This is a genomic window from Pantoea sp. RG18 (assembly GCF_025910075.1).
Taxonomy (GTDB): Bacteria; Pseudomonadota; Gammaproteobacteria; order Enterobacterales; family Enterobacteriaceae; genus Pantoea; species Pantoea agglomerans.
In genome coordinates, this window is record NZ_JAPCIL010000014.1 from 172,040 (window position 1) to 228,983 (window position 56,944).

57 protein-coding genes (2 of these 57 cut by a window edge) are annotated in these 56,944 nt (G+C 56.5%); 30 read left to right on the forward strand and 27 right to left on the reverse strand.

Features of this window, described 5'->3' with window-relative positions; all coding sequences use genetic code 11:
- Positions 1-84, forward strand: partial view of a 4-alpha-glucanotransferase gene (gene malQ / locus OK409_RS15705; protein WP_264367209.1) — the final stretch only. It extends 1,998 nt beyond the left edge of the window; the window shows 84 of its 2,082 coding nt (coding positions 1,999-2,082); its start codon lies off the left edge, out of view; it ends in the stop codon at positions 82-84.
- A 252-nt stretch (positions 85-336) separates the two neighbouring features.
- Here the strand turns inward: malQ and nfuA are convergent, their stop codons facing one another.
- Both nfuA and gntX read right to left on the reverse strand, forming a co-directional pair.
- The gene (nfuA, locus tag OK409_RS15710; RefSeq protein WP_010253194.1) at positions 337-912 is read right to left on the reverse strand and encodes a Fe-S biogenesis protein NfuA; all 576 of its coding nucleotides are present in this window, start codon (positions 910-912) and stop codon (positions 337-339) included.
- A gap of 58 nt (positions 913-970) precedes the next feature.
- Positions 971-1,651, reverse strand: coding sequence for a DNA utilization protein GntX (gene gntX / locus OK409_RS15715; protein WP_022624032.1), 681 nt, complete (start codon positions 1,649-1,651; stop codon positions 971-973).
- 34 nt (positions 1,652-1,685) lie between these two features.
- Here gntX and bioH point away from each other — a divergent pair, with 34 nt between their 5' ends.
- Entirely contained in the window at positions 1,686-2,459 is a 774-nt protein-coding gene (gene bioH / locus OK409_RS15720) for a pimeloyl-ACP methyl ester esterase BioH (RefSeq protein ID WP_264367210.1), read from the forward strand.
- A gap of 173 nt (positions 2,460-2,632) precedes the next feature.
- Complete coding sequence (locus tag OK409_RS15725) at positions 2,633-2,902, forward strand: YdgH/BhsA/McbA-like domain containing protein (RefSeq protein ID WP_010671554.1); 270 nt, start codon at positions 2,633-2,635, stop codon at positions 2,900-2,902.
- Here the strand turns inward: OK409_RS15725 and OK409_RS15730 are convergent, their stop codons facing one another.
- The 4 genes from OK409_RS15730 to yjbE all read right to left on the reverse strand — a co-directional run bounded on the left by OK409_RS15730 (position 2,903) and on the right by yjbE (position 8,052).
- The gene (locus OK409_RS15730) at positions 2,903-4,588 is read right to left on the reverse strand and encodes an alpha-amylase family glycosyl hydrolase (RefSeq protein ID WP_010253185.1); all 1,686 of its coding nucleotides are present in this window, start codon (positions 4,586-4,588) and stop codon (positions 2,903-2,905) included.
- 128 nt (positions 4,589-4,716) lie between these two features.
- Entirely contained in the window at positions 4,717-7,044 is a 2,328-nt protein-coding gene (locus tag OK409_RS15735) for a Tex family protein (protein ID WP_264367211.1), read from the reverse strand.
- A gap of 103 nt (positions 7,045-7,147) precedes the next feature.
- Positions 7,148-7,621 carry a transcription elongation factor GreB gene (gene greB / locus OK409_RS15740; RefSeq protein WP_010253180.1) on the reverse strand — a complete coding sequence of 158 codons (474 nt, stop codon included), beginning with the start codon at positions 7,619-7,621 and terminating at the stop codon, positions 7,148-7,150.
- Between the two features lie 182 nt (positions 7,622-7,803).
- A complete protein-coding gene (yjbE, locus tag OK409_RS15745) occupies positions 7,804-8,052 on the reverse strand; it encodes an exopolysaccharide production protein YjbE (RefSeq protein WP_010253177.1) in 249 nt (82 codons plus the stop codon).
- Between the two features lie 537 nt (positions 8,053-8,589).
- Here yjbE and ompR point away from each other — a divergent pair.
- Together ompR and envZ are read left to right on the forward strand one after the other, a co-directional pair.
- Entirely contained in the window at positions 8,590-9,309 is a 720-nt protein-coding gene (gene ompR, locus OK409_RS15750; protein ID WP_003853014.1) for a two-component system response regulator OmpR, read from the forward strand.
- On the forward strand, positions 9,306-10,673 hold the full coding sequence (gene envZ / locus OK409_RS15755) for a two-component system sensor histidine kinase EnvZ (RefSeq protein ID WP_010253168.1): 1,368 nt from the start codon (positions 9,306-9,308) through the stop codon (positions 10,671-10,673). Before ompR ends, envZ begins: the two co-directional genes overlap by 4 nt.
- A gap of 39 nt (positions 10,674-10,712) precedes the next feature.
- On the opposite strand, the gene pckA is transcribed toward envZ, so the two are convergent.
- The 5 genes from pckA to OK409_RS15780 all read right to left on the reverse strand — a co-directional run bounded on the left by pckA (position 10,713) and on the right by OK409_RS15780 (position 16,875).
- A complete protein-coding gene (gene pckA, locus OK409_RS15760; RefSeq protein WP_182500888.1) occupies positions 10,713-12,332 on the reverse strand; it encodes a phosphoenolpyruvate carboxykinase (ATP) in 1,620 nt (539 codons plus the stop codon).
- A 368-nt stretch (positions 12,333-12,700) separates the two neighbouring features.
- Entirely contained in the window at positions 12,701-13,567 is an 867-nt protein-coding gene (gene hslO / locus OK409_RS15765; protein WP_010671560.1) for an Hsp33 family molecular chaperone HslO, read from the reverse strand.
- A 49-nt stretch (positions 13,568-13,616) separates the two neighbouring features.
- Positions 13,617-14,021 (reverse strand): ribosome-associated heat shock protein Hsp15, encoded by a 405-nt coding sequence (gene hslR / locus OK409_RS15770; RefSeq protein ID WP_010253159.1) that lies wholly within the window; start codon positions 14,019-14,021, stop codon positions 13,617-13,619.
- Between the two features lie 13 nt (positions 14,022-14,034).
- Positions 14,035-14,682, reverse strand: coding sequence for a GMP/IMP nucleotidase (gene yrfG / locus OK409_RS15775; protein WP_264367212.1), 648 nt, complete (start codon positions 14,680-14,682; stop codon positions 14,035-14,037).
- 57 nt (positions 14,683-14,739) lie between these two features.
- Positions 14,740-16,875, reverse strand: a complete 2,136-nt coding sequence (locus OK409_RS15780) for an intracellular growth attenuator family protein (protein WP_010253154.1) — start codon at positions 16,873-16,875, stop codon at positions 14,740-14,742.
- Between the two features lie 391 nt (positions 16,876-17,266).
- Here OK409_RS15780 and nudE point away from each other — a divergent pair, with 391 nt between their 5' ends.
- Positions 17,267-17,830, forward strand: a complete 564-nt coding sequence (gene nudE, locus OK409_RS15785; RefSeq protein ID WP_010253151.1) for an ADP compounds hydrolase NudE — start codon at positions 17,267-17,269, stop codon at positions 17,828-17,830.
- A gap of 49 nt (positions 17,831-17,879) precedes the next feature.
- Here the strand turns inward: nudE and OK409_RS15790 are convergent, their stop codons facing one another.
- The 4 genes from OK409_RS15790 to mrcA form a co-directional block, all read right to left on the reverse strand.
- Positions 17,880-19,178, reverse strand: coding sequence for a cytosine permease (locus OK409_RS15790; protein WP_191939334.1), 1,299 nt, complete (start codon positions 19,176-19,178; stop codon positions 17,880-17,882).
- A 20-nt stretch (positions 19,179-19,198) separates the two neighbouring features.
- Positions 19,199-19,888 carry a helix-turn-helix transcriptional regulator gene (locus tag OK409_RS15795; RefSeq protein ID WP_022624038.1) on the reverse strand — a complete coding sequence of 230 codons (690 nt, stop codon included), beginning with the start codon at positions 19,886-19,888 and terminating at the stop codon, positions 19,199-19,201.
- 24 nt (positions 19,889-19,912) lie between these two features.
- A complete protein-coding gene (locus tag OK409_RS15800; RefSeq protein ID WP_033780989.1) occupies positions 19,913-20,323 on the reverse strand; it encodes a GNAT family N-acetyltransferase in 411 nt (136 codons plus the stop codon).
- A 487-nt stretch (positions 20,324-20,810) separates the two neighbouring features.
- Positions 20,811-23,360 (reverse strand): peptidoglycan glycosyltransferase/peptidoglycan DD-transpeptidase MrcA, encoded by a 2,550-nt coding sequence (mrcA, locus tag OK409_RS15805; RefSeq protein ID WP_179257442.1) that lies wholly within the window; start codon positions 23,358-23,360, stop codon positions 20,811-20,813.
- A 116-nt stretch (positions 23,361-23,476) separates the two neighbouring features.
- Here mrcA and pilM point away from each other — a divergent pair, with 116 nt between their 5' ends.
- From pilM to hofQ, 5 genes are read left to right on the forward strand one after another with little or no spacing between them, the layout of a single operon-like run.
- Positions 23,477-24,283, forward strand: a complete 807-nt coding sequence (gene pilM, locus OK409_RS15810) for a type IV pilus biogenesis protein PilM (RefSeq protein WP_264367213.1) — start codon at positions 23,477-23,479, stop codon at positions 24,281-24,283.
- A complete protein-coding gene (locus OK409_RS15815) occupies positions 24,283-24,825 on the forward strand; it encodes a PilN domain-containing protein (protein WP_264367214.1) in 543 nt (180 codons plus the stop codon). Before pilM ends, OK409_RS15815 begins: the two co-directional genes overlap by 1 nt.
- Positions 24,818-25,312, forward strand: a complete 495-nt coding sequence (locus OK409_RS15820) for a hypothetical protein (protein WP_256844852.1) — start codon at positions 24,818-24,820, stop codon at positions 25,310-25,312. Before OK409_RS15815 ends, OK409_RS15820 begins: the two co-directional genes overlap by 8 nt.
- Complete coding sequence (locus tag OK409_RS15825; protein ID WP_264367215.1) at positions 25,302-25,700, forward strand: DUF2531 domain-containing protein; 399 nt, start codon at positions 25,302-25,304, stop codon at positions 25,698-25,700. Before OK409_RS15820 ends, OK409_RS15825 begins: the two co-directional genes overlap by 11 nt.
- On the forward strand, positions 25,624-26,910 hold the full coding sequence (hofQ, locus tag OK409_RS15830) for a DNA uptake porin HofQ (RefSeq protein WP_264367216.1): 1,287 nt from the start codon (positions 25,624-25,626) through the stop codon (positions 26,908-26,910). The genes OK409_RS15825 and hofQ overlap by 77 nt, the downstream gene beginning before the upstream one ends.
- Before the next feature lie 91 nt (positions 26,911-27,001).
- On the opposite strand, the gene OK409_RS15835 is transcribed toward hofQ, so the two are convergent.
- The gene (locus OK409_RS15835) at positions 27,002-27,175 is read right to left on the reverse strand and encodes a hypothetical protein (protein ID WP_223265993.1); all 174 of its coding nucleotides are present in this window, start codon (positions 27,173-27,175) and stop codon (positions 27,002-27,004) included.
- A 97-nt stretch (positions 27,176-27,272) separates the two neighbouring features.
- Between OK409_RS15835 and aroK the strand changes: the two genes are divergently transcribed.
- The 7 genes from aroK to trpS all read left to right on the forward strand — a co-directional run bounded on the left by aroK (position 27,273) and on the right by trpS (position 33,385).
- The gene (gene aroK, locus OK409_RS15840; protein ID WP_003852989.1) at positions 27,273-27,794 is read left to right on the forward strand and encodes a shikimate kinase AroK; all 522 of its coding nucleotides are present in this window, start codon (positions 27,273-27,275) and stop codon (positions 27,792-27,794) included.
- Positions 27,795-27,832: 38 nt separating this feature from the next.
- Entirely contained in the window at positions 27,833-28,921 is a 1,089-nt protein-coding gene (aroB, locus tag OK409_RS15845; RefSeq protein ID WP_010253124.1) for a 3-dehydroquinate synthase, read from the forward strand.
- A gap of 72 nt (positions 28,922-28,993) precedes the next feature.
- Positions 28,994-30,046 carry an SPOR domain-containing protein gene (locus OK409_RS15850; RefSeq protein ID WP_022624046.1) on the forward strand — a complete coding sequence of 351 codons (1,053 nt, stop codon included), beginning with the start codon at positions 28,994-28,996 and terminating at the stop codon, positions 30,044-30,046.
- Between the two features lie 93 nt (positions 30,047-30,139).
- Positions 30,140-30,955 carry an adenine-specific DNA-methyltransferase gene (gene dam / locus OK409_RS15855; RefSeq protein WP_010671570.1) on the forward strand — a complete coding sequence of 272 codons (816 nt, stop codon included), beginning with the start codon at positions 30,140-30,142 and terminating at the stop codon, positions 30,953-30,955.
- A gap of 67 nt (positions 30,956-31,022) precedes the next feature.
- Entirely contained in the window at positions 31,023-31,706 is a 684-nt protein-coding gene (gene rpe, locus OK409_RS15860; RefSeq protein WP_010253116.1) for a ribulose-phosphate 3-epimerase, read from the forward strand.
- Entirely contained in the window at positions 31,690-32,367 is a 678-nt protein-coding gene (locus OK409_RS15865) for a phosphoglycolate phosphatase (RefSeq protein WP_010253114.1), read from the forward strand. The genes rpe and OK409_RS15865 overlap by 17 nt, the downstream gene beginning before the upstream one ends.
- A gap of 16 nt (positions 32,368-32,383) precedes the next feature.
- Positions 32,384-33,385, forward strand: coding sequence for a tryptophan--tRNA ligase (trpS, locus tag OK409_RS15870; protein WP_033758992.1), 1,002 nt, complete (start codon positions 32,384-32,386; stop codon positions 33,383-33,385).
- A 58-nt stretch (positions 33,386-33,443) separates the two neighbouring features.
- Here trpS and cysG read toward each other — a convergent pair whose 3' ends face one another.
- From cysG to nirB, 3 genes are read right to left on the reverse strand one after another with little or no spacing between them, the layout of a single operon-like run.
- Complete coding sequence (gene cysG, locus OK409_RS15875) at positions 33,444-34,808, reverse strand: siroheme synthase CysG (protein ID WP_264367217.1); 1,365 nt, start codon at positions 34,806-34,808, stop codon at positions 33,444-33,446.
- 45 nt (positions 34,809-34,853) lie between these two features.
- Positions 34,854-35,180 (reverse strand): nitrite reductase small subunit NirD, encoded by a 327-nt coding sequence (gene nirD, locus OK409_RS15880; RefSeq protein WP_159227114.1) that lies wholly within the window; start codon positions 35,178-35,180, stop codon positions 34,854-34,856.
- A complete protein-coding gene (gene nirB, locus OK409_RS15885) occupies positions 35,177-37,717 on the reverse strand; it encodes a nitrite reductase large subunit NirB (protein ID WP_264367218.1) in 2,541 nt (846 codons plus the stop codon). Before nirB ends, nirD begins: the two co-directional genes overlap by 4 nt.
- Positions 37,718-37,934: 217 nt before the next feature.
- Here nirB and OK409_RS15890 point away from each other — a divergent pair, with 217 nt between their 5' ends.
- Complete coding sequence (locus OK409_RS15890) at positions 37,935-39,212, forward strand: cytosine deaminase (protein ID WP_031593898.1); 1,278 nt, start codon at positions 37,935-37,937, stop codon at positions 39,210-39,212.
- A gap of 35 nt (positions 39,213-39,247) precedes the next feature.
- On the opposite strand, the gene tsgA is transcribed toward OK409_RS15890, so the two are convergent.
- Positions 39,248-40,426, reverse strand: coding sequence for an MFS transporter TsgA (gene tsgA, locus OK409_RS15895; protein ID WP_031593897.1), 1,179 nt, complete (start codon positions 40,424-40,426; stop codon positions 39,248-39,250).
- A gap of 261 nt (positions 40,427-40,687) precedes the next feature.
- Between tsgA and ppiA the strand changes: the two genes are divergently transcribed.
- From ppiA to argD, 5 genes are all read left to right on the forward strand, one after another.
- Entirely contained in the window at positions 40,688-41,260 is a 573-nt protein-coding gene (gene ppiA, locus OK409_RS15900; RefSeq protein WP_003852970.1) for a peptidylprolyl isomerase A, read from the forward strand.
- 99 nt (positions 41,261-41,359) lie between these two features.
- Complete coding sequence (locus OK409_RS15905; protein WP_010253095.1) at positions 41,360-41,530, forward strand: YhfG family protein; 171 nt, start codon at positions 41,360-41,362, stop codon at positions 41,528-41,530.
- Positions 41,520-42,113 (forward strand): putative adenosine monophosphate-protein transferase Fic, encoded by a 594-nt coding sequence (locus tag OK409_RS15910; protein ID WP_010253092.1) that lies wholly within the window; start codon positions 41,520-41,522, stop codon positions 42,111-42,113. Before OK409_RS15905 ends, OK409_RS15910 begins: the two co-directional genes overlap by 11 nt.
- A gap of 41 nt (positions 42,114-42,154) precedes the next feature.
- Entirely contained in the window at positions 42,155-42,730 is a 576-nt protein-coding gene (locus OK409_RS15915) for an aminodeoxychorismate/anthranilate synthase component II (protein WP_264367219.1), read from the forward strand.
- A gap of 81 nt (positions 42,731-42,811) precedes the next feature.
- Positions 42,812-44,032 (forward strand): bifunctional acetylornithine/succinyldiaminopimelate transaminase, encoded by a 1,221-nt coding sequence (argD, locus tag OK409_RS15920; protein ID WP_022624054.1) that lies wholly within the window; start codon positions 42,812-42,814, stop codon positions 44,030-44,032.
- Position 44,033: 1 nt separating this feature from the next.
- Here the strand turns inward: argD and OK409_RS15925 are convergent, their stop codons facing one another.
- Together OK409_RS15925 and crp are read right to left on the reverse strand one after the other, a co-directional pair.
- Complete coding sequence (locus OK409_RS15925) at positions 44,034-46,109, reverse strand: YccS/YhfK family putative transporter (RefSeq protein WP_010253083.1); 2,076 nt, start codon at positions 46,107-46,109, stop codon at positions 44,034-44,036.
- 57 nt (positions 46,110-46,166) lie between these two features.
- Complete coding sequence (gene crp, locus OK409_RS15930; RefSeq protein WP_003852956.1) at positions 46,167-46,799, reverse strand: cAMP-activated global transcriptional regulator CRP; 633 nt, start codon at positions 46,797-46,799, stop codon at positions 46,167-46,169.
- A 303-nt stretch (positions 46,800-47,102) separates the two neighbouring features.
- On the opposite strand from crp, the gene OK409_RS15935 reads away from it, so the two are divergent.
- Entirely contained in the window at positions 47,103-47,507 is a 405-nt protein-coding gene (locus OK409_RS15935) for an OsmC family protein (protein WP_010253071.1), read from the forward strand.
- 379 nt (positions 47,508-47,886) lie between these two features.
- On the opposite strand, the gene OK409_RS15940 is transcribed toward OK409_RS15935, so the two are convergent.
- The 3 genes from OK409_RS15940 to OK409_RS15950 all read right to left on the reverse strand — a co-directional run bounded on the left by OK409_RS15940 (position 47,887) and on the right by OK409_RS15950 (position 50,057).
- Entirely contained in the window at positions 47,887-48,756 is an 870-nt protein-coding gene (locus OK409_RS15940) for a phosphoribulokinase (RefSeq protein WP_010253068.1), read from the reverse strand.
- Positions 48,757-48,817: 61 nt separating this feature from the next.
- Positions 48,818-49,036 carry a YheU family protein gene (locus OK409_RS15945; RefSeq protein ID WP_010253066.1) on the reverse strand — a complete coding sequence of 73 codons (219 nt, stop codon included), beginning with the start codon at positions 49,034-49,036 and terminating at the stop codon, positions 48,818-48,820.
- A 4-nt stretch (positions 49,037-49,040) separates the two neighbouring features.
- Entirely contained in the window at positions 49,041-50,057 is a 1,017-nt protein-coding gene (locus tag OK409_RS15950) for a hydrolase (protein ID WP_264367220.1), read from the reverse strand.
- Between the two features lie 57 nt (positions 50,058-50,114).
- Here OK409_RS15950 and OK409_RS15955 point away from each other — a divergent pair, with 57 nt between their 5' ends.
- On the forward strand, positions 50,115-50,717 hold the full coding sequence (locus OK409_RS15955) for a LysE family translocator (protein WP_010671578.1): 603 nt from the start codon (positions 50,115-50,117) through the stop codon (positions 50,715-50,717).
- A 1-nt stretch (position 50,718) separates the two neighbouring features.
- Here the strand turns inward: OK409_RS15955 and OK409_RS15960 are convergent, their stop codons facing one another.
- Complete coding sequence (locus tag OK409_RS15960; protein ID WP_010253055.1) at positions 50,719-51,699, reverse strand: LacI family DNA-binding transcriptional regulator; 981 nt, start codon at positions 51,697-51,699, stop codon at positions 50,719-50,721.
- A 236-nt stretch (positions 51,700-51,935) separates the two neighbouring features.
- On the opposite strand from OK409_RS15960, the gene tauA reads away from it, so the two are divergent.
- Genes tauA through tauD form a run of 4 tightly spaced genes read left to right on the forward strand, consistent with a single transcriptional unit; the run spans position 51,936 to position 55,350 of the window.
- On the forward strand, positions 51,936-52,913 hold the full coding sequence (tauA, locus tag OK409_RS15965; protein WP_264367221.1) for a taurine ABC transporter substrate-binding protein: 978 nt from the start codon (positions 51,936-51,938) through the stop codon (positions 52,911-52,913).
- A 9-nt stretch (positions 52,914-52,922) separates the two neighbouring features.
- A complete protein-coding gene (tauB, locus tag OK409_RS15970) occupies positions 52,923-53,690 on the forward strand; it encodes a taurine ABC transporter ATP-binding subunit (RefSeq protein WP_022624055.1) in 768 nt (255 codons plus the stop codon).
- Entirely contained in the window at positions 53,687-54,514 is an 828-nt protein-coding gene (tauC, locus tag OK409_RS15975) for a taurine ABC transporter permease TauC (protein ID WP_264367222.1), read from the forward strand. The genes tauB and tauC overlap by 4 nt, the downstream gene beginning before the upstream one ends.
- Positions 54,511-55,350, forward strand: coding sequence for a taurine dioxygenase (tauD, locus tag OK409_RS15980; protein WP_033785674.1), 840 nt, complete (start codon positions 54,511-54,513; stop codon positions 55,348-55,350). Before tauC ends, tauD begins: the two co-directional genes overlap by 4 nt.
- Before the next feature lie 32 nt (positions 55,351-55,382).
- Here the strand turns inward: tauD and OK409_RS15985 are convergent, their stop codons facing one another.
- A protein-coding gene (locus OK409_RS15985; protein WP_010671582.1) for an ABC transporter ATP-binding protein crosses the window boundary here: on the reverse strand, positions 55,383-56,944 show its 3' portion. The gene runs 343 nt beyond the window's last position; 1,562 of the gene's 1,905 nt are visible here — the last part of the coding sequence; the start codon falls outside the window, past its right edge — the gene reads right to left on this strand; the stop codon is at positions 55,383-55,385.

Genomic DNA, 56,944 nt, shown 5'->3' on the forward strand with positions numbered 1-56,944 from the left:
GAGGAGATCTTTGCGGACAAGGAAGTGAATGCACTGCTGAAGGTTGTCAGCCAGCAGCGTCAGTCAGGACAGAAAGGGCAATAACAGAAGCGCGGCAGCCAGGCTGCCGTTTCTGACCGATGATAAAACTTGATCAGAATAAATCTGGCAGCAACTGCTCAACTCAACACGCAGGGAGCGCGGGCAGAGGAGGAAAGCGTCCCGCGTCAGGGATGGCGCGGGCCGAGCGTGTCAGGGATGACGGATTTTGCGTCTTTCCGATCTGACCGCGTTCCCTGAGCAGGCTCGATCTCTCAGCGGAGAGGGCAGATTCTGACTGCAAACCCCGCTTATTCATCAGTAGAACGAGTGTTCACCGCGCTGATGCTCAGTAATATCCCGCACGCCTTTGAGTTCCGGGAAGGCGGCCAGCAGCTCTTTCTCGATACCATCTTTCAGGGTCACGTCGATCATCGAACAGCCGTTACAGCCGCCGCCAAACTGCAGAATGGCGTAGCCCTCATCGGTGATCTCCATCAGCGACACGCGACCGCCATGGCCGGCCAGCTGTGGGTTGATCTGCGCCTGAAGCAGATACTCAACGCGCTCAACCATTGGCGCATCATCAGAGACTTTACGCATTTTGGCATTCGGCGCTTTCAGCGTCAGCTGTGAACCAAGATTGTCGGTAACGAAGTCAATTTCAGCATCTTCCAGATACGGCTTGCTCAGTTCATCAACGTAAGCAGAGAGCTTTTCGAACTTCAGTTCGGTGTCAGTAGCTTCAACGGCATCGGGCGGACAGTAAGAGACGCCACACTCGGCTGTTGGCGTACCCGGGTTAATCACGAATACGCGAATCTGGGTGCCATCTTCTTGTTTGGATAGCAGTTTAGAAAAATGTTCCTGGGCAGAGTCAGTAATTCGGATCATGTCGATTGCTCAATAGTTGACTAATTTAGTTGGTTATAATACGCCCATCAAAGACGCTCTACAAGGTACGGCACAGGCACCAGACCTGCACGCTGGCGGCACCCTGGGCCATTAACAGGCGGCTGATTTCATCTACCGTACTGCCGGTGGTAATGACGTCATCCAGCAGAGCGATATGGCGTCCCTGCACCACCATTTCAAGGCAGAAAGCACCCCGTAAGTTGGTGCGGCGCTGGCGGGCGCTGAGCTGATGCTGTAATGCGCCCCCGCGCTTGCGGGAAAGACCTTCGCGCCATTCACATCCCAGCCAGTGCGCCAGCGGTGCGGCCAGCAGTACCGTCTGATTAAAGCCACGCTGCCAGCGTCGTCGCCGATGCAGCGGAACCGGCAGCAGCAGATCGGGACGCGGCACACTGCCACGCCGGTAAACATTAAGCCAGCTTAGCAAAAGCAGCCGCGCCAGCATCACCCTGAGTGCGGTTATGTGAGAAAATTTAAGCTGGTTAACCCACTGGCTGAACGGCGGACAATAGTCATTGACGCAGACCAGCGCCTGCCAGGCGGGCGGTTTAAGCTGGCAGCGGCCGCAGGCGACCTTTGCTGAACCTGCCGGCAACCCGCAGCGTGGACAGAGCAGCGGTAACGGCGGTAATCCGCGCAGACATAAGCTGCAGATGCCATGCCGGGCTATCCGCAACGGCATCCGGCATAGCCAACACAGGGCGGGCATTGCTAGCATAGCGACCTCCTTATCATTCTCGGGATAGTAACTGATGACGTCGCTCTACTGGCACACCTGCGGAGAAGGAAAACGCGATCTTGTGCTGCTGCACGGATGGGGACTGAATGCCGAAGTCTGGCAAAGCATCATTCCGCGACTCAGCGCGCACTATCGCCTGCATCTGGTCGATCTGCCCGGCTATGGCCGCAGCCAGCATTTCGGTGCGCTGACGCTGGAGCAGATGGCAGCGCAATTGCTGCCTGCGCTGCCACCGCAGTCGATTGTGGTGGGCTGGTCGCTGGGCGGACTGGTGGCGACGCAGCTGGCGCTGAGTGCGCCAGAAAAACTGGCTGCATTGATCACCGTTGCCTCGTCGCCCTGTTTCACCGCCACAGAGAGCTGGCCCGGCATTAAACCGGAGACGCTGCAGAACTTTCAGCAGATGCTCAGCAACGATTTCCAGCGCACGGTGGAGCGCTTTCTGGCGCTGCAGACGCTGGGTACCGAAACGGCTCGCGCCGATGCGCGGCAGCTGAAAGAGGTGGTGCTGTCGCAGCCGATGCCGGAGGTGGCGGTGCTGGATGGCGGACTGGAGATTCTGCGCCAGGTCGATCTGCGCGACGCGTTACCGCAGATTACGCTGCCGTTCCTGCGACTCTATGGCGCGTTAGATGGACTGGTGCCGCGCCGGATTGCGGCGGAGATTGATGTAATGTTGCCAGCATCGCCCTCAGTGGTTATCGAAAAAGCCGCACATGCGCCTTTTATTTCCCATCCTGAGCGCTTTTGCCAGCATATTGTTAATTTTATCAGTAATCTGCCGTGATAATGACGCTTTGAACTGGCAAAATCGCAGACAGCAGCAATACTTCTCTCTGTGAGCGAGGCCGTTGCAATTTTATGTGATTAGTCATGGAAATGACTATGCCGTTCCATACTGCCTTACGCGTTTAGCGGCTGCTTACATCTCACAATGGATCATGAATGAGGGTAAACATAATGAAGGTTTTTAAATGGGTTGTGGCTTCAATGATGATGGGCGCGATTTCATTTTCTGCGATGGCAGCGAAAGAAGTCACCCAGGAAGAAGTTAAAACAATGAACCTGCAAAAGATCGGCAACGTTAACACCACGGCGGAAACCACCTCGCCAATGGATGCTAAGAAAGTGTTGTCGAAGCTCGCTGACGAAAAGGGCGGTAAATACTACCGCGTGATCGCAGGCCGCGAACACGGTAAATTCAGCGCAACGGCTGAAGTCTACAAGTAATTAACGTAGCCACATGAACTGCCAGGCATCCAGCTTAACCGGCTGGGTGCCATCAATTTTCTCTCCGCTCACCACATCCTGCAACGTATGCGCCACCGGTAATTGCGTCTCCACTGACCGTCCACTGAGATTAAACACGCACAGCAGCCCGTCGCCGCTTTCTGGCTGATGACGTCTGAGCACCAGCACGGCGTTTTCGCTCTCATAAAGCGTCATCGGATTATCCGGGTGAAACGCAGGCTGACGACGACGCAGCTGAATCAGTTGCCCGAGCCGGGTATAGACCTGCTGGCGCAGCCAGTTACCGCCCGCCAGATCTCCCTCAATCTGCTGTAAATCATACTTCTGCCGATTAATCGCCCGGTTGTGTCCGGCGGCGCGCACGCCATCGTAATGGTTACGACCACCCAGAATGCTCTGGATATAGATGGCAGGCACGCCGGGAAAGACCAGCAGAATCGCATGGGCCAGCAAAAAACGTTTCAGCCGCGTGGCGTCATCGTCATCTTCACGGTTGAGCGCATCCAGATAGGTGACGTTGATTTCATAGGGGCTGGTGGTGCCGTCAGGGTTGTTTTTATAGGAGACCAGCGCGCCTTCCAGCGCCAGATCGCGCACCAGCGCCACAATCTCTACTTCAGACAAAATGCCGCGCGCCGGATTAAGGCCGATGCCGTCGTGTGACGCCAGAAAGTTGAAAAAGGTGGTGTCGTTGCTGCTGAGATCCAGAGCGCTCGCCCACTGCCGCAGTGCGCGCGCCGAGCCGGTGTGAATCGCATGCAGCACCAGTGGCGGCAACGAAAACTGATAGACCATCTGCGCCTCATCGTGCCCGTTGCCCAGATAGCTGATGTTGTCCTGATGCGGCACGTTGGTCTCGGTGATAATCACCGTGCCAGGCGCAACCTGGTCGGCAATAGCGCGAAACAGCTTCACCAGCTGATGGGTCTTTTCCAGATGAATACAGCGCGTGCCGGGCGTTTTCCACATGTAGCCGACCGCATCGAGACGCACATAGTCAGCGCCGCGTTTCAGGTAGTCGAGCAGCACATTGACCATGCGCAGCAGCACCTCAGGATTGGCAAAGTTGAGGTCGATCTGGTCGGCGCTGAAGGTGGTCCAGATAAAGCGGGTTTCGCCATCCGCCATTTTAAACGGCGTCAGCAGCGGCGAGGTGCGCGGACGCGTCACGGCGCTGAGATCGGTGGCGGGCGGCATACTGATAAAGAAATCGTCCCAGCCGGGATCCTGCGCCAGGAAGTGGCTGAACCAGGCGCTGTGTGCCGACATATGGTTGCAGACAAAATCGAACATCAGCCGGGTTTCCTGATGCAGCCGCGCAATGTCCTGCCAGTCGCCGCACAGCGGATCGACCTGATGGTAATCAATCACCGAAAAGCCGTCATCGGACGACCAGGGGAAAAAGGGCAGCAGGTGAACCAGCGGAAACGTGGATTGCAGGTGCTGCTGATAGAACCGGGAAAAGGTGCTGAGCGTGGGTTTATCGGCTTCGCGAAACTGATCGGCATAGGTGATCAGCACCACATCCTGCTCATCCCAGTGTGCCTTGCGCGGCAGCTTAATGGCCTCGCGGGCGGTGGCGATGTCAGCCAGCAGGCGCGCAAAGGTCGCCTCCGGAAATGTGCCAGCATAAATCTTATCAATCAGATCGGTGATCGTTTCCATCGTGAATTGGGTGCCACAGCAGGTGTTGTTTTTATGACAGGCGTCTTTTTAGCGTAGCGCGATGGCGGGGATTTTCAACCGGGGAGAAGGGTGTGAAGAGGGGGCCAGGCAGTGGCCCCCTGAAAAGCTTAGCGTTTTTTACCGAAAGCCGCAGCCAGCGCATCACCCATCGCACTGTTACCTGCTGACGAGCTGACCGGACGCGGACGACCTTTCGCGGTGTTCTGACGTTTCTCCTCGCGCGGAGCAGCGTTCTTCGCGCCACCACGGGCATTGCCTTCGCCTGGCTGCTCATCAAGACGCATGGTCAGGGCAATACGCTTGCGCTGGAGATCGACCTCCATCACTTTCACTTTGACGATATCGCCCGCTTTCACCACCTGATGCGGATCTTCCACGAAGCGATCGGAGAGCGAAGAGATATGCACCAGGCCATCCTGATGCACGCCGATATCCACAAATGCACCGAAGTTGGTCACGTTAGTGACGGCACCTTCGAGGATCATGCCCGGCGTCAGATCGTTCAGCGTCTCTACGCCTTCAGCGAACTGTGCGGTTTTAAACTCAGGACGCGGATCGCGGCCCGGCTTCTCCAGCTCTTTCATGATGTCGGTGACGGTCGGCAGACCAAAACGTTCATCAATGAAATCGCGGGCGCTGAGATTACGCAGGCTGCCTGCGTTGCCCATCAGGTCGCTCAGTGCCTGCTCGGTAGCGGCCAGGATGCGCTCCACCACCGGATAGGCTTCCGGATGCACAGTTGAGGCATCCAGCGGGTTATCGCCATGGTTGATGCGCAGGAAGCCCGCACACTGCTCAAAGGCTTTTGGCCCAAGGCGGCTCACTTTCAGCAACTGCTGACGGTTCTGGAAGCGGCCATGCTCATCACGCCAGCCGACAATGTTCTGCGCCATCATGCGCGTCAGGCCCGCCACGCGGGTCAGCAGCGGCACCGAGGCGGTGTTGAGGTCAACGCCGACGGCATTCACGCAATCTTCTACTACGGCGTCGAGTTTCTTCGCCAGCTGGCTCTGACTGACGTCATGCTGATACTGACCCACACCGATCGATTTCGGGTCGATTTTCACCAGCTCTGCCAGCGGATCCTGCAAACGTCGGGCAATCGACACCGCGCCGCGCAGTGAAACATCGAGATCCGGGAACTCCAGCGCCGCCAGTTCAGAGGCCGAATAGACAGATGCGCCAGCTTCACTGACAATCACTTTCTGCGCCGTGACCTGCGGGAACTGCTGCTGCAGATCCAGGAAGAAGCGCTCAGTTTCACGTGAAGCGGTGCCGTTGCCAATCGCCACCAGCTCAACCTGATGCTTAGTGCAGAGTGCCGCTACGGCGGCTGCGGCTTTCGCGGTCTGGCCGGTATGCGGATAGACGGTATCGGTCGCGACGACCTTGCCGGTGGCATCGACCACCGCCACTTTGACGCCGGTGCGCAGGCCCGGATCCAGCCCCATGGTGGCGCGCATACCGGCGGGAGCGGCCATCAGCAGATCGTGCAGGTTGCGGGCAAAGACGTTAATCGCTTCATCTTCTGCGCGTTCGCGCACCGTGCCCATCAGCTCCGTTTCCAGATGCAGCATCACCTTGATGCGCCACGTCCAGCTCACCACCGCTTTACGCCAGCTGTCGGCAGGAGCGTTATTCAGGCGCAGGTTCAGGTGCTCAGCAATCAGCGTTTCGCCGTGGCTTTCACGCGGTGCTTCATCAAACTGTGGATCGGCATTCAGCGACAGTTGCAGCACGCCTTCGTTGCGGCCACGCAGCATCGCCAGCGCACGGTGCGACGGCACGCCGCTCAGCGCTTCATGGTGATCAAAGTAGTCGCGGAACTTCGCGCCCGCTTCCTCTTTGCCTTCCACCACGCGTGACACCAGATGGGCATTTTTCCACAGGTAATTACGCACCTTCGCCAGCAGCGCGGCATCTTCAGCGAAACGCTCCATCAGAATGTAGCGGGCACCATCCAGCGCGGCACGGACGTCGGCGACGCCTTTGTCGGCATCGACATACTGTTCGGCAAGTTGCTCAGGAATGTGAGACGGCTCCTGCCACAGCGTCTCCGCCAGCGGCTCCAGACCCGCTTCGATAGCGATCTGTCCACGCGTCCGGCGTTTCTGTTTGTAGGGCAGGTAGAGGTCTTCAAGCTCGGTTTTGCTGAGGGTGGTGTTGATCGCGCGGGCGAGGTCGTCAGTGAGTTTCCCCTGATCGTCAATCGACTTCAGAATCGACTGGCGTCGCTCTTCAAGTTCACGCAGATAGCTGAGGCGGGTTTCCAGCTGGCGCAACTGGGTATCATCCAGCCCGCCGGTGACCTCTTTACGATAGCGTGCGATAAACGGCACGGTATTCCCTTCATCCAGCAGGCGAACGGCGGCGTCAACTTGCTCTGGACGCGCCTGGAGCTCACTGGCAATTATCTGGCTCAGAACTTTCATCATCAGGATTGTCTTGCTTTCCGGGTTGAGAAATAGCCGACAGTTATACGGATTGATGGTTAAAATTGCCAGAGACGCGGGCGGCTTTCAGCGATAATCTGAAGGGTTATTGCGGGTAGTCAATCGCGTTGATATACCACAGCGCCGGCCCCACTGGCGTCTCGACGGTGGCGGCATCGCCGACCTCTTTTTTCAGCAGCGCCCGCGCCATGGGCGAGTCGATGGAGATGTAATCTTTGCGGCCAAAAATCTCATCGTAGCCCACAATGCGGAAGCGTTTTAGGTCGCCCTCATCGTTTTCAATTTCCACCCAGGCGCCAAAGAAGACTTTGCCATCCTGCTGGGGTGAATAGTCAACGATACGCAGCTGTTCAAGACTTTTGGTCAGATAGCGAACGCGACGGTCGATTTCACGCAGCCGTTTTTTGTTGTACTGATAATCGGCATTTTCACTGCGATCGCCAAGACTGGCAGCCCAGGTGACTTTTTTTGTCACTTCCGGTCGCTCTTCACGCCAGAGATAGTCGAGTTCTGCTTTCAGCTTATCGAAGCCTTCGCGGGTAATGAGTCGGGTTTTCATGCTATACCGGCCAGAGAGATCCAAAGAGGAACAGTGTAAGACAAAGGGGGCGCGGCAAAAAAGGGCGGGGAAAGGGTTTTTAAAGGCTAAAAACCCACGTTGACTTCCCCGGCGGCGAAAGGGTTGGTGCTGAACAACAATCTGAAGCCAGTAATCTGAAGCTGTAAAAGAAGTCGTGATACTTATTTACCGGCGTGAGTCGCCGTGGTGGTCGATGTACCGGTGCTGTGACCGTCACCGCCGCCGCCGCCCATGGTGGCCAGCGCAACGCCCAGCAGGGCGGCGACTGCGCCAACACCGATGGCGTTAGAGTTACCTTGTGCTGTGGTGGTTGCCGCTGCGCCAGCTGCTTCACCGGTGGCTGTGGCAGCATAAGCTGGAGTGACGCTGCTTAATGCCAGCGCGCTCAGCAGTAAAATTGTTTTTTTCATTGTGTGTAATCCCCGTTGAGACATCGAATGTTGCCTGAGCAGTCTGGTTGAAAACGGAGAAGGCGAAAAGTTGGCTTTACTGATTGATTTAACGGACTTTAATTTCAACTGGTCTTGCTGGTGGCATCGCTGAAACTAATCCGAGAGGAGAGTGGGGCGTTACGCAGGTTTGCTGGAATATTATGCTGCCTGGCTACTGTTGAGGTAGATTATCTGGAGCTTATCCACAGTGATGGCTGATCATTAAGTCAAATTGTCTGCTAACTTGCTGAATTCGTTCATCGAATAAAAACTGGCCCGCTTCTGACGCCAGCGATTCAGAGAAACAGAGCCGTTTTTTCAGATTTGCCGTAACCGGGGCCGGGCAGCGCCAGACGCGTTAAAACTGACCCGAAATCGCCTTAAATCAAATATAAGCTCCTGTTTAATATGCTTTGTAACAATTTTGGCTAGAATATAAACCATTAATGACTGTCACTATAAGGCATCTTTTTTTAACAATGTTGGCTCAGGCAATAGCGCCTTTGGGAGTTGAAAATGCAAGAGAACTACAAAATTCTGGTCGTCGATGATGATATGCGTCTGCGTGCACTGCTTGAACGCTATCTCACCGAGCAGGGCTTTCAGGTGCGCAGTGTCGCTAATGCCGAGCAGATGGATCGTCTGTTAACCCGTGAATCGTTTCATCTGATGGTGCTCGACCTGATGTTGCCAGGCGAGGATGGTCTCTCTATCTGCCGTCGTCTGCGCAGTCAGAGCAACCCGATGCCGATTATTATGGTGACCGCCAAGGGCGAAGAGGTGGATCGTATCGTGGGGCTGGAGATCGGCGCTGACGACTATATTCCTAAACCCTTTAACCCGCGTGAGCTGCTGGCGCGTATCCGTGCGGTGCTGCGCCGTCAGGCCAATGAACTGCCAGGCGCGCCTTCGCAGGAAGAGGCGATCATCGCCTTTGGTAAGTTCAAACTTAACCTCGGCACCCGCGAGATGTTCCGTGAAGATGAGCCGATGCCGCTGACCAGCGGTGAGTTTGCGGTGCTGAAAGCACTGGTCAGCCACCCGCGTGAGCCGCTGTCTCGCGATAAGCTGATGAACCTGGCGCGTGGCCGTGAATACAGCGCCATGGAACGTTCGATTGACGTCCAGATCTCCCGCCTGCGTCGCATGGTGGAAGAGGATCCTGCGCATCCGCGTTATATCCAGACCGTCTGGGGTCTGGGCTACGTCTTTGTGCCGGACGGCAGTAAAGCATGAAGCGACTGCGCTTCTCGCCTCGCAGTTCGTTTGCCCGCACCCTGCTGCTGATCGTTACCCTGCTGTTTGTCAGCCTGGTAACGACCTATCTGGTGGTGCTGAACTTCGCCATTCTTCCCAGCCTGCAACAGTTCAATAAGGTGCTCGCTTACGAAGTTCGTATGCTGATGACCGACCGGTTGCAGCTGGAAGATGGCACGCAGCTGGAAGTGCCACCGGCGTTTCGCCGGGAAATCTACCGCGAACTGGGGATCTCGCTCTACACCAATGCAGCAGCAGAGGAGAGCGGATTGCGATGGGCGCAGCACTATGAATTCCTGAGCGAGCAGATGGGCCAGCAGCTTGGCGGTCCCACCGATGTGCGGGTTGAGGTTAACAAAAACTCGCCCGTCGTCTGGCTGAAAACCTGGCTGTCGCCCGATATCTGGGTGCGGGTGCCGCTGACTGAGATTCATCAGGGCGACTTCTCGCCGCTGTTCCGCTACACCCTGGCGATTATGCTGCTGGCGATTGGCGGTGCCTGGCTGTTTATCCGCATCCAGAACCGCCCGCTGGTGGATCTGGAGCACGCCGCTCTGCAGGTCGGGCGCGGGATTATTCCGCCGCCGCTGCGCGAGTATGGCGCGTCAGAAGTGCGATCGGTGACCCGCGCCTTTAACCAGATGGCGGCCGGGGTGAAGCAGCTGGCGGATGACCGCACGCTGTTAATGGCGGGCGTCAGCCACGATTTGCGAACGCCGCTGACCCGTATTCGTCTCGCCACCGAGATGATGAGCGAGCAGGATGGCTACCTGGCCGAATCGATTAATAAAGATATCGAAGAGTGCAACGCCATTATCGAACAGTTCATCGACTACCTGCGTACCGGTCAGGAGATGCAGACTGAGCGCGCCGACCTTAACAGTGTGCTGGGCGAAGTGGTGGCCGCTGAAAGCGGCTATGAACGTGAGATCGAAAATGCGGTGATGCCGGAAGAGTTAATGCTGGATATCAACCCGCTGTCGATTAAACGGGCACTGGCTAACCTGGTGGTCAATGCCGCGCGATACGGTAATGGCTGGATCAGGGTCAGCAGCGGACGGGAACTGCATCGTGCCTGGTTCCAGGTGGAGGATGATGGACCTGGCATTAAGCCGGATCAGCTGGCGCATCTGTTCCAGCCCTTTGTGCGCGGCGACAGCGCCCGCAGCACCAGCGGAACCGGTCTGGGCCTGGCGATCGTGCAGCGTATCATTGATGCCCATCAGGGCTCGCTGGAGATTGGCGAGAGCGAACGCGGTGGTTTACGCATTCGTGCCTGGTTGCCGTTAGTGGAAAGCATGGCGCTGAGCCACAACAACGGCAGCAACAGCGTGTCGGGATGATAAAAACGGCGCGGCAGTTTCATTGCCGCGCCGCTTCTTTTAGCGTTGCGGGCCAGCTTTCACCAGCGCAGCACCTGCGGCGTTATCCGTGTACTTGTCGAAGTTATCAATAAAGCGCTGCGCCAGACCTTCGGCGGCGGCGGTCCACTTCTCCTCACTCTCCCAGCTACGACGCGGATCGAGCGTATCACTATCCAGTTCGCCCAGCGTAACCGGCATCTGCAGATTAAAGATCGGCAGCGTTTCCATCGGCGCATCATCCAGCTCACCCGCCAGAATGGCATTGATAATGGCGCGGGTATTCTTCAGTGAGATGCGTTTGCCGCTGCCGTTCCAGCCGGTATTGACCAGATAAGCCTGCGCACCGGACGCCTCCATCCGTTTCACCAGCACTTCCGCATACTGCGTCGGATGCAGCATCAGGAACGCCGCGCCGAAACAGGCGGAGAAGGTGGGGGTCGGCTCAGTGACGCCACGCTCGGTCCCCGCCAGTTTGGCGGTGAAACCTGACAGGAAATGATACTGCGTCTGCTCCGGCGTCAGACGTGAAACCGGTGGCAGCACGCCAAACGCATCGGCGGTCAGGAAAATCACTTTCTTCGCGTGGCCCGCTTTTGAGACCGGCTGCACGATATTGTCGATGTGATTGATCGGATAGGAGACGCGGGTGTTTTCGGTTTTGCTGCCGTCGTCGTAATCGACGCTGCCATCTTCGCGAACCACCACATTTTCCAGCAGCGCATTGCGGCGAATGGCGCGGTAGATCTCCGGCTCAGCCTGCTCAGAGAGGTTGATGGTTTTGGCGTAGCAGCCGCCCTCGAAGTTAAACACGCCATCATCATCCCAGCCATGCTCATCATCGCCGATCAGCTGGCGGTCAGGATCGGTAGAGAGTGTGGTTTTGCCGGTGCCCGAGAGGCCAAAGAAGACTGCCACATCGCCCGCTTTACCCACGTTTGCTGAACAGTGCATCGAGGCGATGCCTTTCAGCGGCAGCAGATAGTTCATGATGGCGAACAGACCTTTCTTCATCTCGCCGCCGTACCAGGTTCCGCCAATCAGCTGCATGCGTTCAGTCAGATTGAAGGCGACAAAGTTTTCAGAGTGAAGACCCTGCGCCTGCCAGTCTGGATTGGTGCATTTGGCGCCGTTCATCACCACAAAGTCGGGAGTGAATTCGGCCAGTTCAGCGTCGTCAGGCTGGATGAACATGTTTTTCACGAAGTGTGCCTGCCAGGCCACTTCGGTGACAAAACGTACGCTCAGACGGGAATCGGCATTGGCACCACAGAACGCATCCACCACAAACAGGCGCTTGCCGGAAAGCTGGCGGGTGACGCAGCTTTTCAGCACGTTCCAGGTCTCCTGCGACAGGGGCTGATTGTCGTTTTTGCCGGTGCCCTGGTCGTTCCACCACAGGGTATCGCGCGTGGTGTCGTCACGCACAATGTACTTATCCTTTGGCGATCGCCCGGTGAAAATCCCGGTGTCTACTGCAATCGCGCCGCTCTGCGTCAGGGTGCCACGAGCAAAACCTTCGAGGTCCGGGCGCGTCTCTTCCTGAAAAAGCGTGTCGTAATCAGGGTTGTAAACCACTTCCGTGGTATCCACGATGCCCAAAGCGGCAAGGTCTTGCGAGGTCAGGCCGTTAACGCGCATTTTACTGCTCCTTAAATCGGTGTCTGTTCTGCAAAGCAGAGATAGGTTGGGATCGTGCCACCGGCTGTTGTATCGGGTGCGGCAAATCACTGACAGTCGACTGCGCTTCGTCACGACAGCCTGCAAAGATCACCGGGCAATTCAGGGCATCTGCCTCTGACTTCCGGGCGTTTGCACGATCGCGCGCAGTTTACTCTTCTGCGTTAAGGGAAAAAGGGCAGTGATCTAAAAATGCGACTCAGGGCGCGTTAAGGCTATGTTTCGAACGTTTAAAAGATGTTATGAAAGTAAAAAAAGATAATTTGTCTGAAAAATTATGGGGATAGGCATGGGCGGCGGGGAAGGGGCGGCAGAAGCCGCCCGATAAATCAGTGAAGCTGGTTATTATTCTCAAGGGAGTGGCTGCGAATACCGGCGATATCGACGGCGTCAAACACATAGTTTGAGCCGCAATAGTCGCAGTGCATGTCGATTTTGCCATCTTCCGCGATGATCTCATCTACCTCTTCCTGCGGCAGCGTGGTCAGTACTTCGCCACAGCGCTCACGCGAGCAGGTGCATTTGTAGATCACTGGCTGCGGATCGTAGAGGGTGACCTCTTCCTGATGGTAGAGACGCCACAGCGCTTCATTCGCAGGCAGATCGATCAGCTCTTCCGTTTTAATGGTTTCGGTCAGCGTTGCCAGATGGTCGAAAACCTCTTTCTCCGTATCCTGCGCCGGCATCACCTGCAGCAGAATACCCGCGGCGCCTTTGTCGCTGGTGCGGATAAACAGCCGCGTTGGCAGCTGCTCTGAGCGCATGAAGTAATCTTCCAGGCACTCCGCCAGTGTTTCACCTTCCAGTCCCACCACACCCTGATAACGTTCGCCCTTTTCAGGGGAAATAGTGATTACCAGATAGCCATTGCCCACCATGCTTTTCAGGGTACTGTCGTCCGGGATGTCGCCTTTGATGCGCGCTACGCCGCGCAGTTCCTGGTTGTTGTTACCGTTGATCACCGCCAGCGACAGCGGACCGTCACCCTGCAATTGCACGGTGATTTCGCCATCAAACTTCAGCGTGGCAGTCAGCAGGCTGGTGGCGACCAGCATCTCACCCAGCAGCGTTTTAACCGGTGCCGGATAATCATGGTTCTTTACGGTTTCACGCCAGGTGTCAGAGACGTTCACCAGCTCGCCGCGCACGGCGGCATTTTCAAACAGATAACGGTGCAGTTGATCCTGGGCTGACATATTTTTTCTCTCACTGGTACGGGGCGATGGCGCGTCAGCTAAGACGGCGTTATTCATCGCCCGATAATTTAAACTTCATCAAATCGCGACGCTCTTTTTTGTCAGGTCGCCGATCGGGATGGGGCATAGTCAGCGCATTCATTTTGCGCGCCTGCGCCATTTTTTCGCGTTTTTCAATGCTGGCATCGGTTTCGCGATAGAGCTGCTGGGCCTCGCTGGCGGGACGGCGCTGAGCGCTGATGTCCGCCACCACTACGGTGCGTTCATCGTTGCCCTGACGCAGTGTCAGTTCCGCATTCAGCTCTACCACCTTGCCGGGTTTGCTGCGCTGGCCGTTGTAATGCACTTTGCCGCCTTCAATCATCTCCCGCGCAATCGCCCGGGTTTTGTAAAAGCGCGCGGCCCACAGCCATTTGTCGAGGCGTACCTCTTCGCTGCTTTTCTCTTTCTTCATTGCTGCTCCTGACTCAGATCAGCGTCCGGTAGTCGCCGGTGGCGCGATGACGCTGAAAGATTTGCTCAGGACGACCCGAATCGGGGTTCTTTACGCCTAAGCACTCGCCGATGCCCCATGACGCCGCAGCATCCAGAATCACTTCGCTATCATCGATAAACAGCGTGCTCGGCGCAGAAAAGCCGGTGTGCTGTTGTACCGCCTGCCATAAACGTTGGTCTTCTTTCGGATACCCAAAGGTATGGGTGGAAAGTAATAAATCAAGGTGCAGCGCTAAACCTGTCTGCGCCAGTTTGACGTCCAGATTGTAAGGATGCGCGTTGGTCAGCAGGATAGTGGACTTGCCCGCGCGGCGCAGAGCCTGCAAAAAAGGCAGCGTATCGTCACGCAGCGCAATGCGGCTGCGCATCGCCCAGGTCATGGCACGGATGTCCAGCGCCAGCGCTTCTGCCCAGTAATCCAGACAATACCAGTTTAGCGTATGGGCGACGGCCTGATACTTTTCCGCGATGATCGCTTCGGCTTCCGCCCGGGTGATGCCGCGTTGCTGACTGAGTTGTTCAGGCACATGCTCCAGCCAGAAGTGGCGATCAAACGCCAAATCCAGCAGCGTGCCATCCATGTCGAGCAGCACGGTATCAATCTCAGACCAGTTGAGCATGCGGATGTTTCACCCTGTAAAAAAACCGGGCGACAGGGTAGCACAGAAGGGCAGGGCTCAGAATATCGGGCGCACGCTCTGCAAAGTGCCGAGGTTATGATTGAAGCACTTGTCGTAATAGTGCTGGATATCGATCATGCGCTGGCGATTAAGGTGCATACGGCGCAGCGCCAGTAACCCATTGATCACACCGCAGGTTAACAGCACCAGCAGCAGCAATACGGTGCCGAGATAGCGCCACTGCGCCATGGCATCCGGTTCATTATGCAGCACGATATGACGCGTGCCGTTGGCATCCGTTGAAATGCTGGTGATGATGCCGCTGGCGCTGAAAGGCGTATGCAGCAGCATGGCGGAGATACGTTGCAGTTCGCGCCACTGAGAGGGCGGATCAAGATCAAACAGCGACACGGTTGGCTGAGGCTGATTCACCAGCTGGCGGCCCTCGTCGCTGACGATCAGAAAACCCCCTGGCGGCGGGCTGTTAAGATTTTCCGCTGCACGACGGGTTTCGCGGAAAAAGAAGGTCGAGGTGGCGGTATTGACCAGGTTTTCCAGGGCTTCAGCACTGACTGGCCGCAGCAGCACATTCATGCCGTTTAGCTGGCCGGAATCTGCGCGACGCATCAGCGCTTCCCAGTCTTTAGCATTGCCCAGGTTCACCAGCGCATTTTTCAGGCGCATACAATCCTGTGGCTGATTACAGAGATCCTGCGTTTTCATCACCAGATCGGAGAAGTCATCCAGCAGGATCATGCCGGACTTCTGAATCGCGGAGGCCAGCTGCGGATTCAGTTTAGGATCGGTATTGGTTTCCGGATGCAGCTGCTTTGTGGTGGTCTCCAGCAGAGCAGCGGCTTTATCAATAATGTCCGATTGTGGCTGCGGCAACGGCGTGGCGTTATTCCAGTAGACCGCCGAGCAGTCGAACGGCATGAAGGCGTAACTTCGGTTGCTCTGATAGTTGTCCGGCACCGAACACATGCCGGTACCGCTCACTTTGAGGTTGTCGCCAATATTCAGGGGCACGCTGCTGAGTTTATCGACGCTGCTGACCTCCAGGCTGTCGGTGCCCCTGGCCCAGGCCAGACTGAGCTTGATCGGCATGCCGAGCGGGATCCAGGTGACCAGCATGGTCAGCACCATCAGTGAACCACAGGCCAGCACCACGTTTTTCCGCCAGCGCTGAATAGGGAAGTTTTTGACTTCATCCTGCAGCGACAGGAAGCGACCCTGACGCACCACCTGACGGTTAAGGTAGATCTCCACATCCGTCACCTGTCCGAGATCGTGCGCGACATAAGGCTGCCAGTGTGGTGGATAGGCGAGGTCAATAATCCCCAGTGTGATATTGCTCTGCTCCTGGTTCGATTCGCTGAACAGGCCCCAGCGCTTTGGCGCGCCGCGCAGGCAGTGTATGTCACGCAGGCCGCGCTCACCCGGAATGCGGTAGAGCAGCCACAGGCTGGCGGCAATCATGACTGCACCCGTCAGCACCAGCCAGATCATCAGCGTTGCGGGGACTAACAGGCTGAAGAAGAAGAGTAAGAAGGCAAGAGAGATGAGCACCGCTTCACGCGTGCCATCTGGTCGCGACAGACGATACTCTTCCGGCGTCTCTTTGCGCACCTGCAGCAGTTCGACGTTTTCCGTTTCCGCTTTGCGGATAGAGGCGTTGGTCGACACCGGACGCATCAGCGTCGGCAGCGATTGCTGATCCACGGCGTAATCCACCAGCGAGTGGCCGTTCAGCGAGATCACCAGCGGAATAGATTGGGTGCGGATTAACTCAACGTAGTTTTCGTCGGCGATGTACTGCTCCCACAGCGGCGGCAGATGAACTTCAACTTCATCAAGGTAGTAGCGCCATTTATGGGGATCGTCCGTGGAGAGTCCGTAGCGGGTAATCGCACGGGTAACGGGGTAGACATTGTTGCTTTGTGCCGTCAGCGTCAGTCGTTCGGACGCGCTGCGCTTATCGGTCGTCACCGTGGTACGGGGCTGCTTTTCCAGCGCGGCGACATACTTATCAACCGCCTCACGCTCCTGAGCAGAGAGTTTACGGCAGGGCGGACTGATAAATGGCAGAGGTTTCGCCAACGGCGGACGATGCCGCATAGCGTACCAGAACCCAATGCCTGCCAGGATTGAACAGGTCAGCACTATGGCCAGGATCATCAAGATTGTGCTCATGCTCTGCTCAATTCAGCCAAAATGCTGCCTTCACTTTAAACTTTCGCTTTCGGTTATGCTCACTATAAAAGAGGCATTCCGGAAGATTATATAACCCTGAGGAGTCAGACACCCGATGAAATAGTGCCAGCGTATATCTGATTAGCATTTGTTAAACCCTGCCTTGTCCGAATGGTAACCGGCTCTGACTGGATTAAATATCGGTATTATCTGAAACTTATCGCAGCATATTGACTAATGCAAATTTAGTCTTAACTGATAACCAAAGGCTGTTATTCAATCGATGTAATCTGTGTAACGATAACGTGATTGTCTGACTGTCGCACAATTGCCTGTGGTTAGGTATGCTAATTCGCTCCAGATAGCCGGCGCAAAATAATTTGAGGCTGATATGAAAATTCCAAAAAAACCTGACATCCTCAATATCACCGCCGTGGCACGTTCACGGTTATTCACCATTGAATCGGTCGATCTGACTTTCAGCAATGGTGCGCATCGCGTTTATGAGCGGATGAAGCCCTCAGAGCGTGAAGCGGTGATGATTGTGCCGATTATTGATGACCATCTGATCCTGATTCAGGAGTATGCCGTCGGACTGGAAACCTATGAGCTTGGTTTCCCCAAGGGGCTGATCGATTCAGGTGAAACCGTGAATGAAGCGGCAGTTCGCGAACTGAAAGAAGAGGTCGGTTTTGGTGCCGATCAGCTGACAACGCTGGGCAAACTCACCATGGCGCCCTCCTACTTTTCCAGCAAAATGAACATTGTGGTGGCGGAAGGTCTCTACGCTGAAAAGCTGGAAGGCGATGAGCCGGAGCCGCTGATTGTCCACCGCTGGCCGCTGAGCGATATGATGTCGCTGCTGGATGAGCCCGATTTCCGCGAGGCACGTAATGTCAGTGCGCTGTTTATGGCGCGCGAATGGCTGGTGAAGCAGGGGCGGCTGAGTTACTGAGCGAGCGCATAAGTAAGGAAACGCGCCTGTCAGCAGGCGCGTTTCGATTTTATTCTGCTCTTGCATTTTCCTGTATGGCTGATGCGGGCTTCAACAGCGGGGCGGTCAACAGATAAACCACGCATGCCACGAGAATCGAATTAAGCACCGGTACGCCGCGCTCAACCAACAGCCCGGTGGCTGCGCCCGCTGCGCTGGCAATCAGTGCGGGCCAGCCGATAAGCTGAGACGTTGCCGGTAAGGAATTGCTGTTGCGGCTCAGCGCCAGCGTCTGGCGGTCAGTTTTAAGCACATAGTAATCAATGATCATCACGCCCAGTACTGGCGGGAAGATGACCCCCAGAAGTTCCAGAAAATCGACAAAACGATCAAGAATCCCAAGAATTGAACAGAGTGTGCCAAGCATGCCGAGCAGCAGCGTAATCACAGGATAACGCGGTTTATAGCCGGTTAAGCCTTCAATCGCATTGGCGATGCCCAGCGTTGACGAATAGAGATTCAGGTCGTTAATGCGCAGGGTAGAAAATACTACAACCAGCAAACCCAGTGAGCTGGTAGTTTGAGTAATAATCGCGATGATGTCTGAGGTCTGCAATTCTCTGGCAATCAGAATCGCCAGCCCATTAATCCCATATTCTCCCGCCAGAATGGTCAGCAGCGTAATGGCGAAGACATCTTTACCGTTACGTGAGAAACGCGTCAGGTCGGGAGTCATCAGACTGGCCAGGATTGCACCGCCAATTACCATGGTAATGGCGGCGCTCACGGTAATGGTTTCGCTCGCAATAACCGGCGGCGTCATCTGGCCAGACTGGCCGTGGAAAGCGTGCCAGAAAATCCAGCCGACCAGCACGATGAAGAGCGGAACCGCAATGCGTGCGGTAAAGCGCAGCGCCTTAAAGCCAAAGGTAACCAGTAAAGTCAACACGGCTCCTGAAAGCGCTGCCGACTCTGCAAAGCTGATTTTGCCGTTAAGGGCATAGCTCAGCGATCGGGCGAAAACGGCATTCTGAATGCCGAACCAGCCCAGCAGGCTGACCGCGACCAGCAGACCAATGAACACTGAGCCGTGGCGACCAAAACCACACCAGCGAGCCAGCAGACTGCCCGGCAATCCCTCGCGCATCCCTGCATAGCCGAGCGCGAAGGTCAGCACGCCAAATAGCAGGCTGGCCAGAGTGATTGCGGTAAACGCCTCGCCCGGCGTCATACTGTTGCCCAGAACCGCGCCAAGCATAAACTGATCCAGCGCAGTCAGCATGCCCATATGCACAATAGCGACGCTAAGCAGTGAGAGCCTTTTATTTGCAGGTACAGGGCTCAGTGGATAATCATCAAATTTACTCAAAATATGGTTTCCTTACCGGTTTATATATAAATAACGCCTGTGCTGAGAAACCTCTCTGGCAGATAATTCTCCAGTGACTCCGCACGACAGTAGCTCTCAAATTGTTGTAGCGAATGCACCCCCGCTTTTTGATAAAGCGTGGTGATGCGGTTACCGATAGTTTTTACGCTGAGGTTGTAGATGCGGGCAATCTCTTTCGCGCTGAATCGCCGTAGCAACAGGAAAATGACATCCAGCTCGGCGGGGGTAAAAAGGGGGTGCTCAAGACGCGTCGTCAGTACAGAAGATTTTTTGGGATCGATAAAGCTCATTGCCGTAAGGTTATCCACCGGACGTGCATTCCAGATGCAGCCCAGCCACTGATTTCGGTTGTCGAAAACAGGGTATTTCTCGCTGATAAAAGGAGTGAGATAATTGTTGCCATACCAGTAGTGGGTTTCAATCACGGCCACGCTACTGTTATTCAATTTTACCTGTTGATCATGCTCGCAGAATTCATCGGCGCAATCACTCCAGCGCGTGGGGAACTCACTGTCTCTTTTTCCCTCAAATAAATAACTTTTAGGCGTAGCAGTATACATTTTTGCAGCTTCATTCATATAAAGATGCTGCGATGCGGCATTCTTAAAACCCCAGGGTGTCGGTAATAAATCCATGGTGGTGGCGAATGCAGAAATGAAATCATCAATACTACGGTATGGGCTGTCCATGGCGCCTCGCTGAAAGCATTCAGATTATAATCTTTTTGCCAGATAATAACGTGCGTAGCGCTGCGCATATCCATCCTGTTCGCCATAGACGCGATAACCCAGCTTTTCGTAAAAACCACGAGCCTGGAAACTTAACGTATCAACGATGGACATATGGCAGCCTCGATTGCGCGCTTCTTCTTCCGCTGCCTGCATCAGCTGACGTCCTGTGCCATGCAGGCGCCAGGCATCCTCTATCCATAAATAATGAATATCCAGCGTGCCACACCAGGTATGGGCTAACAGGCCACCCTGGATATTTTTCTGGTCGTCATACAGGATAACATTCAGCGTTTTCATATTGATGTCAGCAAAGCGTCCATTATGCTGCCAGAGTCGCTGAATAATATACTCTTCAGTTTTGGGGTCTTGCGTATGACCCACTTTAATTTCCATATATAAAAGTATCCATAGGTGATTAAATCAAAAAAGAGGATGTCGGGCTTTCTATTCCTATCATGATGATAAGCGATGCGCAAGAGTTAATATCCCTCCTGTTATTAGGCGCAATTAATATTAAGCTGGTTATCGTTGTTCAGCTGATATGCCAATAACTATGTTTGCTGGCACCAGGGAAGACTAAGCTAATCATAGCGATATAATAACTATATTCTTTTTTAGGTTCACTTTCTGAATCGATTCATACACATTGCTTTATATTATCTGACTGATTTAATGCCGATCGCTCAGGGTGATCGGCATTTTCCTCAGCAACAGATGATGATCTCTCTCCGGCTTTTACCTTTCTTTTTTTCCCATCCCAGTCGACTGAGTCGCTCATGCACGAAAAGCATCGCGTGTTTCATCAGGATAAGCGGGCCAATAAAAAAGGCTGATCACTTCAGGTGACCAGCCTCAGATATTTCACATTGCAGATATCACATCAGAACAGCTCGTGACTCTCACCGTTATCCATAATGGTGGTACCCACATCATGAACCGAATATTCGGTTGGCTGGGTGCCATTGATGAAGTACTCCTGACGGGTGTTACCCCCTCCATTTGCCAGCTTGCCGGTGCTGCGATCGATCGTCACCGTGACCACACCATCCGGCGGCGTTAACGGCTGCACCGGTACGCCATCCAGCGCACTCTTCATGTACTCATCCCATGCCGGTTGCGCGCTCTTCGCACCGCCTTCATAGCCCGAAATCTGATCGGGAATGGCGCCGGAGAGCGTGCTGCGGCCCAGATTGCGGCGCGCATCATCAAAGCCGATCCAGACTGAGGTGACCACGCCAGGGCCGTAACCCGAGAACCAGGCATCTTTCGAGCTGTTAGTGGTACCGGTTTTACCGCCGATATCATTACGCTTAAGGTCACGCCCGGCACGCCAGCCTGTTCCCATCCAGCCCGGTTCGCCAAAGATGTTAGTGTTTAGCGCGCTCTTGATCAGGAAGGTGAGCGGGGTGTTGATCACGTGCGGCGCATATTGCTGCTCACCCTGTTGTGCCTGAGCGGGAACCTGCTCCAGTTCAGGCTGAGGAACGGCCTGATTCTGGTTGTTATTAGAGGCTGCAACGTTCTCGACGCTCTCTTCATTCAGGGCCAGCGCTTTTTTGGTCTCGCCGTAGATCACCGGCAGATTGCACTGCGGGCAGGCGATCTTCGGTTTCTCTTCAAATACGAGGCCGCCCTGTTCGTTCTCAATCCGGGTGATGAAGTAAGGATCGACCAGGAAGCCGCCATTCGCCATCACGGAGTAGCCGCGCACCACCTGTAACGGGGTAAACGAGGCCGCACCTAATGCCAGCGATTCGGTATGAACAATGTTCTGAGCCGGGAAACCAAAGCGCTGCAGATACTCAGCAGCGTAATCCACGCCCATCGCACGCATCGCACGCACCATCACCACGTTTTTCGACTGGCCTAAACCCTGACGCAGACGAATCGGACCATCGTAAGTTGGCGGTGAGTTCTTGGGACGCCAGTCAGCACCCGCACCCGCATCCCAGCGTGAAATCGGCACATCGTTAAGGATTGAGGCGAGCGTCAGCCCGCGATCCATTGCGGCGGTATAGAGGAAAGGCTTGATGTTAGAGCCGACCTGACGCAGCGCCTGGGTCGCACGGTTAAACATGCTCTGGTTAAAGGCAAAGCCGCCTACCAGCGCGCGCACCGCACCATCATTCGGATCCAGCGAGACCAGCGCCGAGTTCACATCCGGCACCTGGCCCAGCCACCACTCATCACCCACTTTGCGCACCCAGATCTGCTGGCCTGCCTGCAATACCTGCGTCACGCTTTTCGGCGTCGGGCCCTGCACGGTGTCAGACTTATAAGGACGCGCCCAGCGCACACCGGCTAATGCCAGCGACACATTGCTGCCATCTTTCAGCATCACCGTCGCTTCATCGCTGCGCGCTTCCGTTACGACTGCCGGATTGAGCGGACCATAAACCGGCAGCGTCTTCAGCGCTTTCTCAATCCTGGTCTGATCCCAGGCCGGTTCACCCACTTTCCACAGCACGCTGGTCGGGCCGCGATAGCCATGACGCATATCGTAGGCCATGACGTTATTGCGAACGGAGGTCTGCGCGGCTTCCTGCAGGCGACGGGTCACGGTGGTGTAGACCTTGTAACCGTCGGTGTAGGCATTCTCACCGTAGCGTTTCACCATCTCCTGACGCACCATCTCGCTGAGATAGGGGGCAGAGAAAGCGATTTCCGGGCCGTGATACTTCGCGACCAGCGGCGTATTACGCGCCTCGTCATACTGCTGCTGCGTGATGTAATGCTGATCCAGCATACGCGCCAGCACCACGTTGCGGCGCGACAGGGCACGACTCGGCGAGTAAAGCGGGTTAAAGGTGGAAGGGGCTTTCGGCAGACCGGCAATCATCGCCATCTCACTCAGCGACAGCTGGTCAACCGGCTTACCAAAATAGACCTGTGAGGCTGCGCCAACGCCATAAGCACGGTAGCCGAGGTAGATCTTATTCAGGTAGAGCTCAAGGATTTCATCTTTGTTCAGCAACTGCTCAATGCGGATCGCCAGGAACGCTTCCTTTATTTTACGCATCAGGGTGCGTTCCGGGCTCAGGAAGAAGTTACGGGCCAGTTGCTGAGTGATAGTACTGGCACCCTGCGAGGCGTGACCGGAGACCAGCGCAACGCTGGCCGCACGGAAAATACCCACCGGATCAACACCATGGTGCTCATAAAAACGGCTATCTTCGGTTGCAATAAACGCTTTCACCATCACAGGTGGCACTTGCTGCAGAGTCAAAGGAATACGGCGCATTTCGCCATACTGGGCGATCAGATCGCCATCGGCGCTGTAAACCTGCATAGGGGTTTGCAGACGCACATCTTTCAGCGTGTTTACGTCGGGCAGCTGTGGCTCTATGTATTTGTATAAACCATAAATCGAGCCAGCTCCCAACAGGATGCAACACACTGCAAGGATCAATAAATACTTTACGAACTTCACCTGGAATTTCCCATCTGTTGTCGTTTGAGCAGTTTATAAACAACCGCGCGGTAGTATAAAGGCAAGCCAGACGCTTTGATATGTCCATTTTCCCGGACGATAAGGAGATCGCGCGTATGGCTTTTCATACCTGGCAAATTGGGCTGGATATTCAGAATAGGCAGATTTGCGCCCTGGCCCTCCAGCCTCGTCGTGATGGCTGGCAGCTACGCCACTGGTGGCAGCAGCGGCTGCCGCAAGATACGTTAAGAAACGGCGTGCTGCAATCTTCGCCTGAATTACTGGCGGCCTTAACGACCTGGCGTCAGCGGTTGCCACGCCGTTATTCGCTGCGGGTCGGACTGCCAGCCCAGCTGGTGCTGCAGCGCCAGCTTCCCCTGCCTGCGCAGTCGCTGAAGGAGCCCGCGCTGGGGCACTACGTGCAGGCGGCCGCGCGCCGTCTCTTTCCGCTGGAGCCCGCTGCGCTGGCGCTGGATTACCGGCCGGATGCGCAGAGCGGTCAGCTCTGCGTCACGGCAGCGCGGCTGGAGATTATCGACCAGTGGGCGGCACCCCTGTTGCAGGCAGGTTTAAAACCGCAGGTGTTCGAACTGACCACCGAGGCGCTGAAGCGGTTAGCCCGGCAGGCAGCGCTGCAGGACGATGCGGTACTGGTTCTGCAGCAGGATAACCGCTTGCTCTGGAGCGATGCGCACACCGCTGCTGACACAGGCGAAGCCGCCACGCTGGAGGCACTGCAACGGCAGGCCTTTCCCGGAGCGCGTTCTGTCGCCTGGTGTACCGCAGAGCAGACGCCGTTGCCCGCAAACGTTAGCGCGTTTTCCCCTTTTGATCTGTTTCGTTATAAGCAGCCACCTTTGCCGGAGAATCCGGGCGCTTTTGCGCTAGCGGCCGGGCTGGCGCTGCGCGACGGAGATGAGTGATGGTCGCGGTTAATCTGCTGCCCTGGCGGCAGCGCCGTCGGCAACAGCAGCGGCGACAGAGCCTGGTCGTGCTGTCACTGGCGACTGGCGCCCTGTTACTGGTGGTGATACAGCAAACCTGGCAGATCCAGCAGACGCGTCAGCAGGTGGCGCAGGCGAGCAGGACGCAGCAGCAGGCGCTGGAAAGCCTGGGGCAGCAGTTAGCGCAACAGAAACAGTTACTGGAGCAGCTCGCGGTCGTGCAAAAACAGCAGGCGAAGCATCGCCAGCAGGCTGCACAACTGGCCGCCTGGCAGCAGTTCTGGCTCGATTTACCCGCGTTGCTGCCCGACACCGCCTGGCTGACCCGGCTGGAAAAGCGCGACAACCGTCTGACACTGGAGGGGCGGGCACAGGATATGGCGGCAGTCCGACAGTTCCGCCAGCAATTAACCACTGTGGCCCTGTTTGGTCTGGTGAAGCAGGGCGGGGTTAAGCGTCAGGCTGATGGCCATTATCGGTTTTCACTGCGGGCAGAGATGCAGGAGGTGAACAGTGAGTGAATGGTGGGAGCGCTGGTGGCAGATGGCCGCTATTGCGCGCTATGGCTTGCTCGCCGCACTCTTATCCGGTCTGCTGCTGCTCTCCTGGATCCTGTGGTTACGGCCACAGCAGCAGGCGCTCATTGCTGAACAGCATACGCTGTTGCAGTTGATCCGCACTCTGCAGCTGCGCCAGCACCAGTGGCGTCAGAACCCCGATAATGCACAGTTGCAGGCGCAGCTGCAGTCGATACAGATCGCGAGATCAGCATCTGCATCGGGCCGTGCAGTGGAAGAGATCCTGGCGGCACGCCGTAGCCAGCTGGAAGAGTGGCAGCCGGACGCCCCCTCACGCATGCTGACGCTGCATCTGCAGTGGCCGGCGTTCCAGTCGCTTTTTGCCGAGCTGGCCCAGGCCTCCGCACCGTTTCCGGTGCATTTCCAGCTGCTGGCGCAGCCGCAGTACCTGGTGGCTCAACTCTGGCTGGAACCTGACGATGCGCCATAGTCTGCTGATTTTACTGTTGTGCTGTGGCGGCGTGCTGGCGCGCGATCCGTTCCGGCCTGTAGCCGGTTCCGTCTGTGAGGCGACAGTGGAACCGCTCACCGGCTGGCGTCTGCAGGGGATCATTGGCCGGGAGGCGCATTTCCATGCCTGGCTGCTGACCCCGCAGGGAGAGAGTATTACGGCCCGCACCGGCAAGCCATTTCCATTCGCACCCTGGCAACTGGCGGGTATGACCCGCCGCAGCCTCACCTTAGCGGTGCCGAATAGCTGCAACGCACAACAGGCCGCATTTTATTTAAAAGGACGTTCGCATGATAAGGATAGCTACCCTGCTGCTGCTGCTGCTGCTGCTGCTACTAAGCTGCCTGCCGCCGGTTCACGCCGCTGATGAGGAGCCTCTCAGCCTGACTTTTGATAACGCCCCGGTAGAGCGTATTTTGCAGGCGCTGGCTGACTATCAGCAGATCAATCTGATGATTGCGCCAGAGGTTGAAGGTTTGTTATCGCTGCGGCTGGATAACCTGCCCTGGCATCAGGCGCTCAACCTGGTGGCGCGCATGGCAAAGCTGACGCTGGTTGAACAGAATAATGTCCTGCTGGTCTATCCGGAAAGCTGGCAGCAGGCTCAGCAGCAGGCACGTGAGGCTGAGCAGCAGTCGCAGTTGCAGCAGGTTCCTTTGCAACAGCGCGCTGTGATATTGCGTTATGCCAGCGCCAGCGAGGTGTATGCCAGCCTGCTGAGTGAGCGTCAGTCGCTGATGACACCACGCGGTAGCGTGACGGTCGACAAACGCACCAACGCATTGTTACTGCGCGATAGTGCGGCGGCTTTAAAAGAGACGGAGCGCTGGATACGGGCGCTGGATCTGCCACTGGAACAGATTGAGCTGTCAGCCCACATCGTTACTATCAGCGAGGAGCATCTGCAGGAGCTGGGCGTGAAGTGGGGATTGCAGGCGGGGGACGCCGCCGTAACAGATATCCTGCATCATCCCCGGCTGGATGTTCCGCTGGCGGTGAGTTCACACGGCATCAGCGTGGGAATGGCGCTGGCGCGCATCGGAGGGCAGCTTCTGGATCTGGAGTTAAGTGCGCTGGAGCAGGAGAACCAGATTGAAATCATCGCCAGTCCGCGCCTCTTTACCTCACATCAGCAGACCGCTTCGATTAAGCAGGGCACAGAAATTCCTTATGAAGTGTCGGCAGGAAACAGCGGTGCCACCAGTATTGAGTTTAAAGAAGCGGTACTGGGTATGGAGGTGACACCGACGATTTCCGGCAATGGCCGCATCCAGTTGAAGATCCATATCAGTCAGAATATGCCGGGTCGCAGCATCAGAACCGGCGATAGCGACATATTATCCATCGATAAACAGGAAATTGAGACCCAGGTCACGGTCAGTGACGGGCAAACACTGGCGTTAGGCGGTATCTTTCAGCAGCAGCGCACCCGCGGACAGAATCAGGTGCCGCTACTGGGAAATGTGCCGCTGATTGGCGGGTTGTTTCGCCAGCAATCTGATCAGCGCAAAAAAAGAGAGCTGGTGATCTTCATTACGCCGCGATTGGTCAGGGAAGCAGCGCTTACGGCTGGATAAAACGGAAAATGCGTCCCTTAAGGCCATCTGCGTTGACGCAGGAGAGGAATTAGCTTACAAGGTTTAGCGATTTTCAATACGGTGTAACCGTCTATGCTGGGTAAATCCCGGCAAACAGATCAGAAAACTCCTCTGTACGCAGCGTTGTAAAGACGCAGCGCTGGCGCGTTACAGTTTCGCGAACACAGGCCAATTCAGAAATGGATGTGCTGAAGGCAATATAATCGGTTGCCAAACAGCCTTGAGTGTTGAGATAATTTTTCATCTGACTCTTGCTAACGCTCATGAGGTCTCAGTTCCTGTCCCGCCAGCAAATGCTGAACGCGGGGTATCATTAACGAATTCTTAGTAATACCGACAAAATGGCAGAGAAACGCAATATCTTTCTGGTTGGGCCGATGGGTGCCGGCAAAAGCACTATTGGCCGTCAGTTGGCTCAGCAACTCAACATGGAGTTCTTCGATTCCGATCAGGAAATTGAGCGACGCACCGGAGCGGATGTGGGCTGGGTTTTTGATGTCGAAGGCGAAGCTGGCTTTCGCGATCGCGAAGAAAAAATCATTAACGAACTGACCGAGAAGCAAGGCATCGTCCTGGCGACAGGCGGTGGTTCCGTCAAATCCCGGGAAACGCGTAATCGTCTCTCCGCCCGCGGTGTTGTGGTTTATCTTGAAACCACCATCGAGAAGCAACTGGCGCGCACCCAACGTGACAAAAAACGTCCGTTGCTGCAGGTGGATTCACCGCCGCGTGAAGTGCTCGAAGCGCTGGCTGGCGAACGTAACCCGCTCTACGAAGAGATCGCCGATGTAACCATTCGCACAGATGATCAGAGTGCGAAAGTGGTGGCGAATCAGATTATCCACATGTTGGAAAAAAGTTGATCCAACGTTCGAAGGCTCCTTAACAGGTATCGGGCATCATGGAGAAGATCACCGTCTCACTGGGGGAACGCAGTTACCCCATCACTATCGCTGCCGGACTGTTTAACGATCCGGCTTCTTTTTGGCCGCTAACCGCGGGCGAAAACGCCATGGTGGTGACAAACCAGACGCTGGCTCCGCTTTATCTTGACCAGCTGACGGCGCTGCTGACGGCGGCAGGTGTAAAAGTGGATCAGGTGATCTTACCCGACGGCGAGCAATATAAGACGCTGGCCGTGATGGATCAGGTTTTTACCGCGCTCCTGCAAAAGCCGCACGGTCGTGATACGACGCTTATCGCCTTAGGCGGCGGCGTCATTGGCGATCTTACCGGTTTTGCTGCGGCCAGTTATCAGCGTGGCGTACGCTTTATTCAGGTACCGACCACCTTACTGTCGCAGGTCGATTCTTCGGTTGGCGGCAAAACGGCCGTTAACCATCCGCTGGGCAAAAACATGATCGGCGCGTTTTATCAACCCGCGTCGGTGGTGATTGATACTGCCTGTCTGCAGACGTTGCCCGCGCGCGAACTGGCGTCGGGTCTGGCGGAAGTGATTAAGTACGGCATCATCCTCGACGGTGCGTTTTTCCAGTGGCTGGAGCAGAATCTTGATGCCCTGCTGGCGCTGGATGAACAGGCGCTGGCGTACTGCATTCGTCGCTGCTGTGAACTGAAAGCCGAAGTCGTGGCCGCCGATGAACGTGAAAACGGTCAGCGGGCGTTGCTGAATCTGGGCCATACTTTTGGTCATGCGATTGAAGCACACATGGGCTATGGCAACTGGCTGCACGGTGAAGCGATTGCAGCGGGCATGGTGATGGCGGCACGCACGGCTGAACGCCTGGGGCAGTTCCAGGCGCAGGAGACGGACCGCATTATTGCCCTGTTCCTGCGTGCCGGTTTGCCGGTACATGGGCCGGAGGCGATGAGTGCGGAGATGTATCTGCCGCACATGATGCGCGATAAGAAAGTTCTGGCGGGCGAATTGCGGCTGGTACTCCCGCTGTCGATTGGCCGCTCTGAAGTGCGTGGTGGCGTGGCACATGATATGGTGCTGGCTGCAATTAATGATTGTCAGCAATCCTGAGATTAAGCAGTTGAGTGGTGACGCGGCGCGCAGGGTGCGCAGTGCGGAATGCCGCTTTACGGAGGAGGCAAAATGGATGAGTTTAAACCGGAAGATGAGTTAAAACCTGACGCCAGCGATCGCCGTCCCTCGCGCCCTCGTAAGTCGTCTCCCGCAGCCAAAATACCGGTTTCGCGCCAGCGCATCATGATGGGTGTCGGGATCCTGGTTCTGCTGTTACTGGTACTGGGTATTGGTTCGGCGCTGAATGGCCCGGATGAGAAAAAACCTGCGACTGCGGGCAACACGCCTGCCGCTGGCGGCGGTTCCGGCAGTGAGAAGAATATCGACCTGGCCGGCTCCTCTTCCATGTCAGGTGGACAGACGACGCCAACCGGCGGGCAGACCACGCCAGCTACCAGCGAAAATAACGCGGCGACCAGCGGTAATGCTGCGTCTGACCCGCAGCGCGACGTCTCAATGCCGCCTGTGGCTTCAACGCCTACGCAGGCAGCCCCTGTTGAGACGCCAGCGAATCAGCAGCGTGTCACGCTGCCGGGCGATCTCAACAGCGCGCTGAGTAATCAGCAGCAGCAGGTCGACAGCGCCGCGATGGGCACGCAGGGTGGCAGTTCACTGCCAACGGCGCCTGCCACGGTCAGCGGCAATGCCGGAACGGCTGCGAATCCGGTTACGGCCCCTGCAGGCCGTCAGACGCCAAACAAATCAAACGCTTCTGCCCGTCCGGCGCACGATTCATCGCATAAAACTGCTTCGAAGCCTGCAACCCGTGACAGCAAAACACATACCACGCCAGCACGTACGCCAGCCCCTTCTGCTCCGGCCACTGCGGCGGCAGGCAGCAGTTCAGCCAGCAAATCATTGCCAGGCGGCAGCTATACCCTGCAGCTGAGCGGTGCATCGAAGGCGGAAAGCCTGAATGCCTGGGCTAAGCAGCAGAATCTGAGTGGGTATCACGTCTACAAAACCACCCGTAACGGTCAGTCGTGGTACGTGCTGGTGAGTGGTTCCTATGCCACACCGGCTGATGCCAAACGCGCGGTAGCCTCACTGCCTGCCGAAGTGCGTGCGAAGAACCCGTGGGTTAAACCAGTAAGCCAGGTGAAGAAAGAAGCCAGCCAATAGCGGATGTGGGGCCAGTTTCTGGCCCCGTTTTAAGCGCAGATCTGCTGTCGGTCCAGCCACAGCCTCACAATAAGATGTAATAACCACGACAGCATGAAAAAAAATCGCGCTTTCCTGAAATGGGCAGGGGGAAAATTTCCCTTAGTAGAAGAGATCCATCGCCATCTGCCGCAAGGCGACTGTCTGGTAGAACCCTTTGTTGGCGCGGGTTCGGTGTTTCTGAACACTGAATTTGATCGCTACCATCTGGCTGATATCAACAGTGACCTGATTAATCTCTATAACATTGTTAAAACGCGCACGGCGGATTTCATCCGTGACGCGCAGCTGCTGTTTACGCCGGAAAGTAACAACGAGATCTGTTATTACCAGCGTCGCACCGAATTTAACACCAGCACCGACGCCTACCTGCGCGCGCTGTTGTTCCTCTATCTGAACCGTCACTGTTACAACGGCCTCTGTCGCTATAACCTGCGTGGCGAGTTCAACGTGCCGTTTGGCCGCTATCGCAAACCCTACTTTCCGGAAGCAGAACTGTTATGGTTTGCCGAGCGTGCGCAAAAAGCGACGTTTGTCTGTGAATCGTACGATGTTACCCTGACCAATGCCGGTAAAGGCTCGGTAGTCTATTGCGATCCGCCTTATGCGCCGCTGTCGGCAACGGCCAATTTCACGGCTTATCACACCAACAGCTTCAGCCTGCGTGAGCAGGAGAACCTGGCGGCGTTAGCGGCAAAGCTGGCTTCGTCGGAGGACCGGATTCCGGTATTGATTTCTAACCACGACACTGCACTGACGCGTTTATGGTATCAGGATGCAGAGTTACATGTGGTCAAAGCCCGGCGTTCTATCAGCCGAAGCATAACGGGTCGCACCAAGGTCGACGAACTGCTGGCACTTTATAGCTAGTCTGTTTCGTCCGCGACCAACGCATTACGCCAGCCTGCGTGCTGGCGCACAACAGTGGGAGAATCGGATGAAACAATATTTGCTGGCCCCTTCAATCCTTTCGGCGGACTTTGCTCGCCTGGGCGAAGACACAGCCAAAGCGCTGGCGGCCGGAGGTGACGTGGTTCACTTCGACGTGATGGACAACCACTACGTGCCTAATCTGACCATGGGTCCGATGGTGCTGAAAGCACTGCGCGACTATGGCATCACTGCCCCCATCGATGTGCATCTGATGGTGAAGCCGGTAGATGCGCTAATCCCTGATTTCGCCAAAGCGGGTGCCACCTACATCACCTTTCATCCCGAAGCCAGCGAACACGTTGACCGCACCCTGCAAATCATCAAAGAGCATGGCTGCAAAGCGGGTCTGGTGTTTAACCCGGCGACCCCGCTGAGCTACCTCGATTACGTCATGGATAAGCTGGATATCATTCTGCTGATGTCAGTGAACCCTGGCTTTGGCGGTCAGTCATTTATTCCTGGTACACTGGATAAACTGCGTGAAGCGCGCAGGCGTATCGATCAGAGCGGTTACAGCATTCGCCTTGAAGTGGATGGCGGCGTGAAGATCGACAATATTGGCCAGATCGCTGCCGCCGGTGCCGACATGTTTGTCGCCGGTTCCGCGATCTTCGGTCACCCTGACTATAAAAAAGTGATCGATGATATGCGCAACGAACTGGAGAAGGCCAATGGCTCATTTCACTGATATTCGTGCGCTGGCGTTTGATCTCGATGGGACACTGGTGGATAGCGCACCCGGCCTGGCCGATGCGATTGACCGCACGCTGAACGACCTCCGTCTGCCGCAGGCGGGCCTTGAGCGTGTCTCAACCTGGATTGGCAACGGCGCGGATATCATGATGGCCCGCGCGCTGACCTTCGCGCTGGGCCGTGAGCCGCAGCCGGAAGAGCAGCGTGATGCGCGGGCGCTGTTTGACCGACATTATGCCGATACCGTGGATGCGGGCAGTACGCTGTTTCCACAGGTAAAGCAGACGCTGGCCGCCTTAAAGGCCGCCGGGCTGCCGATGGCGATAGTCACCAACAAGCCGACGCCGTTTGTGGCACCGCTGCTGGAGTCGCTTGGCATTGCTGATGCGTTTTCGCTGATTATCGGTGGCGACGATGTGCCGGTTAAAAAACCGCATCCTGCGGCAATTTTTATGGTGCTGGGCACCTTTGGTGTGTTGCCGAATGAGTTGCTGTTTGTCGGCGACTCACGCAATGATATCCAGGCGGCACAGGCGGCGGGCGTACCCAATATCGGCATGACCTTTGGCTATAACTATGGCGAGCCGATTGCCACCAGCCAGCCCGATTTAACCCTCGACTCTTTCGACGAACTTTTGCCCGCTCTGGGGCTGTAAATATCAGGACATAAGTATGAAACCCATCGTTTTCAGCGGCGCACAGCCGTCCGGCGAACTGACCATTGGCAACTATATGGGAGCGCTGCGTCAGTGGGTGCAGATGCAGGATGATTTCCACTGCATTTATTGCATCGTTGATCTGCACGCGATCACCGTGCGTCAGGATCCTGTTGCACTGCGTAAAGCGACGCTGGACACGCTGGCGCTCTATCTGGCCTGTGGTATCGACCCGCAAAAAAGCACCATCTTTGTTCAGTCGCATGTGCCAGAGCACACGCAGCTGAGCTGGATCCTGAATTGCTATGCCTACTTCGGTGAACTGAGCCGCATGACGCAGTTCAAGGATAAATCAGCGCGTTACGAAGAGAACATTAACGCCGGTCTGTTCGACTATCCGGTGCTGATGGCGGCTGACATTCTGCTCTATCAGACCCATCAGGTGCCGGTGGGTGAAGATCAGAAGCAGCATCTGGAGCTGAGCCGCGATATCGCGCATCGCTTCAATGCGATTTATGGCGATATCTTCAAAGTACCAGAGCCGTTGATTCCGAAGTCTGGCGCGCGCGTGATGTCGCTGCTGGAACCGACGAAGAAGATGTCCAAGTCTGACGATAACCGCAATAACGTGATCGGCCTGCTGGAAGATCCGAAAGCGGTCGTGAAGAAGATTAAACGCGCCGTCACCGATTCTGAAGAGCCGCCAGTGGTGCGCTACGACATCAAAGAGAAAGCGGGCGTCTCTAACCTGCTGGATATTCTGTCGGGCGTGACCGGTAAAACCATCGCCGAGCTGGAGCAGGAGTTCGAAGGCAAGATGTATGGTCACCTGAAGGGCGCAGTAGCCGATGCTGTGTCGGGTATGCTCTCTGAGCTGCAGGAGCGTTATCACAGCTTCCGCAACGATGAAGCACTGCTGGAGCAGGTGATGCGTGATGGCGCGGCCAAAGCACGCGCACAGGCGCAGGAAACGCTGAAGAAGGTGTATGAGGCGGTAGGCTTTGTCGCGATGCCGTAATGGCTGAGCAGACAACCAGGACGGCGGGCATTGTGCCCGCCGTTTTTATTTGCCGGACTCAGAACCAGCGCAGGCTGTCACGCAGACTTACCACGCTGCCGATGATCATCAGGCCGGGACTGGTCACCTGACCGGCTAACGCTTCCAGCTCGCTCAGTGTCCCGGTGACCACGCGTTGACGCGTAGTGGTGCCGTTTTCCACCAGCGCCACCGGCATATCGCTGCGCATACCGTGCTTTATCAACTGCTGCTGAATCTCTCCGGCCTGCGTGAGCCCCATATAAAAGACCAGCGTCTGCTGTTCCGCCGCCAGCGTCTGCCAGGCGAGCGAGCCCTCTTTCTGCAGATGTCCGGTAACCAGTCTGACACTCTGCGCATGATCGCGGTGGGTCAGGGGAATACCGCTGTAAGCCGCACAGCCCGATGCGGCGGTGATCCCCGGCACCACGCTGAACGGAATCTGCCGCTGCGCCAGCGCTTCCAGCTCTTCACCGCCGCGACCAAAGATAAAGGGATCGCCGCCTTTCAGCCGCACTACGCGTTTTCCCCGCTGCGCCTGTTCGCAGAGCAGCTGGTTGATCTCATCCTGCGGCACGCAGTGATGTCCGGCGCGTTTCCCGACAAAAATGCGCTCGGCATCGCGGCGCACCAGATTCAGGATCTCATCGGAAACCAGCCGGTCATAGACGATGACATCTGCCTGCTGGATCAGCTGTAAGCCTTTCAGAGTCAGTAATCCGGCATCACCCGGACCGGCACCGACCAGCGCCACTTCACCCTGTTGGCGAAGGTCAGCGTTAAAGAGCTGGTCGGTAATCTGCTCCGCGCGTTCACTGTCGCCGTTGGCCAGCGTCTGGGCCAGCCGCTCGCTGTTAAAGAAGCGTTCCCAGAAGTGGCGGCGGGCACTGACAGAGCTGAATTGTTGTTTCACCCGCGCGCGCAGAGTGCCTGCCAGCTGAGCCAGCTGGCCAAAGTGTTGCGGCAGCATCGCCTCCAGCTTCTCCCGCAACAGGCGCGCCAGTACCGGCGCGCGTCCACCGGAAGAGACGGCGACCATCAGCGGGGAACGATCGATGATCGACGGCATAATGGCGCTGGCCTGCTGCGGCGCATCCACCAGATTGCAGAAGATCTGCTGTTTTTCGGCGGCTTCAGCCACCTGCTGATTGACCGCATCGTCGCTGGTTGCGGCGACCACCAGCCAGCAGCCGGCCAGCCAGTGCGGATCAAACGCCCCTGGCAGCAGCGTGATGGTTTCCTGCTGCGCCCATTGCCGGAAGGCGGGGGAGAAATCAAGGGCACCGACCAGTAGTTCGGCGCCGGCCTCCAGCAGCAGGCGGGCTTTCCGCTCAGCCACGTCACCTGCGCCGACCAGCAGGCAGCGTCGGCCCTGCAGGCGGCAGAATAAGGGGAAGTAGTCCATCAGACGTCCTTAAAAAAGCCCGCGGAGGCGGGCTGTTGACGGGAGTTACAGGCAGACTTCAACCTGTCCGGCATTGACCCGCACCGGCCAGGCCGCCACGGAGCGCGTTTCATCCTCCATGCAGTAGCCATCGCTAAGACGGAAATGCTGCTTTTTCAGCGGGCTGGCAACCCAGAGCGCATCCTGATGTTCAGCAATAATGCCGCGTGACAGCACGCTGGCATCGGCAAACGGATCGATATTGCTGATGGCATAGAGCTGCTCATCGTTGCGGGGACGGAAGATTGCAACCTGCTGGCCTTTGACCAGCGCGCAGACGCCCGTAGCGGGCAGGATCTGCGTCAGCGGGCACACCGGATTCCACTGGCTCATGATTCGGTCTCCTCAATCAGGGTCACGGCAATGCGTTCATCGGCGCGTGCCGGGCGGTGCTGGTCGCGCTCCGCGACCCGCTGCACGGCAGGATCGCGTTGCGGCGAGTTGATAAAGTGGGCAAAGCGCGTCAGGTGATCCTTATCTTCCAGCGTCGCTTTCCATTCACAGCTGACGCTGGCGCGCAGTGCGGCCAGCTGCTGCTCCATCTGGCTGTTGAGGCCAAGTTTGTCATCCACGATCACCTTACGCAGATAGTCGATGCCGCCTTCCAGACTCTCCAGCCACAGCGAGGTGCGCTGCAGTTTGTCGGCGGTGCGGATATAGAACATCATGAAACGGTCGAGATAGGTGATCAGCGCCTGCTGATCGAGATCGGCCGCCAGCAGATCGCCATGGCGCGGTTTCATGCCGCCGTTGCCGCAGACGTAGAGGTTCCACCCTTTTTCGGTCGCGATAATGCCGACATCTTTGCCCTGTGCTTCCGCACATTCGCGGGTGCAGCCAGAGACACCAAACTTCATCTTGTGCGGCGTGCGGATGCCTTTGTAGCGGTTCTCCAGCATCACGCCGAAGCCGAGGCTGTCACCCACGCCATAACGGCACCAGGCGCTGCCAACGCAGGTTTTCGCCATGCGCAGCGCCTTGGCGTAGGCCTGGCCGGTTTCAAATCCGGCGTCGATCAGCTGTGACCAGATAGCGGGCAGATCGTCTTTCTGCGCGCCAAACAGACCGATGCGCTGAGAGCCGGTAATTTTGGTGTAGAGCTGATAGCGCTCGGCGATCTCGCCAATCACTTTCAGTCCCTGGGGTGTGATTTCACCGCCGGGCGAGCGCGGGATCACCGAGTAGGTGCCATCTTTCTGGATGTTGCCAAGGTAGAGGTCGTTGCTGTCCTGCAATGGCGCGTGCTGGGGCTTGAGCACATACTCATTCCAGCAGGAGGCGAGCAGTGAGCCAACCACCGGCTTGCACACTTCACAGCCGTAACCCTGACCATAGCGGGCCAGCAGTTCGTCAAAGGTTTTAATCTCCTCTACCTGAATCAGGTGATAAAGCTCCTGGCGTGACCAGGCGAAGTGGGCGCAAAGATGGTTATTGACCTCAATGCCCTGACGGCTGAGTTCACTGTTGAGAACCTGGGTGATCAGTGGAATACAGCCGCCGCAACCGGTGCCGGCACGGGTGCTGCTTTTCAGTGCTGCCACGGTATGACAGCCACCCTGAACCGCCTTAATGATGTCGCCTTTACTGACGTCAAAACAGGAGCAGATTTGTGCGGTATCAGGCAGAGAATCGACGCCGATGGCCGGTTTATCCCCGCTGCCGGCTGGCAGAATCAGTGCTTCCGGATTAGCAGGCAGCGGAATACCATTCAGCACCAGCTGCAGCAGGTTGCCATAGTCGCTGGTGTCGCCCACCAGGACGGCACCCAGCAGGGTTTTCTGATCTTCGCTGATAATCAGGCGCTTGTAGATCGATTTGCTCTCATCCAGCCAGACCACGCTGCGAGCGCCTGGCGTGGTGCCGCGCGCATCGCCAATGCCGCCAACATCAACACCCAGCAGCTTCAGTTTGGCGCTCATGTCCGCGCCGGTAAACGCATTGTCGCGGCCCAGCAGATGGTCGCTGGCGACCTGGGCCATTTTGTAACCCGGCGCCACCAGGCCATAGACACGATTCTGCCAGGCAGCGCACTCACCGATAGCGTAGATGGTGGGATCGCTGGTCCGGCACTGGTCATCAATGGCGATGCCGCCGCGCGGCCCCAGTGCTAATCCACACTGCTTCGCCAGTTTGTCCTGCGGGCGAATGCCGGTGGAGAAGACGATGAAATCGACCTCCAGCGCGCTGCCATCAGCAAACTGCAGCGTTTTGCCGCCGTGCTCGTGATGCACAATCTGTTGGGTGTTTTTACCGGTGTGGACCCGTACACCCATCTGCTCAATCTTGCGACGAAGCTGCTCACCGCCTTGCTGATCTAACTGCTCCGCCATCAGCACCGGCGCAAATTCAATGACGTGGGTTTCAATGCCCAGATTTTTCAGTGCGCCCGCCGCTTCCAGCCCCAGCAGGCCGCCGCCAATCACCGCGCCGCGTTTGCTGCGGCGCGAACAGGCTTCGATGGCGTTGAGATCTTCGATGGTGCGATAGACAAAGCAGTCGCTGCCTTCGGCACCGTTAATTGGCGGGATCCACGGATAAGAGCCGGTGGCAAAAATCAGCGTATCGTAATGCACCGCGCGACCGGTACTGGAGTGGATGAGCTTCTCATCACGGTTAATGGTGATGGCGCGTTCACCCAACAGCAGATTGACCTGATGTTTGTCGTAATAGCCTTCACGAACCAGCGACAATTCTTCAGCGGTGTGATGGGAAAAGTAGGCGGACAGGTGGACACGATCATAGGCGACACGGGGTTCTTCACAAAAGACGGTCAGCGAAAACTGGTCAGGTTCCGCTTTCTCTAGTAATTCTTCTATGAAGCGGTGGCCGACCATGCCGTTACCGATAACGACGACATTGTGCTTGCTCATTTTTGCCTCAAATTTGCGATATCTGCGGCTACAATAGCGCGCCGTTTCTGGCACTTATTGATATACATCAACCACGACGCCATATACCCATTAAGAGGTATATGGTTGATTTGAAATAATTTTTTCTGGTGCGGATAACCCGCTGATTATTCGGGCTTGCGGCGGGTCACCTGAATCGTGTTAGTTTTAAAATACAAAACCGGAAAAGGAGTCGGCAATGATGTCACCTAAGTGGATCAATAACGTGCGTTTACCCTGGCGGGATGGGTTATGGCAGATCGCCATCGCCGATGGCAAAATTGCCCGGCTCTCAGCCCAGCCGCAGCACGCTTCACCGGCGGATGAATCGCTGGACGGCGAGGGTGGCTTAGCCTGCGCGCCTTTTATTGAGCCGCATATTCATCTGGATACCACCCAGACCGCTGGCGAACCCGCGTGGAACCAGTCCGGGACGCTGTTTGAAGGCATTGAGCGCTGGGCTGAACGCAAAGCCATGCTCAGTCATGAAGATGTTAAGCGGCGGGCGATGCAGACGCTGAAGTGGCAGATTGCCAACGGCATTCAGTTTGTCCGTACTCATGTTGACGTTTCTGACCCGTCACTGACGGCGCTTAAAGCGATGCTGGAGTTGAAGGCGGAGATGGCGCCGTGGATCACTATCCAGATTGTTGCTTTTCCCCAGGAGGGTATTCTCTCTTATCCCAACGGTGAAGCGCTGCTGGAGGAGGCATTGCGGCTGGGCGCGGATGTGGTTGGCGCGATCCCGCATTACGAATTCACCCGTGAATATGGTGTTGAGTCGCTGCATAAAACTTTTGCGCTGGCTAACCGCTATGATCGGTTGATCGATGTTCACTGCGATGAGATCGATGATGAACAGTCGCGCTTTGTGGAAACTGTGGCGGCGCTGGCGCATCGCGATGGCAACGGCGCGCGCGTGACGGCCAGTCATACCACCGCGATGCACTCTTACAATGGCGCGTATACCTCACGACTGTTTCGACTGCTTAAGCTGTCGGGCATTAATTTTGTCGCGAATCCGCTGGTCAATATTCACCTGCAGGGCCGCTTTGATACCTACCCTAAACGGCGCGGCATTACGCGGGTGAAAGAGATGCTGGAGGCGGAGATTAACGTCTGTTTCGGCCACGACGATGTGTTCGATCCCTGGTATCCGCTGGGCACCGCTAGCATGCTGCAGGTGCTGCATATGGGCTTACACGTCTGTCAGTTGATGGGCTATGAGCAGATTGATGCGGGTCTGGATCTGATTACGCATAACAGCGCGAAGACGCTGCAGCTGTCAGGCTATGGCATTCAGACCGGCAACGATGCCAGCCTGATTATTCTGCCGGCAGAGAGTGGTTTTGATGCGGTAAGAAGGCAGGTTCCGGTGCGCTACTCACTGCGTCGCGGCATCGTGGTGGCAGAGACAAAGCCCGCAGAAAGCGAGATTTACTGGCGGGAGCGGGAGCGGATAGACTTCCGGCGTTAAACAGCAGGGCGGCGATCAATCGCCGCCCTGAATGATTAATGCGTAACGTGACCGTGCGAGCGATGTTTAGTGACCAGCCCCAGCAGGACACACATCACAAACACCACCGCGTAGAGGCCGTTGGCGGTGGCCAGCGCCGTGTGCACGCCGCTCTTCTCAACAATCGGCGCGGTCACCACGAAGGTCAGCATGGTGCCGACGGTACCGCAGGTCAGAATGAAGTTCACCAGCTTCGGTGACGCCACTTTGGTCTGCAGCGAACCGAGCGTGATGATAGTGGTGTAAATCGCGCTGGAGCTGAAGCCCAACACCATAATGATCCACTTCAGCATGCTGGCATCCTGGCTGCTGACGAACCAGTACATCAGCACGGTAGCCAGTCCCGCCAGCACCATCAGAATGCGTTGCAGATCGAAGAAGCGCAGCAGGAAGCTGAAGGCCCACATCCCCACCATATACGCGGTCCAGAAGCTGCCCACCAGTTGTCCGGCATCATTAATATTCATGCCCATGACTTTGGTGGCATATTCCGGCACCCAGGAGATAAAGCCAAGCTGGCCCAGAATGTAGCAGAGCGCCGCCACTGCCAGCAGCAGCACGCCCACACCCCATTTTTCTTTCTCAACTGTCGGGCTGTTTTCGGGCTTACGCAGCACCGGGAACTCGACAAACAGCGTCATGATGAAGATCGCGACGTAGATAAAGCCGATGCAGACGTAGACCCAGTACCACGGCAGCTGACGCGCCAGCAGAATCCCCGCCAGCACCGGAAACAGCGTGCCCGCCATGCTGAAGAAGGAGTCGGTAAACAGCAGGCGCGAACCGCGCTGGCGGCCTTCATACATATGGGTGATCAGGAAGGTGCCGATCGACATAGTAATGCCGCTGACCACGCCCAGCACAAACATACAGAGCGAGAAGACGGTCAGATCGCGGCTGGTCATCAACCCGATTATCGCCAGTACCATCAGGACGAAGCCGAAAATCAGCTGACGCTTCAGTGGCACAATCACCATCAGCCAGGCGTTCAGGAAAACCGCCGCCAGGATGCCGCTGTTGAGGAAGGTGAAGGTATTACTCATGCTGGAGATGGGGATCTGGAAATCTTTTGCGATATCGCCCATTACCATGCCGGTAACAATCACCAGCGCGCCGGTAAGCGCGTAGGAGAAGAAGCTTATCCAGGTGAGGCCAATACGATTACGGTTTGTCATGTTCTGAACCTGTTGAGAACCGGGTGCCAAAAAGTGTCAGAAAGTGTAAACGGAACCGTGATCTTAATAAACAACCAGTGAAACCAGAGATCCATATTTCATGTGTTGTGTGATTTTAATCACGTAATTGCCGGGGTTTAACGTTTGCTCCCCCCATTTGCTGCCACAGCGTAAATATAGGTAAAACGCTGGCTCCTGGAATAGAGTCTCTTTACAATCAATCACGTTTTTGTGCCCGCTCTCCCAGGTAAGGAATCTTTCATGTTTAAACGTACTTTAACAGCGGCCATCACCCTGTTAGCGCTCTCTTCCGTTTCCGCCCAGGCGCTGGCTGCAAAAGGTGACACCCACGTTCTGCTCACCACCTCCGCCGGCAATATCGAACTCGAACTGAATAACCAGAAAGCGCCGGTTTCTGTGAAAAACTTCGTTGATTACGTCAACAACGGTTTTTACAACAACACCATTTTTCACCGCGTGATCCCGGGCTTTATGGTGCAGGGTGGGGGCTTCACTACGGACATGCAGCAGAAGCAGACCAACGCGCCGATCAAGAATGAAGCGGATAACGGCCTGCGTAACCTGCGTGGCACGATTTCCATGGCGCGTACCGCCGATAAAGACAGTGCGACCAGCCAGTTCTTCCTCAACGTCGCGGATAATGCATTCCTCGATCACGGACAGCGCGATTTTGGCTATGCCGTATTTGGTAAGATTGTGAAAGGTCAGGATGTGGTTGAAAAAATTTCTCAGGTACCGACCAAAGATGTGGGTCCTTACCAGAATGTTCCATCCAAACCGGTAGTTATCCTCTCCGCCAAAGTCCTGCCTTAAGTCCGTTCGTCGCCATCTGCGGATGGCGACCGCCTGCCGCATCCGGCAAAGCCAGAATTTGCTCTTATACTTAGGGCAAAAACCTGAGCAGGAGGCGGCATGGCGAACAAACTCACCGAAAAACAGAAGGTCACCCTGTGGCGACAGCGGCGTAGCGCCAGCTATCAGGCCAGCTGTCGGCTGGAAGGCTTCTCGCCAAATGAAACCAGCGTAAACAGCGATGATGCGGCCGCACGTCTGGCGTCACTGAGGAGGCAATATGGACTCTAATACCGCCGTCAGCCAGGATCCCTACCTGTGGCAGCATGACAATGTGCTGAAAAACCTGCCCGATATTCACGATGCCGCGCAGCTGCGTAAGGCGGAGCTGAGTTTTAGTGCGGCGCGTGCCGCCACGCTGGAGCTTGGCCCACGTAATCCTGGACTGCCTTACCTGCGCCAGATCCACCGTACGCTGTTTCAGGACGTCTACAGCTGGGCTGGTGAACTGCGCACCATCGATATCTGGCGCGATGAGACGCCGTTCTGTCATTTCGAATATATCGAAAAGGAAGGTAACGCCCTGATGGCCGCGCTGGAGGAGGAGAAGGGACTCGTTGACCTGCCACGTGACGCGTTTATTGAGCGTGTTGCCCACTACTACTGCGAAATCAATATGTTGCATCCTTTCCGCCACGGCAACGGTCGGGCGCAGCGGATTTTCTTTGAACAGCTGGCGCTGCATGCCGGTTATCTGCTTTCCTGGGAAGAGACTGACGCTGAAAGCTGGAAAGCGGCGAATCAGGCCGGTGTGGCCGGAGACCTGACTCTGCTGGAACAGGTATTTGCGAAAGTGGTGAGCGAGGCGGCTTAACCGCGTAGAATAGCGGCGCGGGTAATTATTCTGGACTGGCCATGCTGCTGCTTATCGACAATTACGACTCCTTTACCTGGAATCTTTATCAATATTTCTGCGAGCTGGGCGCGCAGGTTCAGGTGGTGCGCAATGATGCCATCACGCTGGAGCAGATGGCGGCGTTACCGCTGACTCATCTGGTGATCTCCCCTGGTCCCTGCACGCCGTCGGAGTCAGGCATTTCGCTGGCGGCGATCCGGCATTTCGCCGGTCAGCTGCCGGTGCTGGGCGTCTGCCTGGGCCATCAGGCAATTGCGCAGGCGTATGGCGCGCAGGTCGTGCGTGCGCGTCAGGTGATGCACGGCAAAATCTCTGCGATTCAGCACACCGGACAGGGCGTGTTCCGCACTCTGAATAATCCACTGACCGTGACCCGCTACCATTCGCTGATTGTACAGCGCGACTCCCTGCCAGATGCCTTCGAGGTGACTGCCTGGACGGTGCGTGACGGCGAGCCTGACGAAATTATGGGATTCCGCCATAAAACCCTGGCGCTGGAAGGCGTGCAGTTCCATCCCGAAAGTATTCTCAGCGAGCAGGGACATCAGCTGCTGCGCAATTTCCTTGAGCAATAAGTTGCCTTTGAGTGATTTTTTATGCATATTTTGTGATTATTATTTCAAAGTTGCACGTCAATCATCTAAATGGGGTCATCAATGGCAGCGGAAAAAATTGCGGTCACGCGGGAGACGTTCGATAACGTTATTTTGCCTGTTTATGCACCTGCGCAGTTCGTGCCGGTAAAAGGCAAGGGCAGTCGTGTATGGGATCAGCAGGGCAAAGAGTATATCGATTTCTCAGGTGGTATCGCCGTCACCGCACTTGGACACTGCCATCCTGCGCTGGTGGAGACGCTAAAAAGTCAGGGCGAGACGCTGTGGCACACCAGCAACGTCTTCACCAACGAACCGGCGCTGCGTCTTGCCAGTAAGTTAATTCAGGCGACCTTTGCCGAGCGGGTCTTCTTCGCTAACTCCGGGGCCGAAGCCAACGAGGCCGCCTTTAAGCTGGCGCGCTACTACGCCTGCAAACGTCACAGCCCATTCAAAAGTAAGATTATCGCCTTTCATAACGCCTTTCATGGCCGGACGCTGTTTACCGTCACGGTCGGCGGACAGCCAAAATATTCTGATGGGTTCGGGCCTAAACCGGCGGATATCGTCCATGTGCCGTTCAATGATCTGAACGCAGTGAAAGCGGTGATTGACGATCACACCTGCGCCATTGTGGTTGAACCGATTCAGGGGGAGGGTGGCGTCGTGCCCGCAACGCAGGAATTTATGCAGGGACTGCGTGAGCTGTGCGATCAGCATCAGGCGCTGCTGGTGCTGGATGAAGTGCAGAGCGGCATGGGGCGCAGCGGCAAGCTGTTCGCCTATGAGCATTATGGTATCCAGCCCGATATTCTGACCTCAGCCAAAGCGCTGGGCGGCGGTTTCCCGGTCAGCGCCATGCTGACCACTAACGAGATCGCCTCGACCATGGCGCCGGGCGTGCATGGCACCACCTATGGCGGCAATCCACTCGCCTGCGCCATCGCCGAAACCGCGCTAGATATTATCAATACGCCGGAGGTGCTGGCAGGCGTTGAGACGCGTCGTCAGCACTTTGTCACGGCGCTGCAGGCCATCGATGCGAAGTATGATCTCTTCAGCGATATTCGCGGCAAGGGTCTGCTGATTGGCGCGGCGCTGAAACCGCAGCATGCCGGTAAAGCACGCGACATCCTGAATGCCGCGGCCGCAGAAGGCGTGATGGTGCTGGTTGCCGGCACCGACGTGATGCGTTTTGCCCCGTCACTGATCATTGAGCCTGCCGACATCGAAGAGGGCATGAGCCGCTTCGCCACGGCCGTCGGCAACGTGCTCAACGGCTAGCTTAGTTTTTACGTAAGCGTCTGATCAGCCAGCGGCCATGTTGCGGCCGCTGGTTCCACGCCAGCGATGAAATGGTGTACATCACGCTCAGATGATCGAGAATGCGCCGCACATGCTGCTCCACCACCGTGATCGGTCCCTCACTGATGTTCTCCAGCTCATCCAGCAGGTTAACCTGTGAGCTTTCACCATCATATTCCAGCCGCTGCTGACACCGCTGCAGCGCGATTTCACAGGATTGCAGGTAACGCTCAGCCAGCGAGGCAGTGAGCATGGTGTGCTCACGCGCCAGAATCGTCATGGCGTTGATATGCTCGACGATAAACTGGCTGTGCGTGACCCAGAGCCGCATATCACTCAGATAGCGGGAGTTGAACGCGGGTTCCTGCATCGCCTGATTCAGTGAGTTAAACAGCGCATTGTGTGCCTGATTGACCTTCACGCGCTGATAAGCCAGTTTCTCTGGTGACTGTTCGTCACCCAGCAACAGCCGCAGCGCATCCTGATAGGTTTCCAGTGCGTCATGGGCGTTCTGCCGCAGTAAGCCGCTCTGCCACTGCGGCCACAGCCAGAGCATCCCGCCAAAGGCGATCAGACAACCCATCAGCGTATCCATGAGACGCGGCAGCAGAAACTGCGCGCCATTCAGCGACAGCAATTGCAGCGAGTAAACCGCCGTGACCGTAAAGCCAATCATCGACCAGCCATAGAACTGGCGGGTAAAGCGATAGCTGATAAAGGTAATCGCCAGCATGATCAGCAGCACCAGCGACTCCGGCACCGCCATGCGCAGCGTGGCAGCCGCGATCACCAGACCGGCAAAAGTGCCCAGCGCCCGGTGCTGAATGCGGACACGGGTAGCGCTGTAGCCGTTCTGGCTGACGAACATGATGGTCATCAGGATCCAGTAGGGTTTGGGGATGTTGAAGAACAGCGCCAGCGCGCTGCCCAGCATCAGCATCACCGCAAAGCGGCCGGCAGTGCGCAGGGCCGATGAGCGAAACGAGAGATAACTGCGCAACGCCGGTAACAGCGGCAGACGGCGCTGGCGGTCAGCCATCAGATCGCGCTGATAAAGGGGTTTCTGGGTGCGCAGGACCCGCGCGATGCGGTTGAAGTGGTAAAGGCAGAAGTTACCCACCGGATTGTCGGGATGCTGATGGGCGATTTTCTCCAGCGCGCCAAGCTGTTTATCCATCGCGAAGCGATCGGGTAGCTGGTGATAGAGAATGTTATCCGCCAGCACCCGCAACCGGGCCGAGATGGTTTTGGCATTCCAGCGGATCACCGCTTCGGCGTGGCTCTGTTCGACCAGCTTCTGCACCTCTTCCGGCCGATGCAGGCTGACCGAGATATGTTCCTGCAGATCCAGCGCCACCTGAAAGGCGCGCGTCAGCCGTTTATGGCTGTGATCGCGGCTTGCCGACAGCATATGCATCTGCTGATAACAGGTGTTAATCAGATCGACCACTTTCTGCTGACGAGCCAGCAGCGGTGGCAGCGCCTTTTCCGGATCGGTCAGCTGCGTCAGCAGGGTATATTTTGCGTCGCAGTAGTTAGCCAGCTCGCGGTAGATCAGGCTCAGGCTTTCGCGCATTGGCTGCTCTTTCCACAGCCAGAACCAGAACCAGTTAAAGAGCCCGTACCATAGCGTGCCGCCGATATAGAGCAGCGGGGGAACATAGATTGGCATGCGGCCAATCAGGCTCAGGGTAAAGATGGCGGCAATCAGGGTGCCGGGCAGCAAACGGCCATGCAGCGGGCTGATCTCCCCGGTAACGCCGAGCAATAAGGGCATAGCAAACAGGATCAGCGGCAGCGGAATAGCATGCAGGGTGAGCCACTGCATCAGAAAGCTGCCGAGGGCAAACAGGCTGCCGCCAACAATCAGGCGTTTGAAGAAGCGTTTATGCGGGGTATCCAGACCGGCGATGTTGCAGCAGGCGGGCACTAATGAGAACAGCAGACCTTTTTGCAGGTCGCCAGCCAGCCAGCCCAGCGCCACTGGCAGACAGAGCACCAGCGTTTGCCGCAAGGCGTAGTTAACTTCAGGATGGTAAATAATTCGACGCCACATCGGCCCAACACAAACAATAACGGCGTGATGTTGCCATCACGCCGTGGGTGACAGGAATTAGCGGGTGCCGTAAACGACGATGGTTTTGCCGTGTGCGGAGATCAGGTTCTGATCTTCCAGCATCTTCAAAATACGGCCCACGGTTTCACGTGAACAACCAACAATCTGGCCAATTTCCTGACGAGTGATTTTAATTTGCATGCCGTCGGGATGCGTCATGGCATCTGGCTGCTTCGCCAGGTTGAGCAGGGTCTGTGCAATGCGTCCGGTTACGTCGAGGAAAGCGAGGTTACCCACTTTTTCAGACGTCACCTGCAGGCGACGCGCCATCTGCGATGAGAGTCGCATCAGGATGTCAGGGTTAACCTGGATCAGCTGACGGAATTTCTTGTAAGAAATTTCCGCCACTTCGCACGCGCTTTTCGCACGTACCCAGGCGCTGCGCTCCTGGCCTTCTTCGAACAGGCCAAGTTCACCAATAAAATCGCCCTGATTCAGGTAGGAAAGAATCATCTCTTTGCCTTCTTCATCTTTAATCAGAACCGCAACGGAACCTTTCACGATGTAGTAAAGCGTTTCTGCTTTTTCACCTTGGTGAATCAGCGTACTTTTGGATGGATACTTGTGAATATGGCAATGGGACAGGAACCATTCGAGTGTAGGGTCTGTTTGCGGTTTGCCGAGAACCATTCGCTATTATCCTCTGTTGTAATCGTGCCCAAAATACAGGGGGCAGTTTTCCCTGTCAGGCGGTGAAAGCTTCAAGCGTTTCCATTTCAGGAAATTATTCGGGCCGCATCAGGCGCAGTGCGCATCATCCTTCCCGGCTTCGTCATCGGGTGACGAAAAATATTTTCAGCACTGTTTGTAGCACAGCTTTTGCCGACTGTCTTCTGTTGTCTCGCTTCAGCTACGGGCGGATTTCTCTGGATTGCTGTTTACCAGGCGAAAGCGTACTCTGGCGACAAAACAGCGTATTCCGGAGCAAAAATCATGCAGGCAAGAGTGAAATGGGTAGAAGGGCTGACATTCCTCGGAGAATCCTCATCCGGCCATCAGATACTGATGGATGGAAATTCGGGTGATAAAGCGCCCAGCCCAATGGAGATGGTGCTGATGGCGGCGGGCGGATGCAGCGCGATTGACGTGGTATCAATTCTGCAAAAAGGCCGAAACGATGTGGCTGATTGTGAAGTAAAACTGACCTCAGAACGTCGTGAAGAGGCGCCGCGAATCTTTACGCACATCAACCTGCATTTTATCGTGAGTGGTAAAGCCCTCCAGGATAAAGCGGTCTCACGCGCTGTTGATCTTTCTGCTGAAAAATATTGCTCTGTGGCCATCATGCTGGGTAAAGGCGTCAACATTACCCATAGCTATGAAGTGATCGAACTTTAGTAGCCGCAGGGGTTATTGCAGACCTGCTAACTTCACTTCCAGTATCTGATGCAGGTTGCTTTAGGACTGTGCCTGGGCCGGGAATCCGCTTTGATACTGTGCCTGCGTATTGAACAGGGTCAGAGCGGTTTGTGTCGGTCCGCTGTCAGACTGTGCCTGCGCTGGGAACCGGGTCAGATCGGAAAGTCGCTTAAGCCAATCCCTGGCTGCTCGGCCCGCGCCGTCCCTGGCGCGGGACGCTTTCCTCTTCTGACCCGGTTCCCTGCGTGTTAAGCTTTTTCGCTGCTGTCAGATTCATCCTGCATTGGCATTGGCATTGGCATTGGCATTGGCATTGGCATTGGCATTGGCATTAGTCTGGAAAGGCCCTTTTGGCCTCTTACTCTATTCGTTTGCCTTCCATCAGCCGCTTCACCAGCGGACCCATGATCAACTCCATCGCCAGACCCATTTTGCCGCCAGGCACCACCAGCGTATTGATGTGCGAGATAAACGAGCCCTGCAGCATCGCCAGCAGGTAGGGGAGGTCGATATCTTCCAGCGCCTGGAAGTGGATCACCACAAAGCTCTCATCCAGTGACGGAATAGCGCGGGCAGCGAACGGGTTTGAGGTATCGACCGTCGGGACGCGCTGAAAGTTGAGGTGAGTGCGTGAGAACTGTGGTGTGATGAAGTTGATGTAATCTTCCATCGAGCGCACTACCGAATCCATGACCGCTTCACGTGAATGGCCGCGCTCGCCGGTGTCGCGCACCAGCTTCTGAATCCACTCCAGGTTCACAATCGGCACCACGCCAACCAGCAGATCAACCTGTTCTGCTACGTTGTGCTGCGCCGTCACCACGCCGCCGTGCAGCCCTTCGTAGAAGAGAATATCGGTGTTCTGCGGCAGCGGTTGCCACGGCGTAAAGGTGCCGGGCACCTGATTCCACGGCACCGCTTCATCGTAGGTATGCAGATATTTACGCGACTGGCCCTGTCCGCTCTGACCATACTCTTTAAAGCTCTGCTCCAGCAGGCCAAAGTCATTGGCTTCCGGGCCGAAATAGCTGACATGACGTCCTAAATCGCGCGCCTTACGAATCGCCATATCCATTTCAGGGCGGGTAAAGCGGTGAAAACTGTCACCTTCCAGCTCCGCCGCATGAAGATCGAGCTGCTGAAAGATTTTGCGAAACGCCACGCTGGTGGTGGTGGTCCCTGCGCCGCTGGAACCAGTCACCGCGATAATGGGATGACGTGCAGACATAGAAAAGCTCCCTGTGAGGTCGGGCAATAGGCATTGTTAACACGAAATGCCGTTGGGTGCATCAGCCACGAAATTCTTTGCGCGGCATGATATTGACCGATTCGTGCAGTTCCGACCACACCAGTACCACTTCACCCGTTTCCAGCTGACGTCGCACATCGGCCACCTTGTCGATCAGGCTGCGTTCCTGCTCGCCATAGTCCGTGCCTTCGCGCAGCACAAAGGTTTCAATCAGATTTTCAAGGGTCTCAGGTGAGACCTGTTGCCAGGGAATAATCACGAGATCAGTTATCCAGAAAAGGGGCGATCCACTGGGGGATACGCTGTTCCAGCCACATTTCAGGCTGGCGTAATGTCCCACCAACAAAACCTACATGGCCGCCGTGTGGTGTCAGTTGATAAGTAATAGTGGCAGATAATTGGCTGCTGTGCGGGATCACCTCATCACTCATAAAAGGATCATCTTTGGCGTGAATGATCAGCAGCGGTTTCTCTGCGTGCTTCAGCCAGGGCATGGCGCTGGCACGATGATAGTAATCGGCCGCATCCAGAAAACCGTGGGCGCGGGCGGTAATGGCATCATCAAAATCGCGCAGTCGACGTAGCGCTTTCAGCTGCGCCAGATTGACCGGCAGTGTATCCGGCCAGGCGTGCAGTTTGCGGCGGGCATTTTTCTTGAGCTGCGCCAGCAAATAGTATTGATAGACGCGTGAGAAGCCGCGTTCCAGTTTTACGCTACAGGGCTCCAGCAGCAGCGGAGCGGAGACAATGACGCCCGCGTCTACCTCAGCGGCTACGCCCTGCTGGCCCAGCAGGCAGCCCAGCATGTTACCGCCCAGCGAGAAACCCACCGCCGCGGTGGGTACGCGGCCCCAGCGGGTGCGCAGCCAGTGCAGAAAAAAGCGGGCATCTTCGGTTTCGCCAGAGTGATAGATGCGGTTGAGCCGATTCGGTTCGCCGCTGCAGCCGCGAAAATGCATCACCACCGCCAGCCAGCCGCGCGCGCGGCAGATCGCCATCAGTCCATGAATATAGGGGCTGTGAAAACTGCCCTCCAGCCCATGAAACAGCACCACGCGCGGTTTATGCTGCGCGAACTGCGGATCTTCACTCCAGGCGAGATCGACGAAGTCGCCATCCGGCAGGTCGAGACGCTGCCAGTGGGGATCGCCCGTGATACGACGACGTAGCAGGCGCGGCAGCAGGGTCTGCAGGTGCGCGTTACGCAGACTCTCAGGAGGCGTGAAGTGCTCGTTTTCCGGTCCGGTAAATTTCATGTGGTAAAAGCTTGTCTGTTCCATATCACACTGTTAGCTTCGATAAGTTTTTTCTTGCAGGGTAAGGAGTACCCGATTGCCATGGAACTGAGTCTTTTCTTATCAATGTTGGGATTTCTTTGGGTCGCGGCCATTACGCCCGGGCCTAATAATATGTTACTCACCGCCTCGGGCGCTAATTTTGGCTTTATGCGCACCATTCCGCTGATGATTGGCATCATGATCGGAATGCAGGTGATGCTGCTGATGGTGGCCTTTGGCGTCGGCGGGCTGATCCTGCTCTATCCTTCGCTGCACCTGGTGCTGAAAATCGCCGGTAGCCTCTATCTGCTCTGGCTGGCATGGAAAATCGCTACTGCCAGTTATGAGAAGTTGGAAACCGATCAGGCGCCGGATGCGCCGATGCCCTTCTGGCAGGGCGGATTGTTGCAGTTGATCAATCCCAAGGCCTGGCTGATGGCGCTGGGCGCGGTCGCCAGCTTCAGCCTGGCCGGTGACGCGTATCGCCATTCAGTGATGGCGATAAGCATCGGCATGTTTCTGGTTAATCTGGTGTCGGGTGTTATCTGGATGGGATTTGGTGCGATGATCGGCCGCATTCTGCGCAGCCGTCGCGCCTGGAAAATCTTTAATCTCGCCATGGGGCTGCTGACCGCTGCCTGCGTGCTGTTAATCTGGCACTAAATTAGCTGGATGCGCGTTCAACGCGCGTCCAGGGCAGCACCTCGCGGATGACTGGCGCATTAGGATTGCGGATCTTCTGCAGCAGCAATTGCACGCTACGCGCGCCCAGCTGGTTCATCGGCTGCTCGATGGTCGTCAGCGGCGGATTCAGGCTGCGGGTAAACGACACGCCATCAAACCCAACCACCGCCAGATCTTCCGGCACGCGCAGACCCGCTTCCAGCGCCGCATGCACCACGCCTACCGCCAGCACATCTGAAACCGCAAACACCGCATCCGGCGGTTCCGGCAGCGCCATCAACTCCCTCAGCCCCTGACTGCCCGCCTCACAGGAGATTTCGTAAGTGTAGGAGACGCCGGACCACGCATACCCCAGCTCCTCAATCGCCTGCCGGTAGCCCTTTTCACGATGATGCGAGTAAAGGTAACGCATGTCGCCATTGATCAGCCCGATGCGTTTACGCCCTTTACCGGCAAGGTAGTGGACGGTGTCGCGCGCGGCTTCAAGGTGATCAATGCTGACCGAGGAGGCGGGGATATCCGGATCAAATTCGCAGCACTGTACCCAGGGCGCCCCGGCAATGAGCGCCTGCAAATCCTGTAAACCGGAGGCCGCATCCATCGTAATCACGCCATCCACCACTTTTCCGGTCAGCAGGGAGAGATAGGCGGCTTCACGCTGGAGCTGCGAGGCGGAGTTACAGAGCAGGATGTGATAGCCGTGCAGTTCCGCTTCGGCCTCGATGCCCTGAACCACGCGTGAACAGAAGGGATTGGTGATATCCGAGATCAGTACAAGCAGCATGTTGCTTTGCGACGTACGCAGCTGACGCGCCAGTAAGTTGGGCTGATAGTCGCAGGCAGAGATTGCCGCCAGAACTTTCTCACGCGTATCGGGCTTCACGCCGGGATGCGCGTTGAGAACCCGCGATACCGTGGCTTTGGAGACGCCAGCCAGCTGAGCGACTTTCTCGATCGACATCGGATTCAGAAACCTTAACAGGCAATAATTGGGAACGCATATGAATAGCACAGGGACAATGTGAGCGCCTGACATTTTTGCTTACTTTAGCTATTTTCAGCATTTGCGATTTTTAACTTAGTTTTGCAGATAGTGATCTAAGAACTTATTTCTATTAGGGATAATTTTTAATTCCTTTATGAAACTATAGCGCGCAGAGACACTGCCTCCACTATAAAAACGGTGGGGTAGTGATCATGGCAGCAACACGTTTAACTTTTTTAGCCGCAGCGCTGGCGCTGCTGGCGTTTCGGGCTGATGCGGTCAATGTCACCGTGGCTTACCAGACCTCGGCTGAGCCGGCGAAAGTGGCGCAGGCTGACAACAGCTTTGCGAAAGAGAGCGGGGCCAGCGTTGACTGGCGCAAATTTGACAGCGGCGCCGGGGTATTACGTGCGATGGCGTCCGGTGACGTCCAGATTGGCAATATCGGTTCCAGCCCGTTAGCGGTCGCGGCGGCGCAGAAGCTGCCGATTGAAGCCTTTTTACTCGCCTCTCAGCTGGGCAACTCTGAAGCGCTGGTGGTGAAGAAGAACATCACTACGCCCAAAGATTTAATTGGCAAACGCATCGCGGTGCCGTTCATCTCTACCACCCACTACAGCCTGCTGGCTGCGCTGAAACACTGGGGCATCAAACCGTCACAGGTACAGCTGGTCAATCTGCAGCCGCCAGCGATTATTGCTGCCTGGCAGCGTGGCGACATTGATGGCGCTTACGTCTGGGCACCGGCGGTTAATGAGCTGGAAAAACAGGGCAAAGTGTTAACCGACTCTGCGGAAGTGGGAAGCTGGGGATCGCCGACGCTGGATGTCTGGGTCGTACGCAAAGATTTTGCTCAGCAGCATCCGGAGATCGTGACTGCTTTTGCCCGCAGCGCGCTTGACGCGCAGCAGGCCTACCTGAACAGCCCCGACAGCTGGCTGAAGCAGTCCGATAACCTCAGCAAACTCTCTCGCCTCAGCGGTGTGCCGGAAGCACAGGTGCCCGGTCTGGTGAAGGGCAATACCTACCTCACGGCGCAGCAGCAGGTTGAGCAACTGGGCAAACCGGTCAATAAAGCGATCGTCGATACCGCGCAGTTTCTGAAAGCGCAGGGCCGGGTGCCGCAGGCGGATAACGACTACAGCAGCTATGTGACCTCCCGTTTCGTCGAGCCATTAGTTAAACCTTAAGGAGGCACTATGCTGCGCATCGCTCACCTTAATGCCCGTTATGCCGGACAGCCGGTATTGCAGGATATCAATCTGCAGCTGGATAGCCATGAACTGCTGGTGGTGCTCGGCCCCTCCGGCTGCGGCAAAACCACACTGCTCAATCTGGTTGCCGGTTTCCTGCCGGTGGAGTCGGGCAGCATCACGCTGGATAACCAGCCGGTGACCGGGCCTGGTGCGGAGCGCGGCGTGGTGTTTCAGCATGAAGGATTACTGCCGTGGCGCAACGTGCTGGATAACGTCGCCTTTGGCCTGCAGCTGGCGGGGATGTCGCGCCCGGATCGCGACATGATTGCCCGCCGGTTAATCAGACAGGTGGGGCTGGAAGGTGCGGAAAAGCGCGCCATCTGGCAGTTGTCCGGCGGTCAGCGTCAGCGGGTGGGCATTGCGCGCGCGCTGGCCACCGATCCACAACTGCTGTTGCTGGATGAGCCTTTCGGCGCACTGGATGCCTTTACCCGCGAGCAGATGCAAACCCTGCTGCTGACGCTATGGCGCGACAGCGGTAAACAGATTCTGTTGATTACGCACGACATAGAAGAGGCGATTTTCCTGGCCAGCGAACTGATTCTGCTGTCGCCAGGACCGGGCCGCATCGTTGAGCGGCTGCGTCCTGGCTTTGGCCAGCGCTTTGCCGCAGGGGAGTCGTGCCGCAGTATCAAATCCGATCCGCAGTTTATCGCCCAGCGCGAGTATGTGCTGAGCCGGGTCTTTGATCAGCGGGAGGCGTTTGCATGAGTGCACTCATCAATGACAAGTCTCTGCCGGTGCGCCGTCGTTTGCGCTGGCCGTTTTCAACCGCCTTTACGCTGAGCATGCTGAGTCTCTCTCTGCTGTTGCTGCTCTGGTGGGGCGTGACCGCGCTGGGCCTGATTGCCCCGCTGTTCCTGCCGTCGCCGCAGCAGGTGTTAAGCAAGCTGCTGCTGATTGCCAGCGCGCAGGGCTTTATGGATGCCACGCTGTGGCAGCATCTGGCCGCCAGCCTGACACGAATGCTGATTGCGCTGACTGCCGCTGCCGCCATCGGCATTCCGGTAGGGATCCTGATGGGCCTCAGCCCGGTCGCTCGCGGGTTGCTCGATCCTCTGATTGAACTCTATCGCCCGATTCCGCCACTCGCCTATCTGCCATTGATGGTGATCTGGTTCGGCATTGGTGAGACCTCGAAAATCCTGCTGATCTATCTGGCGATTTTCGCGCCGGTGACGCTTTCCACCCTGGCCGGTGTGCGTAACACGCAGCAGGTCCGACTGCGTGCGGCGCGCTCGCTGGGGGCTAATCGCTGGCAACTGCTGCGCTGGGTGATTCTGCCAGGCGCGTTGCCGGAGATCCTCACCGGTCTGCGCATCGGTCTGGGGGTTGGCTGGTCAACCCTGGTGGCCGCTGAGCTGATTGCTGCCACGCGGGGTCTGGGTTTTATGGTGCAGTCAGCAGGAGAATTCCTCGCCACCGATGTGGTGCTGGCGGGTATCGCGGTAATCGCCTTTATTGCTTTTAGCTTAGAACTCGGGCTCCGCGCGTTGCAGCGCCGTCTGACGCCCTGGAGTGGAGAACCATCATGAACGAACGTCTCAGTTTTACCCCGCTTGGCCCGTACATTGGCGCGCAGGTCTCAAACCTGGATGTGTCTCGCCCATTGAGTGATGCTCAGTTTGAGCAGCTTTATCATGGCCTGCTTCGTCATCAGGTGCTGTTTCTGCGTGACCAGAAAATAACGCCGGAACAGCACCGCGCGCTGGCAATCCGCTTTGGCGATCTGCACATCCATCCGGTCTATCCGCATGCGGAAGGCGTCGAGGAGATTATCGTGCTGGATACCCATCAGGATAATCCGCCAGATAATGACAACTGGCATACCGATGTCACCTTTATTGATACGCCGCCAGCGATCGCCTTGCTGGCCTCGAAGGTGTTACCGGAGTCGGGGGGTGACACGCTCTGGACCAGCGGCATTGCGGCTTACGAAGCGCTCTCTGAACCCTTTAAGCAGCTGCTGGCAGGTCTCCATGCCGAGCATGATTTCAAAAAGTCATTCCAGGAGTATAAGTACCGCAAAACCGAGGACGAGCATCAGCGCTGGCAGCAGGCGGTAGCAAAACATCCGCCGGTGCAGCATCCGGTCATCCGCACCCATCCGGTCAGCGGCAAAAAAGCGCTGTTTGTGAATGAGGGCTTTACCACGCGGATCGTCGATTTAAGCGAGAAAGAGAGTGATGCGGTGCTGGGCTTTCTGTTTGCGCACGCCACCAAACCGGAGTTTCAGGTGCGCTGGCGCTGGCAGCCAGACGATCTGGCTATCTGGGATAATCGGGTCACGCAGCATTATGCCAATGCTGATTACTATCCTGCCCGGCGCATTATGCAGCGGGCAACGGTGCTGGGCGATAAACCCCGTTAAAAGAGAATCTCCCCGCGAGCGGGGAGATTTTTTTATGAGGCCATAATCTGTTCGAGCTGTTCCTGCGCTTCCAGCCACGCCATCTCCACCTCTTCCAGCGCAGATTTGCTCTCCGCCTGACGCTGCAGCGCGGTGGTCAGGTCCGCTTTACGGCTCTGTTCATAGATAGCGCTGTCTGAGAGCTGAGCTTCGGCTTCGGCCAGCTGGCTCTGCCATTTGCTCATCTGCTTTTCCAGCTTCTCTATCTCTTTGCGCAGCGGCTGCGTCTGGGTGCGCAGTTCAGCATCACGACGCTTCTGGTCTTTACGCGCCTGGGCACTGTTGCCGTTATCCTGCTTCGGCGCGGCATCCTGTTGCGCCTGCTGCTTCTGCAGATCGCTCAGCCACTTCTGATAATCTTCGAGATCGCCTTCAAACACATCCACTTTGCCATCATGCACCAGATAGAGATCGTCGGTGGTCGCGCGCAGCAGATGTCGGTCGTGCGATACCACGACCAGCGCACCTTCGAAGTCGATCAACGCTTCGGTCAGCGCCTGGCGCATATCTAGATCGAGATGGTTGGTGGGTTCATCCAGCAGCAGCAGGTTAGGGCGCTGCCAGACAATCAGCGCCAGCACCAGTCGCGCTTTCTCTCCGCCGGAGAAGCGCTCAGTGATTTCAGTGACTTTATCGCCGCGGAAATCGAAGCCCCCCAGATAGTCGCGCAGCTGCTGTTCCAGCACCTCAGGCGCAATACGCGACAGATGCTGCAGCGGTGACTCATCGGCCCGCAGATACTCCAGCTGATGCTGAGCGAAGTAACCAAGCTTGATCCCTTTCGCCAGACCCATCTTGCCGTCCATCGCCTCCAGCTCACCCGCCAGCAGCTTAATCAGGGTCGATTTACCGGCACCGTTACGTCCCAGCAGGCCGATGCGCGAGCCGGGGACCAGGTTGAGCTTGATGGCGTCGAGAATAATACGATCGCCATAACCCGCGGTGACCTTCTCCATCTTCATCAGTGGATTAGGCAGGTTCTCCGGCTTGCGGAAAGTGAAGCTGAACGGGTTATCGACATGGGCGGGCGCAATCATCTCCATGCGCTCCAGCATCTTGATGCGGCTCTGCGCCTGCTTCGCCTTGGTGGCCTGGGCACGGAAGCGATCAATGTAGCTGTGCAGGTGCGCCACTTTCTCCTGCTGGCTCTCATACAGCGACTGCTGCTGAGCCAGTTTGGCGACGCGCTGCCGCTCAAAGGAGCTGTAGTTGCCGGTATATTCGAACATCGACTCCTGTTCGATATGAATAATTTTGTCGATGACGGGATCGAGGAAGTCACGATCGTGCGAGATCAGGATCAGCGTGCCTTCATAACTCTTCAGCCAGCGCTCCAGCCAGATCACCGCATCGAGATCGAGGTGGTTGGTCGGTTCATCCAGCAGCAGCAGATCGGAACGGCAAATCAGCGCCTGTGCCAGGTTGAGGCGCATGCGCCAGCCACCCGAGAAGTCGCTGACCGGGCGTTGCAACTGTTCCTGACTGAAGCCCAGACCATGCAGCAGGCTTGAGGCACGGGCATGGATGCTCCACGCCTGTACCGCGTCCAGCTTGC

Coding starts and splice junctions, on each gene's coding strand:
- OK409_RS15825 (WP_264367215.1), top strand. CDS start 25,302: ATGCGCCATAGTCTGCTGATTTTACTGTTGTGCTGTGGCGGCGTGCTG.
- cysG (WP_264367217.1), bottom strand. CDS start 34,808: ATGGACTACTTCCCCTTATTCTGCCGCCTGCAGGGCCGACGCTGCCTG.
- gntX (WP_022624032.1), bottom strand. CDS start 1,651: ATGCTAGCAATGCCCGCCCTGTGTTGGCTATGCCGGATGCCGTTGCGG.
- trpS (WP_033758992.1), top strand. CDS start 32,384: ATGAAACCCATCGTTTTCAGCGGCGCACAGCCGTCCGGCGAACTGACC.
- OK409_RS15735 (WP_264367211.1), bottom strand. CDS start 7,044: ATGATGAAAGTTCTGAGCCAGATAATTGCCAGTGAGCTCCAGGCGCGT.
- tsgA (WP_031593897.1), bottom strand. CDS start 40,426: ATGACAAACCGTAATCGTATTGGCCTCACCTGGATAAGCTTCTTCTCC.
- dam (WP_010671570.1), top strand. CDS start 30,140: ATGAAAAAAAATCGCGCTTTCCTGAAATGGGCAGGGGGAAAATTTCCC.
- OK409_RS15835 (WP_223265993.1), bottom strand. CDS start 27,175: ATGAAAAATTATCTCAACACTCAAGGCTGTTTGGCAACCGATTATATT.
- envZ (WP_010253168.1), top strand. CDS start 9,306: ATGAAGCGACTGCGCTTCTCGCCTCGCAGTTCGTTTGCCCGCACCCTG.
- tauD (WP_033785674.1), top strand. CDS start 54,511: ATGAACGAACGTCTCAGTTTTACCCCGCTTGGCCCGTACATTGGCGCG.
- greB (WP_010253180.1), bottom strand. CDS start 7,621: ATGAAAACCCGACTCATTACCCGCGAAGGCTTCGATAAGCTGAAAGCA.
- tauB (WP_022624055.1), top strand. CDS start 52,923: ATGCTGCGCATCGCTCACCTTAATGCCCGTTATGCCGGACAGCCGGTA.
- yrfG (WP_264367212.1), bottom strand. CDS start 14,682: ATGCTCAACTGGTCTGAGATTGATACCGTGCTGCTCGACATGGATGGC.
- pckA (WP_182500888.1), bottom strand. CDS start 12,332: ATGCGCGTTAACGGCCTGACCTCGCAAGACCTTGCCGCTTTGGGCATC.
- OK409_RS15795 (WP_022624038.1), bottom strand. CDS start 19,888: ATGGACAGCCCATACCGTAGTATTGATGATTTCATTTCTGCATTCGCC.
- aroB (WP_010253124.1), top strand. CDS start 27,833: ATGGAGAAGATCACCGTCTCACTGGGGGAACGCAGTTACCCCATCACT.
- OK409_RS15725 (WP_010671554.1), top strand. CDS start 2,633: ATGAAGGTTTTTAAATGGGTTGTGGCTTCAATGATGATGGGCGCGATT.
- OK409_RS15890 (WP_031593898.1), top strand. CDS start 37,935: ATGATGTCACCTAAGTGGATCAATAACGTGCGTTTACCCTGGCGGGAT.
- yjbE (WP_010253177.1), bottom strand. CDS start 8,052: ATGAAAAAAACAATTTTACTGCTGAGCGCGCTGGCATTAAGCAGCGTC.
- pilM (WP_264367213.1), top strand. CDS start 23,477: ATGGCTTTTCATACCTGGCAAATTGGGCTGGATATTCAGAATAGGCAG.
- tauC (WP_264367222.1), top strand. CDS start 53,687: ATGAGTGCACTCATCAATGACAAGTCTCTGCCGGTGCGCCGTCGTTTG.
- OK409_RS15940 (WP_010253068.1), bottom strand. CDS start 48,756: ATGTCTGCACGTCATCCCATTATCGCGGTGACTGGTTCCAGCGGCGCA.
- OK409_RS15935 (WP_010253071.1), top strand. CDS start 47,103: ATGCAGGCAAGAGTGAAATGGGTAGAAGGGCTGACATTCCTCGGAGAA.
- nudE (WP_010253151.1), top strand. CDS start 17,267: ATGAAAATTCCAAAAAAACCTGACATCCTCAATATCACCGCCGTGGCA.
- OK409_RS15730 (WP_010253185.1), bottom strand. CDS start 4,588: ATGGAAACGATCACCGATCTGATTGATAAGATTTATGCTGGCACATTT.
- OK409_RS15925 (WP_010253083.1), bottom strand. CDS start 46,109: ATGTGGCGTCGAATTATTTACCATCCTGAAGTTAACTACGCCTTGCGG.
- hofQ (WP_264367216.1), top strand. CDS start 25,624: ATGATAAGGATAGCTACCCTGCTGCTGCTGCTGCTGCTGCTGCTACTA.
- nfuA (WP_010253194.1), bottom strand. CDS start 912: ATGATCCGAATTACTGACTCTGCCCAGGAACATTTTTCTAAACTGCTA.
- OK409_RS15800 (WP_033780989.1), bottom strand. CDS start 20,323: ATGGAAATTAAAGTGGGTCATACGCAAGACCCCAAAACTGAAGAGTAT.
- ppiA (WP_003852970.1), top strand. CDS start 40,688: ATGTTTAAACGTACTTTAACAGCGGCCATCACCCTGTTAGCGCTCTCT.
- tauA (WP_264367221.1), top strand. CDS start 51,936: ATGGCAGCAACACGTTTAACTTTTTTAGCCGCAGCGCTGGCGCTGCTG.
- OK409_RS15815 (WP_264367214.1), top strand. CDS start 24,283: ATGGTCGCGGTTAATCTGCTGCCCTGGCGGCAGCGCCGTCGGCAACAG.
- OK409_RS15950 (WP_264367220.1), bottom strand. CDS start 50,057: ATGGAACAGACAAGCTTTTACCACATGAAATTTACCGGACCGGAAAAC.
- rpe (WP_010253116.1), top strand. CDS start 31,023: ATGAAACAATATTTGCTGGCCCCTTCAATCCTTTCGGCGGACTTTGCT.
- hslO (WP_010671560.1), bottom strand. CDS start 13,567: ATGTCAGCCCAGGATCAACTGCACCGTTATCTGTTTGAAAATGCCGCC.
- OK409_RS15955 (WP_010671578.1), top strand. CDS start 50,115: ATGGAACTGAGTCTTTTCTTATCAATGTTGGGATTTCTTTGGGTCGCG.
- OK409_RS15850 (WP_022624046.1), top strand. CDS start 28,994: ATGGATGAGTTTAAACCGGAAGATGAGTTAAAACCTGACGCCAGCGAT.
- nirD (WP_159227114.1), bottom strand. CDS start 35,180: ATGAGCCAGTGGAATCCGGTGTGCCCGCTGACGCAGATCCTGCCCGCT.
- OK409_RS15780 (WP_010253154.1), bottom strand. CDS start 16,875: ATGAGCACAATCTTGATGATCCTGGCCATAGTGCTGACCTGTTCAATC.
- OK409_RS15905 (WP_010253095.1), top strand. CDS start 41,360: ATGGCGAACAAACTCACCGAAAAACAGAAGGTCACCCTGTGGCGACAG.
- crp (WP_003852956.1), bottom strand. CDS start 46,799: ATGGTTCTCGGCAAACCGCAAACAGACCCTACACTCGAATGGTTCCTG.
- hslR (WP_010253159.1), bottom strand. CDS start 14,021: ATGAAGAAAGAGAAAAGCAGCGAAGAGGTACGCCTCGACAAATGGCTG.
- bioH (WP_264367210.1), top strand. CDS start 1,686: ATGACGTCGCTCTACTGGCACACCTGCGGAGAAGGAAAACGCGATCTT.
- nirB (WP_264367218.1), bottom strand. CDS start 37,717: ATGAGCAAGCACAATGTCGTCGTTATCGGTAACGGCATGGTCGGCCAC.
- ompR (WP_003853014.1), top strand. CDS start 8,590: ATGCAAGAGAACTACAAAATTCTGGTCGTCGATGATGATATGCGTCTG.
- OK409_RS15910 (WP_010253092.1), top strand. CDS start 41,520: ATGGACTCTAATACCGCCGTCAGCCAGGATCCCTACCTGTGGCAGCAT.
- argD (WP_022624054.1), top strand. CDS start 42,812: ATGGCAGCGGAAAAAATTGCGGTCACGCGGGAGACGTTCGATAACGTT.
- OK409_RS15915 (WP_264367219.1), top strand. CDS start 42,155: ATGCTGCTGCTTATCGACAATTACGACTCCTTTACCTGGAATCTTTAT.
- aroK (WP_003852989.1), top strand. CDS start 27,273: ATGGCAGAGAAACGCAATATCTTTCTGGTTGGGCCGATGGGTGCCGGC.
- OK409_RS15960 (WP_010253055.1), bottom strand. CDS start 51,699: ATGTCGATCGAGAAAGTCGCTCAGCTGGCTGGCGTCTCCAAAGCCACG.
- OK409_RS15865 (WP_010253114.1), top strand. CDS start 31,690: ATGGCTCATTTCACTGATATTCGTGCGCTGGCGTTTGATCTCGATGGG.